This is a genomic window from Clostridium sp. HV4-5-A1G, from assembly GCF_900184915.1.
Taxonomy (GTDB): domain Bacteria; phylum Bacillota; class Clostridia; order Clostridiales; family Clostridiaceae; genus Clostridium_B; species Clostridium_B aromativorans.
The window spans coordinates 1-41,315 of the sequence record NZ_FXYI02000010.1 but is presented as its reverse complement, the minus strand read 5'-3'; the positions used below and the strand labels follow the sequence as shown (position 1 = coordinate 41,315).

At 36.9% G+C, this 41,315-nt stretch carries 31 protein-coding genes and 1 pseudogene; 4 read left to right on the top strand and 28 right to left on the bottom strand.

All coding sequences use genetic code 11. The features are described from left to right. From J5G60_RS02470 to J5G60_RS02405, 14 genes and pseudogenes are all read right to left on the bottom strand, one after another. Positions 1-192 (bottom strand): annotated as a pseudogene (locus J5G60_RS02470) (hypothetical protein); the annotation flags it as partial. Positions 193-235: 43 nt separating this feature from the next. Continuing rightward, the gene (locus J5G60_RS02465) at positions 236-823 is read right to left on the bottom strand and encodes a metal-dependent hydrolase (protein WP_190972271.1); all 588 of its coding nucleotides are present in this window, start codon (positions 821-823) and stop codon (positions 236-238) included. A 40-nt stretch (positions 824-863) separates the two neighbouring features. Beyond that, entirely contained in the window at positions 864-1,520 is a 657-nt protein-coding gene (locus tag J5G60_RS02460; protein WP_190972270.1) for an RcpC/CpaB family pilus assembly protein, read from the bottom strand. Positions 1,521-1,598: 78 nt separating this feature from the next. Further along, on the bottom strand, positions 1,599-2,186 hold the full coding sequence (locus tag J5G60_RS02455; RefSeq protein WP_150358900.1) for a hypothetical protein: 588 nt from the start codon (positions 2,184-2,186) through the stop codon (positions 1,599-1,601). Positions 2,187-2,204: 18 nt separating this feature from the next. Continuing rightward, positions 2,205-2,693, bottom strand: coding sequence for a hypothetical protein (locus tag J5G60_RS02450; protein ID WP_150358899.1), 489 nt, complete (start codon positions 2,691-2,693; stop codon positions 2,205-2,207). A 22-nt stretch (positions 2,694-2,715) separates the two neighbouring features. After that, entirely contained in the window at positions 2,716-2,925 is a 210-nt protein-coding gene (locus tag J5G60_RS02445) for a hypothetical protein (RefSeq protein WP_150358898.1), read from the bottom strand. Between the two features lie 272 nt (positions 2,926-3,197). Continuing rightward, positions 3,198-4,046, bottom strand: a complete 849-nt coding sequence (locus J5G60_RS02440) for a hypothetical protein (RefSeq protein ID WP_150359045.1) — start codon at positions 4,044-4,046, stop codon at positions 3,198-3,200. Between the two features lie 11 nt (positions 4,047-4,057). Continuing rightward, complete coding sequence (locus tag J5G60_RS02435) at positions 4,058-5,005, bottom strand: type II secretion system F family protein (protein ID WP_150359046.1); 948 nt, start codon at positions 5,003-5,005, stop codon at positions 4,058-4,060. Further along, positions 4,998-6,326: an ATPase, T2SS/T4P/T4SS family gene (locus J5G60_RS02430; protein WP_207876507.1), complete on the bottom strand. Its 1,329-nt coding sequence runs from the start codon at positions 6,324-6,326 to the stop codon at positions 4,998-5,000. Before J5G60_RS02430 ends, J5G60_RS02435 begins: the two co-directional genes overlap by 8 nt. 6 nt (positions 6,327-6,332) lie before the next feature. Then, a complete protein-coding gene (locus J5G60_RS02425; RefSeq protein WP_207876505.1) occupies positions 6,333-7,784 on the bottom strand; it encodes a hypothetical protein in 1,452 nt (483 codons plus the stop codon). Between the two features lie 262 nt (positions 7,785-8,046). Further along, a complete protein-coding gene (locus J5G60_RS02420) occupies positions 8,047-9,666 on the bottom strand; it encodes an ATP-dependent nuclease (RefSeq protein ID WP_150356849.1) in 1,620 nt (539 codons plus the stop codon). Positions 9,667-9,688: 22 nt separating this feature from the next. Further along, the gene (locus tag J5G60_RS02415; protein ID WP_150356848.1) at positions 9,689-12,649 is read right to left on the bottom strand and encodes a type III restriction-modification system endonuclease; all 2,961 of its coding nucleotides are present in this window, start codon (positions 12,647-12,649) and stop codon (positions 9,689-9,691) included. 14 nt (positions 12,650-12,663) lie between these two features. After that, the gene (locus J5G60_RS02410) at positions 12,664-14,643 is read right to left on the bottom strand and encodes a site-specific DNA-methyltransferase (protein WP_150356847.1); all 1,980 of its coding nucleotides are present in this window, start codon (positions 14,641-14,643) and stop codon (positions 12,664-12,666) included. Then, the gene (locus J5G60_RS02405; protein WP_096635886.1) at positions 14,636-14,875 is read right to left on the bottom strand and encodes a helix-turn-helix domain-containing protein; all 240 of its coding nucleotides are present in this window, start codon (positions 14,873-14,875) and stop codon (positions 14,636-14,638) included. Before J5G60_RS02405 ends, J5G60_RS02410 begins: the two co-directional genes overlap by 8 nt. Positions 14,876-15,523: 648 nt before the next feature. On the opposite strand from J5G60_RS02405, the gene J5G60_RS02400 reads away from it, so the two are divergent. The 4 genes from J5G60_RS02400 (at position 15,524) to J5G60_RS02385 (ending at position 20,979) form a co-directional block, all read left to right on the top strand. Further along, on the top strand, positions 15,524-17,818 hold the full coding sequence (locus J5G60_RS02400; RefSeq protein ID WP_190972197.1) for a phage/plasmid primase, P4 family: 2,295 nt from the start codon (positions 15,524-15,526) through the stop codon (positions 17,816-17,818). 273 nt (positions 17,819-18,091) lie between these two features. After that, positions 18,092-18,991, top strand: coding sequence for a phage major capsid protein (locus J5G60_RS02395; RefSeq protein ID WP_150356845.1), 900 nt, complete (start codon positions 18,092-18,094; stop codon positions 18,989-18,991). A 74-nt stretch (positions 18,992-19,065) separates the two neighbouring features. Then, positions 19,066-19,269 carry a transposon-encoded TnpW family protein gene (locus J5G60_RS02390; protein ID WP_150356844.1) on the top strand — a complete coding sequence of 68 codons (204 nt, stop codon included), beginning with the start codon at positions 19,066-19,068 and terminating at the stop codon, positions 19,267-19,269. A gap of 57 nt (positions 19,270-19,326) precedes the next feature. Further along, on the top strand, positions 19,327-20,979 hold the full coding sequence (locus tag J5G60_RS02385) for a recombinase family protein (protein ID WP_150356843.1): 1,653 nt from the start codon (positions 19,327-19,329) through the stop codon (positions 20,977-20,979). A gap of 122 nt (positions 20,980-21,101) precedes the next feature. On the opposite strand, the gene J5G60_RS02380 is transcribed toward J5G60_RS02385, so the two are convergent. The 14 genes from J5G60_RS02380 to J5G60_RS02315 form a co-directional block, all read right to left on the bottom strand. Then, on the bottom strand, positions 21,102-24,428 hold the full coding sequence (locus tag J5G60_RS02380; RefSeq protein WP_150356842.1) for a cell wall-binding repeat-containing protein: 3,327 nt from the start codon (positions 24,426-24,428) through the stop codon (positions 21,102-21,104). Positions 24,429-24,764: 336 nt separating this feature from the next. Continuing rightward, entirely contained in the window at positions 24,765-28,985 is a 4,221-nt protein-coding gene (locus tag J5G60_RS02375) for an OmpL47-type beta-barrel domain-containing protein (protein WP_150356841.1), read from the bottom strand. 222 nt (positions 28,986-29,207) lie between these two features. Then, entirely contained in the window at positions 29,208-29,882 is a 675-nt protein-coding gene (locus J5G60_RS02370) for a hypothetical protein (RefSeq protein ID WP_150356840.1), read from the bottom strand. 15 nt (positions 29,883-29,897) lie between these two features. Further along, complete coding sequence (locus J5G60_RS19140; protein ID WP_150356839.1) at positions 29,898-32,342, bottom strand: NlpC/P60 family protein; 2,445 nt, start codon at positions 32,340-32,342, stop codon at positions 29,898-29,900. A 15-nt stretch (positions 32,343-32,357) separates the two neighbouring features. Further along, positions 32,358-34,685 (bottom strand): hypothetical protein, encoded by a 2,328-nt coding sequence (locus tag J5G60_RS02360; RefSeq protein ID WP_150356838.1) that lies wholly within the window; start codon positions 34,683-34,685, stop codon positions 32,358-32,360. A gap of 25 nt (positions 34,686-34,710) precedes the next feature. Further along, positions 34,711-36,576, bottom strand: coding sequence for a VirB4 family type IV secretion system protein (locus J5G60_RS02355; RefSeq protein WP_236035051.1), 1,866 nt, complete (start codon positions 36,574-36,576; stop codon positions 34,711-34,713). Further along, a complete protein-coding gene (locus tag J5G60_RS02350; RefSeq protein WP_150356837.1) occupies positions 36,524-37,360 on the bottom strand; it encodes a hypothetical protein in 837 nt (278 codons plus the stop codon). The genes J5G60_RS02355 and J5G60_RS02350 overlap by 53 nt, the downstream gene beginning before the upstream one ends. Before the next feature lie 35 nt (positions 37,361-37,395). Further along, complete coding sequence (locus J5G60_RS02345; RefSeq protein WP_179977682.1) at positions 37,396-37,731, bottom strand: PrgI family protein; 336 nt, start codon at positions 37,729-37,731, stop codon at positions 37,396-37,398. Between the two features lie 65 nt (positions 37,732-37,796). After that, the gene (locus J5G60_RS02340) at positions 37,797-38,177 is read right to left on the bottom strand and encodes a hypothetical protein (protein ID WP_150356835.1); all 381 of its coding nucleotides are present in this window, start codon (positions 38,175-38,177) and stop codon (positions 37,797-37,799) included. 38 nt (positions 38,178-38,215) lie between these two features. After that, positions 38,216-38,551 carry a hypothetical protein gene (locus J5G60_RS02335; RefSeq protein WP_150356834.1) on the bottom strand — a complete coding sequence of 112 codons (336 nt, stop codon included), beginning with the start codon at positions 38,549-38,551 and terminating at the stop codon, positions 38,216-38,218. Positions 38,552-38,556: 5 nt separating this feature from the next. After that, positions 38,557-39,216, bottom strand: a complete 660-nt coding sequence (locus J5G60_RS02330; protein WP_150356833.1) for a sigma-70 family RNA polymerase sigma factor — start codon at positions 39,214-39,216, stop codon at positions 38,557-38,559. A gap of 485 nt (positions 39,217-39,701) precedes the next feature. Further along, entirely contained in the window at positions 39,702-40,049 is a 348-nt protein-coding gene (locus tag J5G60_RS02325) for a hypothetical protein (RefSeq protein ID WP_150356832.1), read from the bottom strand. Positions 40,050-40,167: 118 nt separating this feature from the next. Continuing rightward, positions 40,168-40,611 carry a hypothetical protein gene (locus J5G60_RS02320; RefSeq protein ID WP_150356831.1) on the bottom strand — a complete coding sequence of 148 codons (444 nt, stop codon included), beginning with the start codon at positions 40,609-40,611 and terminating at the stop codon, positions 40,168-40,170. A gap of 15 nt (positions 40,612-40,626) precedes the next feature. Then, positions 40,627-41,115: a DUF5697 family protein gene (locus J5G60_RS02315; RefSeq protein ID WP_150356830.1), complete on the bottom strand. Its 489-nt coding sequence runs from the start codon at positions 41,113-41,115 to the stop codon at positions 40,627-40,629. Positions 41,116-41,315: the final 200 nt, after the last annotated feature.

Below are 41,315 nucleotides of genomic sequence, written 5' to 3'. Positions count from 1 at the left end.
ATTCATTTCTCTGGAAGGTATGAGAATTTTGAAATCTCCGTAAAAGACAATCCCACATGGAATTTCTATTATCTTTTGACCGTCTTCTGTAACCTTTTTCTTCTTTATAATTTCAATAGCAGATAATTCTCCCGTCAGGATTTTATTACTCTGACGGCTTGCATATACATCCTGTAAAAACTGATCCACCATGTAAATCACCCTTTCTCTTATAATTTTTATTTCCCGTAATTTATCACCACTGTAAAGACCATTTTGCTTTCTCCATAAGAGTAATAAGAACAACTATACTTATAACAAGCATACTTTTATCCATGATTCCACCTGCCTTGCATAACCTAAATGAGTAACTTCCCTTGAATGGAAAGACGAGTGCTTCCCCTTGATAATTTAAAAGATCAATTAGAATATGACTTGCATATCCAACAACAAAACCTGCAAATATCGGTCTGTACAAAATATATATTCCATAAGAAAATGCACCAAACCCAAGTAAACTATGTGAGAACATTCTATGTCCGGTAAGTCTTGAAATTAAAGACGCCATAGAAATTATAAAAAGGCCTGAAGAAATGAAATGATTTTGTAGATTATAAATACCAGGTTTAAGGTGTACACATAGGACAATAGATAAAATAACAGACATGGCTATAATTACTTTATTTAAATATTTTGAGATTGTACTATTATTAAGATCTATATCCGGGGTCAATGAGCCAATAGCGGCTCCGATAAAAAATACATAACTACATTTTACATTTAAGATTAAACTTAAAACGGCAGCAGAAGCAATTCCCACTGCCGCATGAGTTCTACCTGTCACGCACGGCACCACCCCTTTACAAACTTTATGACAAAATTTTTTAGTTATTGGGATTCAATCTTCCTATTTTAAAAATCCCTGAAGATTGAGCTTGTGCAACAGCTTTCATGTCTTCATTAGTCCCAGAAAAACTAAGCCCTGCAGCAAGAGCATCCTTATCACCCGGCTTTAAGAACTTTCCTTGACTATCTATTGCGCCTAAAACCTTTATTTTGGGAATTAAAACTTTTGACTTGGGATTTGGATTTTTATTGGTTGCATTTGGCGTATAAATTATAGTTACCATATCACCTTCCCTATAAGTTCCAGCGTAATTGTCAAGCAGCTGTGCATTGATTGAAAATTCAACTTCACCTTTTTTAAGTGTTATTGCTGTTGCTTGTGGATCTTCTTTATTTATGACTCTGTTTTTATTAACTATTTCACCTTTATATATATTTTCTTTTGCAATTTTTTTACCATCTAAAGCATTATCTTTAGGAGTTAGATTACTTCCTGCTGATATCATGGACACCTGTATGGCTTCGACCTTACAATTAGATTTGTCAAGCGGACTGCCTGCATTTATCTTCTTTGTTGCTATATAAACATTAGTAGTAGGTTTATATTGTACGGCTTTCTTTTCAATATAAAAGATAGAGATCCCTATAACTGCAGCAGCTATTATACTTATTGCCACTATTTTTTTGTCTTTCAACTGTAAAACACATCCTTTCCTTTTACAATTCAACAATGAAAAAACACATATGATTGTAAATATCACACAACCATCTTCTTATTCTTTAGGTATTACAAAATCATCATATGCTTCTATATCCAAGCTTTTTAAATTGCTGGTTCCTGAATTTTCAGCTCTAAGTACTGTATATGTGTTTAAGTTTATTTTTGAATAGATCGAGGTCTGCTCCACCGATTTACCATTTGGAGTTTTACCTGTAGGATTTGATACATGGTTAAACATACCATCTGTATAATCCCATTCTTCAAGTTTTCCATCTTGAACACTGTATATTCTTAAATCCTTTATAGAAACTTTTCCTATAACCGATGTATTTCCCGAAAGGCTATTTAGATTTGAACCAAGGCTATAATTTTTAATTAGATATTCTTTAAAAGTGTTAAAAGCCGGAACTAGATCTGTTTCTTTAAAAGTTATTTTACCAGTTTCTTTGAGCTGCCTTTGATTTATGTTCCTAACAACAGCAAGGTTTGAAGCTTCTAGCTGGTTTTTGAATCTGGAATATTTGTCATTTGCAATTACATTTTCATATAAGAATAAGGAAAATATTCCTACAAGCATAAGTAATATAAAGAATAAAGGGACTAATTGGACAGATCCTTTTTTTTTGGCTATTTTTATCATTATTTTTAGTCCCTCCTTTTAATGGGTTATTGTTCTTATTCTTTTACTTGTCGTATCCCAGTGAACAGTTATGGGTATAACATTGCCATTTTCTGTAGTTACCTGTGTCCATCCTACCAGATGATGCTTTCGGGGAGTATAGTTATAAGTTAAAGTGAGACTTATAGGCTCACCATAATTTGCAAAATTGGTATCATCAGTTGGATTAGGAGAATGGTTTTCAGCCGTATTTGAAGCCTTGATTTCCAACTTACTGGCATCAAACCCATTCATTTTGCTCAGGGAATCAACAATGTACTGCCTGGTATCATCGGTCAGCCCTCCATCTGTTTCCATACGTAAGGATGCTTGTCTGTCCACCTGGTGAAGCTGCAGGTTTATATAAAAAGGCTTGATATCGACTATTGCTGTAAATGTTACTACCAGCAGTACAAAGATAGCTATCAGGGAACCGAGCATAGTTTCTACAAATCCCTTTTTCCTTTTGGGGAATACTTTTCTTAACATTTATCTTCCCCCTTCCATAAATTTAGTTGAATGGATCAGTAACATGTTTCCATAATGGCCCGGTTACAAAATCATCTATAAGCGTTACCAAGTCAGCCCATGTAAGTCCCTTGACAGCCATAACTATTGCAATCATAATAACAGTAACAGCAACAATTCCAAGTACATGAGTTATATCACCCTTCTTCCTTTTTCTTAGTGGTGTTTTCACCAATTCCTTTAGCATAATCATTCGATTATTTCCTCCTTTTTCAATAAAAAATATTTTTATTAAAATATATCTGTGAACTACCCCAACTTAGCTTCGCTTGAAGTCAGAGCTTAATGGGAAAAGAGCATACTTATTAGCATATTTCTTTACTAACAGCGGTTTCTCTTATTTTTCATGCTATCCCGCAGTTCCTGCGGTTCCCGTCGTAGGATGATTATAAGTATAAATCAAACCAAAAGACTATTATTCATCACACCACATGTAGAGAGGTGGGTGATTTCTTGCCAGTTACATTAAAATATATCTTTAAAGCTTGAGAAAATCTGTACCCCGAAGCTATAAAGTATAATGCTGGCAAGTCCTATAAAAATAAATCCTCCTACCAAACCGACCCACATGCTTATTTCTTTGGTTTTAGCAGATATTCTGGCAATTGAAGCATCTTTCAAAAGTTCACTCTGGCTGTCAAGCAGTTCTTTGGAACGTCCTGTCGTGATGGCTTGTTTTAGAGCCAGTACAAAGCTGTCTATTTCAGTTATATCAAAGTTTTTTGCAAACTTGTCTAGTGCGTCTGGTATATTTTTTGTAAGTGATATTTCAATGGAAAGTTCTATGAGCTTATTTTTAAGTCTTTTGCATTTCGCCACATCAAACACTTCAACAAGTGCACTTCCCAGATCCATTCCTGCCGCCCCTGACTGTATGTTCAGAACATCATTTATGTTTGGCAAATCTCCAAGTATCTGAAACTTCTCTTTTTTGTACACAGAATTGATCATAAAATCGGGAAGAAAGGCCGCAAGCACTAGTGCAAATACCAGTGAACTATTCATGTCCTTCATCAAGAGAAGTATTGTAAACAGGATAAGAATTACAAACTTGTACAAATAATAAGTAAATCCGTTCACTTTTAAGGGATTACCCATTTTCTTAAGCTTTTCATCTTTCTTCTCAATAATGTTCTTCAACCTTTCATTTTTTTCAATGCCTGCCTTCAGCCCCTGGAAGGCGTAATACTTTTTCTTGTATTCACCTTTTGCCTCCAATACACTTTTATTGTTTTTAAAATACAGATAATCGGCTTCAAAATATATTATGAAAAACAAAGCCACCAAAAAAATCAATTTCAATATAAAAAGCAAATTAGCACCTCCTAGAAATCAAACCTGGCAAGTTTTTCTACTACAAGTATTCCTACCAGATATGCAAAAACATTGATTGAAACAATAATTTGTCCTATTGTAGAAGTCTGAAGCTGCTCGATTAAACCTGGGTTCATATAAATAAGCATTAAAAATATAAGAGCTGACATCCCCACCAGAGCGGCTACGCCAATTACACCACGACTTATCTCTTTTTTTCTCAAAGTCTGCTCTTTTGCGAAACTCATCATAAGTTTCTCTGATTTTTTAAGAACTTCAAGATATTGGTTCGAGTGCTTTGAACATATCTGCAGGTTCTTTATAAGAAGGCTGTATTGATTACTATCAACTCTATATTTTATATTTTCAAGTGCTGTATAAGGTGGAATTCCATGCTTGACCTCATATTTAAAACTTTCACATATACTTTGCAGAGGCTCCTTCATATACTTTCCTGTTGAAGCAATAGCATATGAAATATTATTTTTCACCATGCAGAAATTTTTAAGAAGGTTTATAAAATCTATAATCCTCTTTGTTATTTTATTTGAGTTTATTCCCACCAGTATATTGAGTAAAACAGAAGGCACTTTATATCCTATCAGCGCCATGAAAATTGAAGGTACCAGTATATTTATAAATTTCTGAGACAATATGAAAAATATTATTGATATGGCACAAGATATGACTATCACGAAAACCGGAGTTATAAATTTGTACTTGATGTTTAATCCTGACTGCTGTATTAATAGTGACAAGTCCTGTAAGTATCGGGGCCTTTTCTTCTTGGATACATATTGGATGTCTTTTCTAAGGTCACTGGAATTAAGTCTGTTTAATCCATTTTCTACTTTTTTTCTGAATTTAACATCTCTGACATGTGAAATAGTAATATAAATGAGGTTATACAGTAAAACCATCGTTACAATTTCAAGTATAACAATAAGCCAGTTATACAATGTGACCATCTCCCTTCAGTCTTCCTGAAACAACGGCTTTTTTTACTTTTTTTATTACTTTTTCACAACTGTCGCCAATCCTTATGAATTCGCCCCTGTAGCTGCCATCAGATTTATCTTTTACGGTATATTTGAAAACCGGGTTGAATAGAGGCTTCTTTTTAGCTTCGTTCCACCCTGCAACTTCAGTCAGTTCACAGCATTTGTAGTCTTCCATATATATGATGAGATCTATCTCCGTGAGCATTTCCATAAGATCTTCTCTGGGAAGGTCGGTCTTTGAATACTTCATGAGGTGTACGATTTTATTCATACACTCTTCAGACGATGGGGAATGGACACTGGTCCAGCCTATGTGGCCGCTGTATACGGCATTAAAAAATTCCATGGCTTCCTCATCTTTGATCTCGCCTATTACCATCCTGTCAAGGCTCATGAGAAGTGCATTTATAGTGAGATCCTTTAGGGTATATTCCACATCACTTTCACCCTGTTTCTTTTTAACTTTTTGCATGAAGGTAGCCTTATGTGAGGTAAAAAGTTCCTCGGATTCCTGCATTATAAGCTGTACATCCTGTTTCGGAACATAATCGAGACATGCATTTATAAGTGTGGTTTTACCGCTACCGCCACGGCCTGTCCAAACTATATTAAGTCCCGATTTAACAGCAGTTATTAAATATTTCTGTATCTCTGCATTTAGCATTCCCTCTTTTATAAGATCATTAAATGACTTTTTCTTTTTCGGAAGTCTCCTTATTTCAACCTGCGAGCCTGTATAAGTAATTGGATCTATAACTATGTCAATTCTAAGGATTGCATCTTTCTGTGATTTTGAATCGGATAAAATTTGTTTTGCATTTATATCTGAAAGGCTTCCCCCATTTTTTATGGCGAGGTTATAGCAGAAATTCAGAAGTGACTTGTCAGTTGGAAACTTTATATCTGTAAATTGCAGTTTCCCATATTTTTTTATGGCCACACAATTTTTGTTAAAAATATAAACATCTGAAATATCTTTATCGTTGATAAATGATTGAATTGGACCATATCCCCAGATATAATTGTTTATGGATGTCAGCAGCATATTAAGATTGTTTTGGGATACTACTGAAATTTTATTGCTTTTTATATATTTTAGGATTTCATCATTTATTAAGGTTACAGGTTTCTTATTTTTTTCTATGTCATTTATAAGAAGTGCACAGTTTTTAACAAGATAGTCTACTATATTATCTATAGTCTCATTTAAATTTTTCTTCGGCATATTTGAAACCTGGTGTAAATAGTTAAGATCATCCAAATCTACTATTAAAGGCAAAGTATATTACCTCCTTCCCCTTCTCGCTAATTTCTTCATATCCCCTAGGAGCCAGAAACCGATGCCTTTTGTGGGAGATACATTCGTTTTTTTATCATTTTCATACTCTTTATTTTCAGTTTTGTTCTTTACCACAATTGAATTTGAAAGACCTATAAAAGTAACTATTCTGCCATAGGAATTTTTATCAGTTCTTGAAGAATACAGTGAACCAATCAAAGGTTTTTTAGTATTTATGGACTTGTTGTAATTTTTACTTAATGGTATCCGAGATATAACTTTATAACTCTCGAAAATCTTATCCATGACTCCAATATTCAGGGCTCCATTAGCTTCCACAACTACTATTCCAAATTTATTCTTATAAATTCCAGTACCTTCAAGAGTTTTAAGGGCACTAACCGTATTTCTTGCCGAAAGATAATTTGCTTCCACCACGGTCACTATTTTGTCGCTGTTTAGCAGGGAATATATTGTTCCTGCCGCTGCCTTGAAAGGGTTGACCGATATTAGGATCACATCATATATTTCCCTGGCCGTATTAATAATGCTTTTGTAATGCTTGCCTTCCATCTGTTTTAAAACACTATCGTTATATATACCTGTCAGAACGTCTATTTTACTGTATTTGATCGGTATAACAAATTTTTTAAGTAATTCCGCATTGAAAGTAAAGTTTTCTATGGATGTATAGCAGGCTGAAAGTCCTGTATCAATTGAATTAGAATTAAAATTGTCCTTTACCATAATTTCTTTGTTTACTCCAAACATATGATCAAGGCAGGGTACAGTATTATTATCTATAACAAGTATCCTGTTTTCGGATTTTCTGCTGAAAGCTACAGCCGAATTAGCCAGAACAAAGCTGGCAAGAATATTATTGTCGGCAGAATAAAATGATATGACATTTTGCTTGTATAATCTTGTTTCTACCACTTTTTTCTCGATTACCTTTATTTTTTCAACCTCTTTTATTTTTTCTTTTGTCCTTATAGGTTTTTCTACTTTGGTATTTTTTTTGGTATCAACAAGAGGTTTATCAATATCATTTTCGGGATGTTTGGCTATTTTTTCTTGAAAATTCAAATAGATGGAACTCACATCTGTAAATGTCCTGGGGTTTTTTATACAGTCCAATATATTATCTACTGTTACTGGATCAAATAGAAAATCATATATGGCAAACTCAAAACATGCTGATATACCTTTTACATCCTCCTGATTGGTAAGATAAATGATTCTTTGGGCTTTATTCCCTCTTTTAAGCTCAAACAGCAGCTGTCTTTCAGGTATATCTCCAGGAAGTCTTTTAGATAGAATTATAATATCAGCACTGACATTATCACCTGTAAGATATTCTCTATACCCTACAATTTTTGTACCATGAGTATTTTCTCTATCAATTGCTTCTTTTATCTGAGCATCAAAATCATTTATTCCCGTCGCTATTAATATCAAAAGCTCTTATCTCCTTTCTGTAGAAATTTAGTATACACTCAGTATAAATGAATATGATGATAAGAAATTATGGTGATTTCTTGCTTATAATTGGGTTAAAATTTAATATTTTTCTCAGTAAAAATCGGGGATAAAAAAAGAAGGCCCCCAAATGGAGCGTTCACTTAGGGATTGAAGAAAAACTTAAATGAACAGCTTCAAGCGGGGCAAAAAAGACCACATAAGAGTTTTTTACTCCTGTGTGGTCTTTTTTTACATTCAGCTAATTTTGTCCCAAAAGTTCTATAATTAATAGTTTATCTGCAATATCCTTAATAAAATGAGGAATTTCCTCTATATGTTGTGCTATAGCTTTAGCTTTTCCTGGTTTTGAAGAAATATGATATTTTTCAGAAATGGTTTGTTCCATTGAAGTATAGTCATCTATTGCTGTACGCAAATAGGATTCAAAGTCTTTACCGAAGTATGCATAATCGGCTCTAACAATACAATTTTCAGTTTCTGTATCCCATTCTTCTTCGCAAAAGATGCCATTAAACACATCCCTAGTCTTTGATGCATTCCTGTCACAATCAAATATGGCATAACAATTGTAACCGTATGCTTTAAATAACCTCCAGTACAAAGGGATTGCCTCCTTACCACGACAATTAACAATTTCGGTTCCATGTTCAGCTAAAGAATACCCACTACGTTTTAAATATACTGGCAGAGCAAAATATTCAGTAGCTCCCTCCACTAATATGATTGTTTCTGCAAACATTCCTTTTAACTGGTCTGAAAATAGTTTTGTTGAGTAAAAATCAATTATGTTTTCTGGTGACACACAATTCTCTGGAACACCTGACCCTATACAAAAATCGCAAAGTTGTTGAGCGGATAGTTGTATTGCTTTAGTAACTCCACCTTCTTTATGTACTCGTACAAGTCCATCTAAGTATTCTGCATCTATGAATTCTGCGGAATGTGTTGAAATGATTACTTGAATGCCACATGAACACATATCTACAACATATTCCTTTAACCATCTTTGAGCTAAGGGATGGAGATGGGCTTCTGGTTCTTCAATAATCAACACAAAGTTTTCACCAGTGAATACTTCCATATATGCTTTAACAAAAGCCATTAATAAGACTTGCTGTTCACCAGTGCCGAATTCTTCAAATCCACGAATATTATCTCCCTCTTTTGCATAGATCCGAAGTGACTTTGCATAATTGTTTGGATCATAGGCTGAAAAATCCACAGCCAACGAGTGAACAAACCCTTTTACTGCCCCCTTTAGAGCTTCAGAAAATCGATTAAAAAAACCAGAGAATTCATCAGTCTGTTCAAAGGATGCTGTAATTTGATTAAAGGCTTGTGATAATTCATCTTTATGCTCTGTACTTAAGGCTTCATGTATCTTCTTTGAAAACTTACTTAACAGAGAGTAGCTACTACTATAATTAAAAGCACTCTGGATATTTCTTTCAGCATCAATCAAATAGGACTGACAGGCAGAACGCTGTTCGTTTGTGGGATATATTTTATTTCCACTGCCATCGTGCAAAAGATTATTATTAGCCTGTCCATTATAACCATAACTTACAGCTATAACGTCATATCCATTTCCTTTATTATCATAATATAAAGGCTTAGTAAATTTAGCGGTAATATGTGCGGTAGGATATTCATTTTGATTACGTTTAAAGTAATCACTTTCCAACATCTCAATATAAGTTGGATATCTTTCACCAAGTATTCTATTTATAGCTGATAATATATTAGATTTTCCTGCGTTATTCGGTCCGAATAGGACAAGTGGCTTATTTGGAGGAAGTTTAAGAGCCACTCTTTCTATCGACCGATAATGTTTAATTAAAAATGCTTCTAACCTCAACCTTTCATCCCCCTAAATTAAATCACTCTGCCAATACTTCTTTAATAATCTGAGCCATCTGTTTGTTGTTTAACTGATCACGGAAATAAACAGTGTACCCATCTTTCGAGAGCATATCAAAGAAAACACGAGCACAATCAATTTTTGCTTTTTCTGTACCACGTAAGTCGGATTTATTTTCTACGTCTTTTGTTTCGACTACAATGTTAAGCTCTTTCTCACCGGAAGCCTTTCTTACAACATACATGAAGTCTGGACTGTACATTCCACCGGTAATAGTTGGTATGGCAATGCTGCTACGTGGAATTTTTCCATATACAATGACTTCTTCGATGTCCGACATAATATTTTTTTGTTCCAACGGTGAGTCATAAGCGAAAGCATCATATAAATACTTCTCGCTTGGTGTTCCCGGAGCTATCTTTGTGCCGATACGTCCCTGTGCGATATCTTCACGTGGAGAACCGTCTGAATAGGTGAGTGCTGTTGCACCAACAGGTGTATTGCTTTTTGCATAATGGAATCGACCTTGCAAATTATTGCTTCTCCAGTCATGAAATTGTTGGATAAACATGCTGACAGAATTTTCATTAATATGTTCTGGATTAATAGTTCCATTCCTCTTAACATACTCACACAATGCTTCATGCAATATTTTAATTGGAATGTTTGTAGCATTTGTGATCCTCTTAAGAAATTCATTGTAGGGAATAGGTTTGGATACTATATATTGAGCGCCTGTATCTGAAACAATCATCATCTGTGAGCCATCGCTCTTAACGATATCTCTGGAGCTAGTCATGACAATGTCTGTAAAAACACCGGGTTTTTCCAGCAAAGATAAAACAACTTTAGCCATATCAGCATCCAGATCATCATCATAGAAAAGTAGGTATCGTTGATTGATTGCTTCCCATAATTCGCGTATTTCACTGTAAACAGCTTTGCGGATTTTTACAGGTCTTGGTTTTGCTACATTTCGGTCTTTTACCTTACCTGAAGACAATCCTGTAGCAAAGTCCGGGTATTCTGCAAAGAAAGCTTCCCTTGTATCGGGTTTTATATTTAATCGCCTGTCTATGTAATGTTTATCATATAGTGCATCAAAAAGTTCATCTGAAGTCATGCCAAGCTTCTTGGCCACTTGTTCCAATCTTTCTTCGCTAATAGAAGAAGCTTGTGGAATTTCTCCGTTTATTTGGTCTATTAATCGTTTAGCAAAGTCTGCCTCTGTGAAGTCAACAATATAATTAAGCTGGAATTCTTCATTGGAGATTCTATTACCATTCTCATCTACAGGTAGACGTAAACCTCGTCCAACCTCTTGCAGTTTACTATTTTCACTTCCGCTAGAACGAAGTTTAGCTATCGTAAATACATTAGGGTTATCCCAGCCCTCTTTAAGTGTCCATTTTGAAAATAGAAAACGTAAAGTGTTATAGCTACCGTCTTTATTCTTGAAAGAGAGAAGATGTTTTTTTCCATGAAGGATGGTTTCTACTTCTTTTGCTATATCTTCATCCGAATCGCTATTGTCCTGTGAAAAATAGCCTGCATGGCAAGCAGAAATATCTGCAAGACTTGCTTCCAGATATGCCCGATATTCTGTATCATGCTCACTGAGGGTAGATAGCACCGATTCTATCCGTTCCTTAAGCAATCTCTCAAAAGCTTGCAATAGATAAGGGGTTTTACCTTCCTCGTTTGGTCGATATGATGATATATCATCGATAAAAAATAATGCCAATGTCTTGATCTTGAAATTGCGACCACAGAAGTTTGTTTTTTCTGTTTCAAAATGACGCTCAAGGGCAAGACGCATCATCTGCTCTTGATAAGAGGTCATATAGATATCCACATCCAATTCCTCACCAGTTGACTTTTGAATACCATTAGAAAACTCAACTGTTGATTTACCAATAGCATGAACCGTAATTCCCTCAAAAGCTTCATTAATGATAGATAGTGAATCTCCAGTTTTAAGAGTAAATGTTTTAGTCGATTCATCACGCTTTTTATACTGAAAGGTAACAGAATCCTTGCTTGTGATGGAAGTGATTTTCACCTTTTCTTCACGCTTGGATACCGGTTCAAAATGCTCCTTCGTTACTCCCTTTATCAAATTTTGATTAAAAGATTCACAGGCATTTAAATCATAGAGCAGGTTTTGGTAGTCTTTTACGGTTATTTTGTTTTTTCCACGTCCACTTGTAGTTTCAGGGAAGGTAGCACCAAAGCGTATAATACACTGTGGTTTTATTTCATCAACGATAACCTTAAATGCCTTCTGGTCACGAGAAAATCTATGTGGCTCATCAATAATAACAACAGGGTTTGTTGCACGAATAGCATCAAGTGGTCTATAAAAACCTTCTACTCCATAATCATAGTCGTCACGGCTAAGCATACCATTTGATCGGACAACAAGTAGTTGCATATTAACTAATAATACATAAATCTTCTTCGTGTTCTGGCAAGAACCTTTTACAAAGTCGCTCACAACACTCGGGAAATAGGAGCGACCCTTTTTCTTGTTTTTTGGTGCTTCTAGTACTCCAACCTCAATCTCTGTACCATAGCCACAAACATCGGAAAAATGTCGCTTTACATATTCATCACGCAAAAACTGTGCAGTTCCTGCTTTAATCGCAAGTGAAGGTACAGCGATAATAAACTTATTAAGTCCGTAACGTTTATGAAGCTCATATATAGTATGAGTATAAACGTAAGTCTTTCCTGTACCGGTTTCCATTTTAATATCAATATTCAAGCAGTCATCAATAGGCATACTGCTTCGATATTCTGAAGGTATATTTTTTTGAATTTCTCTAATATTTGCAGCTAGTTTAGGATCAGAAAGAGAAATGCTTGGATTTTCATAAAATTGTACAGGAGAAGTTATCTGTACCCCATTCAAAGCAGCACTTATTGCATCTACAGCTTTTTGTTGGTGTGGTAATCCTCGTTGTAGGATAAGTTCCATAACATACCCTCCAATCAATAACGGATATCGAAGTTGATACGCAAGTTTTTCTCTGTATCCTTCAACCGTTTCAAATTAATTTTTAAAGCTTCCATTTCCGTCCATGTAAAACTATAACCAAATAACACCACGTTCTCAGGATTAAAGCTGCCGTCAGTTTCATATTTTACTACAATGGCTTCAATCGCCTTATTAGACAATTCCGGGTCAATTAGGTAAAGATGTTTTCCTATATAATAGCCATTGTATCCAGCAAAATTTAACTCCTCAGCATCTGCTGTAAGTCCATATCCATCTCTAACAAGCCACGTTGCAAGGACGGTATATTTTCCAAATTTACTAAGAATGTCTTTATCAGCAAATAATTTATTTTCAGTAGGGTCAAACTTTTCAAGCTTGTCTAGAGTGTTTTGCTCAGGTTCAACCAATGTATAGTGCTTAAAGCCAAGGTCTGATGTTGTGTCTGGAAATTCTTCCTTTATCTTTTTTGCTGCCCTGATAATGCGTTCTATACCAATTTGATCTATGGTGTTAAAGCCAACTTTTTCTGCCTCGCTTCCTTCTTTAACTTTTTCAGGTAACTGAATCAAAATAAATCTACGTTTACCATTATCCTCTGCATTCAGACGCATAATTGAGTCCGCGGTAGTCCCTGATCCAGAAAAGAAATCTAATATATAATAGCTTTCTTCGCTCTTTCTTTGACATAGCTCAAGCAAATACGATATTAATGCGCTTGGTTTTGCAAAGTCAAATGGTATATTTAGCTTCTTCATTTCTGCAGAACTAAGACGATTCTCAAATTGTGTTATTATATCACCCGGAACACTACCCTCTTTCTCACTTAGCCAGACTTTATTATACAAATTATATTTAGATCTATTACCATTTTCATCTATCAACGGAGATGTAGTTGTAACCTTAAAAACAATATTTCCTTTTTCTTTTTCACGTTTGTATGTATCATATGTCCATTTCCAACAGCCATCACCCTCTACTGGGGTAACTTGCTCACCTTCTGCAATTTTATTTGGGAATGTACTACCCTCTGGGATAACAAAGCTACCATCAGGGCAAGCAATCCAGTAACGTTGATTCGGACGAACATCTAGTCCAGATACGAATATACGCTCCTCTCCATATCTCTCACCTTTTCTTTCGCCTTCTGACTCGACATTTTTGTAATAATTATTTAATGTTTTTTGTGATACGGGTACTCTGAACTTTGGTGTAACTGTAATATTCCTTGCATAGGTCAATATATAATCAATATTCGGAGAAAAAAATTGCCCTTTCCCTCCACCTGACTTCATAACTCGTGAAATATTTCCTATAAAGTTTTCTTCACCAAAAATATCATCACAAATAATTCGTAAGTTTGACATTTCATCATTTCCTATTGAAATAAAGATGACTCCATCTTTGCTTAATAAATCTCGAGCAAGTTGTAACCTAGGATACATAAACATAAGCCAAGCTGAATGAGAAGCCGAACCACGCTTTGTTAAGTCTAAAATGCGTTGTGCCTGTTCTTCGCTAATACTTAATTTTTCCGAAAGTTCTTCCACAGTAAAATTGAACTGGTCATTATATACAAATCCATCTGTTCCAGTGTTATAAGGAGGATCAATATAGATACATTTAACTTGATTTGAATAAGACTTCAAGAGATGCTTTAATCCATCAAGGTTGTCGCCACTTATGTAGATATTTTCACTGTTCATATTTTCTGGTTTTGAGTTATGTTCCTCGTCTGGTACGACAACAGTTGTAGTATCAATAGAAGCCAGCAATCGGGCATAATTTTTTCCTAAAAACTTGAGTTCATAACCCTCTCCCGTTACAGCAATCTTATCACTTAAAAATTCCTTAAACCGCTCAATATCAAAGGACCCATCTGTCTTAAAACATGAGGGGAAATTTTCTTTTAATACAGCCATTTCTCGACTGTTCGGTGTTGCACTATCATTGGCATTCATAATATCCTTAATCATTGTTATCATTCACCTTGCCTTTCTCAATTTTATCAGGTACAAACTCTAAAATATCACAAATATCACATTCTAAAGCTGTGCATATTTTTTGAAGTATTTCTGTATTTACATTTTCGTTTCTGCCAAGCTTTGTGATAGTTGCCGAGCTAACACCGGAAAGGTGTTGCAAATCTTTCTTTTTCATATTCTTATCAATTAGCAGCTTCCATAGCTTGTTATAATGTATTGCCATTTTTTGCACCTCCTACAAATATTAATAATTATATCACAAAAACACGCTATAAACAGTATAAATTTTTAATCTCACATTATTTTTCGTCTATTTCAATCACAATTTTCTATTTACGCATGAAATTAAAGGTGCTTAAATCAAGACTTTTAGACAAAAAAGTCTGTAAGTCTATTTGTAAAACCAAAGGCAAAGTTATAACATTAATCCTTCTTAAACTAAATATCACTTCCGCTCAAATTTGAGCAAAAGCATAAGCATTACAGCCGTCTTTACCTTAGAAAAAAGACAGGCTGTTTTTTTATTTTAGGGGTTCGAATCAATAAAATTCTTCGCTTATGAATGAGGAAGAAAGATATTTTTCTAAAATCCTCAACTAATGTGTTCTACCAAGGCTATAAGGTGAGAGGAAAAATAATCCCCCAATGAAAGCATAGTTTTTCTCTCACTGTTCCTTGACAACTGAATACCCCGAAATGCAAGAGATACTTCAAGCAGAATATGCCATGACGATAATTCCGAGCGTAATCCTTGTAAGATAACGAGGTTGTGTCAAACAAGGCAAACCCTCTGGAACAGTAGCGTTTCGGGTCATTTATAAAAGGCAAGGAGGTGAAATAACTGAAAACACAATATGATAACTTGCCGCAGATGCTTAAAGATAAGCCACAGTTTTGCTGTTGGAAATATGAAGAGCGAAGTGGCAGAAAAACCAAAGTTCCCTATAACCCAGTAACGAGAAAAAGGGCAAAACCAAATAAACGTGATACATTTAAAGATTTTAGTTCGGCGGTAGCTGCTATAAGTGATTATGACGGTATCGGATTTTTGGTGGGTAATGACATATGTGTTATCGACTTAGATGATTGCTTTGATAGCAGCGGTAAGCTTAAGCCTATTTCCCAAAGTGTTGTAGACGCTTTTAGTGGTTGTTATATGGAACACAGTCCATCTGGAAAAGGGCTTCATATTTTCTTTAAGGCCACCGGCTATGGTTTTGACAAAACAAAATATTATATCAACAACAAAAAGCTGGGAGTTGAGGTCTATGTGGCTGGAGCAACAAACCGCTTTGTTACCGTAACCGGCAATGTATTTGCAGATGGTGATATACCGGAGAAATCGAATGAACTACAGATGATACTGGACAAGTATATGCTACGTCCTGCCCCTGTGAGACAACTTCTGGATACAGAAAGTCAATCCTATCTGTCTGACAAGTCTGTTATTGAGAAGGCTTTAAAATCGGTAAACGGAGGAAGGTTCAAAGCATTATGGCAGGGTGATACATCAGGCTATGCTTCTGCCAGTGAAGCTGATTTGGCACTTTGCGGTATGCTGGCATTTTGGTGTGGCAGGGATATTGGACAGATGGACAGACTTTTCCGGCAGAGCGGCCTAATGCGAGATAAATGGAATAGACCACAGTCTGGCAGTACTTATGGAATGATAACCATAGAAAAAGCAATCGCAAATGTTACCGAAATATACAAACCAGGTGGCAAGCGTTCATCAGCTACAGAGGGTTTTGGTGAATGTTCTCTTACTGGCTTTAAGCCTGAGAGTAACGATCGCTACCCTTGGACGGATATTGGGGCAAGCAGGCTGTTTGCTGATTATTATAAATCTTTTGCCCGCTATGTTCCCGAAAGGAAGATGTGGTTTTGCTATGAGAATGGCATTTGGATTCCTGATGTCGGTAATCTAAAAGTAATGGAAATGTGTAAATCATTGGCTAACCAACTGCTAACCTATGCTTTAACTATTCAGGATGAACATCAAAGAAAGGCATACATTGACTATTGCCGAAAGTGGCAGTCAAGAAGATACCGAGAAACGGTACTTAAGGATGCACAGAGCGTATATCCCATATCAATGGCTGAATTTGACCAAGACCCGCTTATGCTCAACTGTGCCAATGGAACCTTGTTTTTAATGTCTATGGATTTTCGTCCCCACAACAGCGAGGACAGACTTACAAAGATATCTGGTGTTAAGTATGATCCAGAAGCAAAAAGCGAGCGATGGAATAGATTCATTCATGAGATTATGAGCGGAGATGAGGAAAAGGCAAAATTCCTCCAAAAAGCCTTTGGCTACAGTATCAGCGGAGACACTCGGTATGAATGCCTGTTTGTTCTCTATGGTGCTACAACTCGAAATGGTAAAGGTACGCTATGTGAGAGCGTTCTTAAGGTATTAGGCAGTTATGGCTGTACCGCAAGGCCGGAGACTATCAGTCTGAAAAAGAACAATAACAGTTCAAGTCCAAGTGAAGATATTGCCCGGCTTGCAGGAGTACGCTTTGTGAATATCTCCGAACCTAGCAGAGGACTTGTCTTAAATGCTGCACAGGTAAAAAGCATGACGGGTGGTGACACCATCAACGCAAGGTTTCTACATGAGAATTCTTTTGACTTTTCACCAAAGTTTAAGCTGTATATCAACACCAATTATCTGCCCGTTATTACGGATATGACGCTGTTTTCCAGTGGCAGAGTGGTGATTATCCCTTTTGAACGACACTTCGATGAAAGCGAGCAGGATAAAAACTTAAAACGTGAATTCGCCAAAGCGAAGAATCAGAGTGCTATCCTCAACTGGCTAATTGAAGGCTACCAGCTGTTAAAGAAGGAGGGCTTGACTTTACCTGATTCCGTTAAGACAGCAACGGAGGCTTATAAACGTGACAGCGACAAAATAGCATTATTTTTCGAGGATGCCTTGGAGGAAAGTCCTAATAGTGAGGTGCGGACATCCGAAGTGTATGCCCGGTATCAGCGTTGGTGCAGTGCCAATGGATGTTATTCGGAGAATGCAAGAAACTTCAAACAAGCATTAACAGCTATCGCCCGTGTAGAACGGAAACGACCACGTTCTGGTGGTGGGATGACCACAATGCTTATCGGATATAAGCTGACAGAAGAAGAGTTTTTTCTTATTTAAACACAGTGTAGCAGCTTGTAGCAAGAAAAACAGGTTATATAAAAAATCGCTCTCGTATAGAGAGTTTAGTTTTTACCTGCTACATCTTGCTACAAAGCTTAAAACCACTAAACCACTGGATACAACTCCATGTGTTAATACCTACCCCCTAGGGGAGTTCAAATCTCCACACCTTTTCATCTGGACAACGGGCGTGGGGCAACGCATAAAAAAACGCGGTTTCAAACGGGGTATATACCCCACAATCCATTTTAATTTAGGAGGTAAAGGATTATGGCAACATCAACAACTTATAATAGAGCGTTTTGGAATGTTATGAAAGGAAAAGAAGAAAATAATCAAAATCTAAGCGAGGGCTTTGATAATGCAGGAGCCTATGTCGCACCAGACGAGTTCCGAGAAGGATTTAACACTGCTCTATCCAAGGAGAATATATTCCGCAGATTTGCTACTGTTATCAATCTATCTTCTGCAGAAGGTAAAATTCAAGCGGTATCCTCAACGGGTACAGCAGATTGGGTTGAAGACGGAGATCCAATCCCCGAAAGTGCCGATACATTTACACAGTTTCTGGTGAAATCATACAAGCTGGCATCTCTTATCAAGCTAAACCGCTCATTCGTCACCGATATGAACTTTAATCTTGAAAAATATCTGATGGGTGATTTTGCGAAGCGTTTTGGCAAGGCTGAGGAAAATGCATTGCTTAATGGAAATGGCACAGCTCAGCCAACAGGTATCCTTACAGCAGATGCAGATGTAACTACAGCAGACAATAGTACCATCTCTTTTGATGAGATCATCTCTCTGTATTTTTCATTAAAAGATGAATACCGAAATAACGCTGTGTTTATCATGCACGATAATACAGCCATGCTTCTTAGAACCCTTAAAGATACAAGCGGCAGTTATCTGTGGAATTCTTCAGATAACACCATCTTCGGAAAGCCTGTAGTTACCTCTCCATATATGCCTACAGTATCAGCAGGAGCAAAAAGCCTTGTATTTGGAGATTTATCATACTACTGGCTGATTGAACGTCAACCAATAACGATAAAAAAATTAAGTGAGTTATATGCATTGCAGGGGCAAATTGGCTTTTCTGCTTACGAGAGATTGGATGGGAAGCTAATTCAACCGGATGCTCTGAAAATATTACAAATAAAAGCTTAAATAATGGATTAGGCACTGAGTCATCAATTCAGCTCAGTGCCAGTCCTTCAAAACATCGGACAGGAGGTCACGATATGGAAAACCAAATTAACAGTCGCACAACCAAATCCGATATTGGAGGTACGGTCTATGTGGTGGAATCACGAATAAGTGTTTCAGCAAAGGAAAGTGCATATTCCAAGCTGAAACGACTGATCACAGTCAACGCAAAAAGCCTTTCAAAGTTATCTGATAGTTCATATAAACCCACGGAAATCAACTCGACTTCTTCAAGGTAGTACGGTAATATACATAGTGCTAAACCGCTTGAAGACTGTCGGAAATGGAGGAGAAAAATGAATAGACAGTCAACATTTAGCACTATACGTAAATCAACATTAGCATTTGAAGAAGCGAAAATTACTGCTTTGTACTGCAGGCTTTCACGTGATGATGAGCTTGCAGGAGACAGTAATAGTATAGTAAACCAGAAGACAATTCTAAAAAAGTATGCTGAGGACAACGGTTTTCGCAACATCGAATTTTATGTGGATGATGGGGTCAGCGGTACAACTTTTGATAGACCAGACTTTAACCGCATGATTGCTGATGTAGAGTCCGGTAGAATTGGAACGATTATTATCAAGGATATGTCCAGATTCGGCAGGGATTACCTCAAAGTAGGCTATTACACAGAGATTATGTTTCCTGAAGCAGATGTACGATTCATTGCTATTAACAACGGTATTGATAGTGCTAACCAAACAGACAGTGACTTTACACCGTTTCTTAACATTATTAATGAATGGTACGCTAAGGATACTAGCAAGAAAATCCGTACTGTGTTCAAATCCAAGGGACAATCTGGTAAGCCGCTCTGCACCAATCCGCCTTACGGTTATATTAAAGACCCTGAAGACAAGTTGCACTGGATTATAGATGAGAAAGCCGCCGAGGTGGTCAGAGATATTTTTCGACTATGCATGGCCGGTTTTGGACCCACGCAGATAGCAAAGCAACTTGAAAAGCGGTGCATTGATACACCTACGGTTCATCTTCGCAAAATGGGTATTAACACTCCAGCAAGACCACCTGAAAACCCATATGCTTGGTCGGCTCGTACCGTAGCAGATATTTTGGCTAAAATGGAATATCTAGGTCACACGGTAAATTTCAAGACTTCTAAAAAGTCATATAAGAGCAAAGTCAAGATATTGAACAATCCAGAAGATTGGCTGGTTTTCAAAAATACCCATGAAGCAATTATTGATGAGGGTACTTGGGAAACAGTGCAGAAAATCAGAGATGGCAAGCGAAGACCATCACGATTAGGTGAAATGGGAATGCTCTCTGGTATGATGTTTTGTGCCGACTGTGGAGCAAAGCTGTATCAGGTTAGAGGCAAGGGATGGACACACGATAAGGAATACTTCGTTTGTGCTACTTACCGCAAGAAAAAGGGTATGTGCAGTTCACATCAGATACGCAATGTTGTAGTGGAACAGCTTTTGCTAGAAGACTTAAGGCGTGTAACCTCCTTTGCCAAAGACCATGAACAGGAATTCATCCGTATAGTTATGAATAATTCAGAAAAGGAACTTGCCAAAGAACTCCGCCAAAGTCAAAAGGAGTATGAACAAGCACAGACTCGTATTGCTGACATAGACAAAATCATTCGAAAGCTATATGAGGATAATGTGATGGGTAAAATTCCCGAAGAGCGTTTTTACAAGATGTCGGCTGAATATGAAGCCGAGCAGAAGACACTGGAAGAAAGGATAACCAAATTAAAGCGTACTATTGATACAGCAAATGAACAGTCCCTCAATACCGACCGCTTTTTGGCACTGGTTAAAAAGTACACAGAAATTACAGAATTAGATGCAGAGATTATCCGAGAGTTCATTGACAAAATTATAGTATTCAAGGCTGAAAAGGTAGATGGCCGCAGAACCCAGCGAATTCAAATTTTCTATAACTGCATTGGTGCTATCGACTTACCAAAATAAACGAAAAAACGGCATAGCCGCAAATCAACGACTATGCCGAATTTTTCAGGGATTACAAATCCCTATCTGACCGCTCCTAATCGGGAAACCTTATCTGTTTCTTACAAACTATTTTATTTTGCTTATTCTTGATATGCATACTCAGTGCTGTTACATATAGGATATTGACTTTTATCCCACGTATGATTCTGGGATAGAAAATCATCTGTTACATTGAAATAATCATGTGTCGGATGATTACTCCCATCCTTATAAGAAGGATCATCAAATGTAGAATCCAGTTGATAATATTGTCCTCCTATTTTTACTATATTCCACGCATGACCTTCAGTCTGTACTCCATTTGTCGCAGTTCCTGATACCATCAAACTTTCAATTCCAGCTGCTTTTAGCAATCTGTACATTGCATCTGCATAGCCTTGGCAAACAGCAATCTTATTGATCAATACGCCATAGGCATCATAGTCATCATCTCCCACAGGCGGAATATTTCCGGATGGAACGTTGGGATCATATTCGCAATTATTAACTAGGTAATCATGGAGGGCAAGCTCTTTTTGATAATCGGTCATAGTTGAATTAGTTATAGAACTAACTATTTCATTTACTTTTGCCACTATTTGATTTCTCTTATTAAGAAGATTAGCCTGTGTATCATAGTAAGTGAAACTTAATAGAGCATTTGATGTGTTTCCCGAAAGTGAAGCACCTTTATACTTAAAATTAAGATCTGGATTTTCTTTAAATATTTCGTTCATTAGTGTATCTAAATCATATTCTGTAGATGAATAGTTCTCAAATTTAATATTTAGAGAAAGGCTAAAATTTTCGAGAGCCTGTTTTATTGCACCAGAAAATTCCTTAGGAGTTTTTATATCACCGTTTGCTATATCTATTTGTTCTTGTACAACTACCAACCTATCCAATAGAGATGTCTTATCCGTACTGTCTGATAGAGCACCCACCAATGCATTTGCACTATCCACATCTGCCTGCAATTTTGAATCTTCTGCTTTAGCAACAGCTGCCGTAGCATTGTCCAATGCTTCTTTATTCGCATTGGTCTGATCCATTTCATCTTTTACAGCTTGCAGCCTGTTTAATAAATCAGTCTTATCTTCGCTATCTGAAAGGGCATCAACTAAACCTTTAGCTGTATTGTAATCTACCTTGGTCTTAGAATTTTCCGCTTTAGCAACTGCGTCTGTTGCCTGTTGAAGTTTCTTAGAATCGCTGAGTGCATTTATCTGGTCTTGAATTTTTCTAACCTGCTCCAATAAACCATCTTTTATACTACCTTCTGGCAACTTAGCTACTTCCATTCCTGCTTTATCCAAATCTTCCTGTTTTAAAGTAGATTGAGCGGTTGCAATATATTCTTTCGATTTTATTATTATATCTACAGTATTCAATCTATTTTCAAGAGATGTTTTATCTGAACTACTAAGTAGTGCATCAACTAATACTTTAGCTTTATTATAGTCTTCTGTAGTAGAAGAACTCTCTGCATTAAATACTGCATCAACTGCATCTATAAGTATCTTCAAGTCAGACAAACGTGTTTCTAGTGCTGTTTTATCCAAACTATCCGGCAATGCGTCTACTAGTTTTTTTGCTGTATTGTAAGGGGCATAATTACCGTTATTCTGTTCTGCTTCCTGTACTGCTGATGTTGCATCTATTACATTTTGTACTACATTTAACCTGTTTTGCAAGCTTGTCTTATCTGTGCTATCTGGCAATGCCATTATCAGAGCTTTAGCTGAGTCAACATCTACTTGTGACTTAGAGCTCTCTGCCTTACTTATTGCATCATTAGCCTTTGTTAGAGCCTGCTGTTGATTATTAATTTGATTTATCTCATTTTGTACAATTTCTAGTCTATTTTCAAGACTAGTCTTAGTATCTTCATCAGACAAGGCATCTACCAACGTTTTGGCAAAATTTACATCATCTTGAAGCTTACTGCTTTCTGCCTTTGCCACTGCTGAAATTGCATCTTTTAGTTCCTGTCCCTTCCCCTGAGAAGTTAATTGATCTATTTCATTTTGAACAACTTTTAACCTGTCAATCAAAGAAGTTTTGTCTGAACCATCTTCCAAAGCATCAACTAATATTTTTGCACTGCTTACATCAGCCTGCAGTTTTGAGCTTTCGGCTTTAGTTACTGCGGCAGTGGCTTTATCCAATGCTTCTTTCCCTGCATTAGCTTGATTTATTTCATCCTGCACAGTTTGTAATCTGTTAAGTAAGGAGGTTTTATCTGAACTGTCTCCTAAAGCATCTACCAATACTTTTGCATTATTCACATCTGCCTGCAGTTTACTTTTTTCTGCCTTTATAACTGCATTAGTTGCATCTGTTAATTTACCTGATGATTTATCACTGCTACTGCTGCTTGACGAGTCATTGTCATCATTATCACTGGTTTTTGATGAATCATTACTATTTTCAAGCAAACTATTTATTTTATCTTCAACAGATTGTGGAACAACTCCAGTGCCGCCAACTACCTGCAGGTCAGTATCTTTTGTAACTTTTGTCTTGATATAGTCTACTGCTTTATTGGTTGCAGTGGATTCTTCGGTATCCGTAAGCACCAATGGCACTGAATACTTACCTGCTAATGCTGAAGCAACCAAGGCATCTGCATATCCTTCTCCTGTAGCATTTGCCACATAGATCTTGCCAGCCTTAAAGTCTCCCTCAAATGCCTTCAATACAGCAATATTTGTTGCGAACCTGTCTGATCCTCCATCTATTCTTTTATCTGCTTGTATATCATCATATATTGTTTGATTTATCGAATTGATGGTACCAACTACTGTCACATTTGAATCTTTTGCAAAACTAATTGTATTTTGCATTAAAAGCTCATCATTATTCGTAAGCAATAATATTTCATCTTTAACTGCTGCAACCGGTGCTACAGACAATGCATCTGAGAATCCGGTTCCTGCTACTGCTATTATATTATTTTTGCTTACTCCCAGTTCTACCAGCTTGTTTGCTACTGCTAAGTTTGTAGCATATCTGTCATTCCCACTAAGTCTCGCAACATTGTAATTTGACTTCAATGCATTTTCAATTGAGCTTGATATTGATGCAGTTCCACCGATAACATATACATTCTTCGGCTTTAACGTATCAAGTGCATTTTTCGTATCTTGACTAAGAGAAAATGATTCAGTCAAGAGTATTGGTGCATCCAGTTTTTTGGCCAATACTGAAGCATTTATTGCATCTGCATAACCTTCACCTGATACCAGTACCACATTTTCACTCCCGCTTGTCCAGTTTGACTTAGCGACCTGGGAAGCCGTTTCATATCTATCCTGCCCGCTTACTCTCATGGAACCAGATGCTTGAACTGTTGAAGTTGAAACCAATGAAGTAAGTGCAACCAGTGATATAAGTCCGACACTTGCAAACAGATTTTTAATATTCATTTCATCATTTCATCTCCATTTTTTTATATGTTTAAATTATTTACACAAAGTTTACAATATTTTGGATAAATTATCCTCAGCTATATAATATTTCTAGTAATATTATTCGTAGTATTTCCACTATACTTGATATTAGGTTGCCATAGATTTTTGATCATTTACTGCATTTTCACATTTCCTCCCACCTTTCATTTTTTTGTCGGCATGTGGCCAAAACTAATTGTTACCCTATAGGGTGTTAACTAAATTATCTCTCACTATTAATATGTGGTATTCTAAAACACAAAAATAAGGAACTCCTCTCTTCTAAGCAATTCCTTATTTTTATATTTATTTTTACTTTTTTACATATTTCTGAATCAAGTCAAGCTGCTTGGATAACTGTGCCTTGTTGTTTCCGTCAGGTAGCGCATTTACAAGTGTTCTTGCTGCATCTATGTCGGTCTGGAGTCTTGTCCTAGAAGCCTTGGTTACTGCCTTGTTTGCATCTGTCGTATCTTTGGCCACCTTTGCCTGCCTTTTCTGCTTTATTATATCAAGTTCACTCTGGTACTTTGACCTGTCCACTCCATCGGGCAGGTTGTCTATGGCATCCTGGGCATCCTGTATGTCTTTGTTATCAAGTGTCTGCCCGGCTTTGTCAATTGCATCAACTACTTTACTTACCGCATCCTGGACACCTTTTTGTTTCGTAAGTTTTGAATCTACTGTATCCAGCCTTTCATTAAACGCTAACTTGGTACCAGATACACTGTCAGGAAGGGCATTTACCCTGTCTCTGAGTGCCGTAACTTTGTTCTTATAGCTGTCTATATCCATATTTGAATTGTACTTTATGTGGCTGTCCACGTCTTTCTCAAGAGCGGTTATGTCCCTGTCTATGGCCTTTATCGTATTGTCAATGACTATCTCAGCTTCCACCACATCAAGCCTTGCATTCAGGCTGTCCTTCCTGTCTCCGTCAGGCAATTTTGAAACTACTGACCTTGCACTTGAAACTGCAGATTCCGTCTTGAGCTTTTCGGCCGCCTGTACCCTCTGCTCTGCATTCTCGTAGAGATTTATTATATTCTGGACAGCATCAAGCCTCCTGTTGAGGTCTGTCCTGTCCTGGCTGTAAGGGAGCTTGTTTACAAGTACCCTTGCACCGTTAACATCTTCCTGGAGCTGGGAGATCTCTGCCTTTTCAACTGCCGCCTTTGCCACCGCAAGTTCCTGGCCTTCCACTTCCTGCCTTATACTGTCAAGCCTGTCCTGGAGGCCTGATACATCCCAGCCGGCAGGTACTTTGTCTATGGCACTCTGTGCCGCATTTATATCACTTTCAGTTTTTGAACTTTCAGCCTGGGTTACCTTGCTGTCTGCGTCAGCTATAAGTGTATCGACAGCTGCTTTCACATTGTCGAGCCTTTCCGAAAGACCTGTCTTATCAGCTCCATCTTTAAGGGCAGATACCTTGCTTACTGCAGTATCATAATCAGATTTCGTCTTGGTGCGCTCGGCCTTTTCTACTGCTGCAGTGGCATCTGCCAAATCCTGTGCCTCCTGGTTGATCTGGTCTATCTCGTCCTGGATATCTTTTATGTCGTCTTCCAGCTTATCTTTATCCGGTCCATCAGGCAGGCTGTCCACCAGATCCTTTGCATGGTCGAGATCTTCCTGGCTCTTTGTATCTCCGGCATGGTCTACAGCATCGGTTGCATCATGGAGCTTTTGTGCATCTTCTTTTGCCTTGTCTATTTCGTCCTGCACCTTATCAAGCCTGTCTTCTAGGTCCTGCTTTTCCTGGCTGTCAGGGAGTACGTCTACCAGATCTCTTGCGGTGTCAACATCTCCCTGGCTTTTTGTACTCTCCGCATTTTCTACGGCCTGTGTAGCATTTTGAAGGCCGGCATCTGAATCCCCAACAGTGATATCTTTAGAGGTTTCGCTGCTTTCATTGCCTGCATTGTCTACAGTTTTTGCTTTTACAGTATGACTTCCTGCCTCCAAAGTAAATGGTATCGTATATTTCTGGTATGCACCGCCGTCTACACTGTAGTCAACTTCCTTTACTCCACTATCTGCATCAGTACCTGCAGTTATAGTTACAGTTCCGTTATTATTTGTAACAGCAGGTACTCCGGGAGCTGTCTTGTCTATCTTGCTTACAGTTATATCCCTGGTTGTTATATTCCCGGCTTTGTCATAAGCCTTGAAAGTATATGTGCCGTTCTTTATTACCTTGAAAGTTCCTATTGCAGCAGTTATCTCTGAATTATCAGGGAGGACTATTTTATTTAAGCCACTGCCGCCTTCTTCATCTGATGCACTAACGCTTAATGTTACATCTTCGTTAGTCCAGTCAGTTGGGTTTCCAGTAACATTTAAAGTTGGTGTCGTAGTATCTGTCGAAGCAGGAGGGGTTATACCGTCACCTTTTTCATCAGTACCACCCGGGAGTTTGTTTACAAGATCCGGATCTCCTGAATTATTGTAATCATCAACAACATCACCTGGGTTGGTGTATACAGGGGTGCTTCCATGTACTGAGTTCACAGCATCAGAGCTAAAATGCACCAAGGTGTTTTTTGCCCATGAGCCGGGATTGGTATACACGGTGCCGTCCTTTGTTACGAGTGCCCTTACTACATTGTCTGAACCGTTTGAAAGAAAGGCTGATACATCATTTATATTTATACCATGGTTTTCTAGACTGTCACCCTGTACTTTATCTCCCACACCATAGGTTGTGCCGTCATTTAAGATTAAGTACATATTCGTTGAATCAAGCTGTGACATGTATTTTACATCTGCGCCTGCTACATCAAGATCATTTGTTAAATTACCTGTAGCATCTGCAAGCTGGAAATTACCATTTTTAAGTAGAAGTGCATTGTTCTGGGCAAGTCTTGCAAAAGAAGCAAGGGTGTTTGTATTTTTGAATGTGCCATTCTGAAGTGTATAAAGGAATCCGTCTGACATCTCAAAAATCCTGTTTGACCATATCTTACTTAATGTCACACCATCGGAAGTTGCAATTACTCCTTTGTCGTCTCTTAAAGTACCGTCTTTCATGACAAAGATGTCCTTGTTGACATTGGTCGCCGGCATGATATAAGATACATCGTTCATGTTGAGCCCGAAATCCTGCTGATGGCCGCTTGAATCCAGGTAAACAAGAGAACCATCTGCTTTCTCTATAAGCATATACTGTGATGCACCCTTTGCATACTTGTATGCAAACATCTTTGTAACATCGCTTTTCTTTAAAGTGAATGTCTTCAAGCTTCCATCAGTATCTATATACTTTGATGAACTTCCAAAATATAATACCGGGTGTTTTACAGCTGAAGTACCCGTGCCAAATACCAGGGTATCAGCCCCGATAATGCCGCTGCCGTCGATAGGAAGTGTTGCAGGTTCTGATGTGGTTAAATCTTTGTAGTATTGGACCATTCCATATATATCAATTAGTATCATGGATCCATCTGAAAGGAAGTATTTATCCCTTATCTGGCTTTCATCTTGAATAACACCGCCATTGCTCAATGTAGCAGTCCCAAAAGTACTGTGTAGTATAAATCGCATAAGGTCATTATTGTCATAAAGTGATTTTGCATAGAATCCAGTAAACCAGGAACCGTATTTTGATTGGTCATCTGAGTTATATATCTTGTCTATTTGATATGATGGTTCTGTCCCATCACCACGATTGATAATCTGGTCCCACTCATTGTTTAGATTACTAGCACCTGCATATGGATTACTACTATCTTTATAATCAGAACCTCCGGTTAAAAGCCTAATCTTAAATGAAGAACTATCAATAGTAATATCTTTTCCAGAGACTAGGTTTTGACCATTCAATTTATCCCAAGAGACGAAACTGAGTATGTTCCTGTCAGCGATGAGCAGTTTTTTACCTGTTTCCGGGTCTGTTGCCAGGACCCACTGTATCTTGTATGCATCATCGCTGTCTGTATCCCGGATCTCTATAGATCCACTCGAATATTCAGGTATATCTCCACCGTAAACAGGATTGAGAGGTCTTTTTTGTTTGATACCATTAACATACAACGTTCCAAACTTAACAATGTCACCATCATTGTGACCTGCTATCAGGGGATCAGTATTCAGGACTTCAAGAACGGGGCGCCACCCAACACTAGTGCTACTCAGATCACCAAGGATGCCATAGAAATAGCAAACAGACGAGCAGCGAGCAGACGAGTGCCCACGAACAACATATTTAGAAGAATCTCCTTGATATTGTTCTTGTACCCAACTACTCATATTTATCCAGTGCCATAATTTATTGCTTCTAGAATTTGCATCATTAGTCGCATCAGTATCTACATCAGTATACGTTGTACCTGGCAGTCCATTACCATCAATCCATTTCACATTAGAAGTGTCAGCGAAAGCTTTTACAGTAGTAATTTGAATACCAGCAACATTGGCAACAGTAGCTATGTTTGGTGCAACTATAGAAAATCCCATTGCGACACTAATTGCACCTGCAGCAATTTTCCTACGAGTTTTTGGATTTAAAAAATTTAATTCCTTTAAATTCATTGCATTACCTCCATTTTTTAATTAAAAGTCAAATTAACTTCTTAATTTAATGATACGGTATATCCCCATTTACAAATTTGGCTATTTCTTATTTATTATTTGGGTAAAAATTTGAACAAAACGAAAAGCACAATTATCTTCTATAGCATCAATTTAAGATTAGAGGATTTATTATTATATATAAAAGTTAAAAGGCCTCATCATTTTCAGATGAGACCTTCATCATAACTTCCATGATATATCCATTTCAACATCACTTGCATATCTCAGCATAACATTTTGGCTTACAGCATTTCCGCTGCCTTTAAGTATCACATTAAAAGATATTCTACCGTCCTCTGTTTTAGTAAAATTCTGATCCACAATTACACTTACCCTACTGCCATCTAACTTCTGGAATTTACTTTTAAGACAAGCAAGCTCATTATAACTTGATATTCCATATGCATTTTTCAGGTTGTCTTTATTTGCATTGAAATATTCATTTAAATTCCTACTGTTTTCTATGTCGGCTATTTCTTTTATACCGGCATTCAACTTGTCTTCAGCATTTATATACTGATCCGTATTCAATAGCTTCTTGTTAAACAAGAAATAGAGGGATACAGTAGAGTTTGATTTTTCCGCCTCAGACACTTTTTGAATATCCGGAGCAGCTGAACCTTTAGACGGTATGTCAAGCTTATCCATATTTTTTATGCGTGCATTGTACTTATTTGCATATTCCATATTTTCATCAAATCTCTTCTTTTCAGACAAACTGTGACCTTGTTTCAGATATTCATTTGAGGTATTGAAATGCCTTGAGTTGATTTCATAAATCAATGCACAACTTATAAAAACTATAGCTATTGTAGCCGAAGCAAGCAATATCATCTTCTTTTTAGTTGAATCCACATTTTATTCCCCCATTCAATGCTTCAGTGCATCATTATAGCTGATTTTGCTCTTGGTTACCCTGAGCTTTATATTGACTCTTCCAAATTGGTTGGCTATTCCGCCTCCGGAACCGGTATTGTAATATGCTCCACTCCCAAAATAAACATCTATATGTGTGCCTGTTATGGCACCGCCCCTATCTACAACCACATAGGCACCATTGACATCAACTTTCTGCCCATTTGCCATTTTCCAGTACCTTTTGCTTTCTGGAACTTTGACAATTACAAGTGTCCCAAAAGGTATGCTTTTGTCTGCGGCTATAAGATGATTGCCTAAGTTTTTATTTGACACATCCATGCCGTTCCAAGCTGCATGAGTGCCACCATTTAAACCTATGTTGTCCCCTGTATAAGCTGTTGCAACACCACTTTGATAAACTATATTGGGATTGTTAAATACGTAATAGTCAAAGCTTTCTGCAGCTATTATACTCGACAGATCCCACGTACGGCTGTTCTGATTGTTCTTGTTGTATGGGTCGTGAACAGTTACCTTGTTATTACCGTCTATATCTACAAGCACGATGTAGTGATTTCCCTGAGTAAAGGTGGAACCAGGACTTCCATATGCTATTCCATCAGTACCATGTACATTTGCTATGACAGGATGTCCCTGTTTAAGTTCATTTGCGATGCTCATATAATCGGATCTTCCATAATGTTTCACTGTAAGTCCGAAAAATGATGCCGCTTTGGAAAAATTATCATTTACATCGGTGTCTTTCTGAACTCCGATGTTATTTAGATAATTTGCCGCTTCATCAGGTTCCAAAATGCCATCACCGTTCTTGTCGTATCCTCCCAACTTTCCTTCAAGACCACTAACTACCATGGCAAGACTCGCAGGCGCAGATCCCAATTTATCTATTGTGGATCCTGCATATGAATTACTTCCCCATCTGCTGTCCCATTGATAAAAAGTGGGAATCATTCCTGCAGAAATTCCGGTGTTTGAACCTCCAAGATCCGCCAGAAGCGAATCCAGTGTCAGATCACTAAGTTTGCCGTTTATCCAGTCACCATTTTGCTCCTTCCTGTCAAAGTTAAACCCGGATTCTATTATGAAGTATATTGCATCATCCACATCCTTTTCTTCAGGAAAATCGTGCTTTATTATAGACCTTAACCTGGAGAACAATTCACCCTGAAGCTTGTACCCATCATACACAGGTTTTGTTACAGTGTGAGTACCCTCGGAATCAGTATAAGATGAAGTAACCTGATTGTACTGCAAATCCACTTCTCCCCATATGCTGCTTATATGTGTCACAACTGCTATGGAACCTGTATGTTTTTTAGTTACAGTGACTTTCTTACCTGTATCAATTCCAAGAATAGTTTCTTCTTTTTCGTAAGTTACAACATCAGTAGTAGTTTCATTTGAAATTGTAAATTCCGGTTTCAGTTCATCCGCTATTTTATGATCATTTTTTTCTATCTTCTCTTTTATGATTTTCTGGTTGATAATATCGGTTACGGGATTGCCCTGAGAATCTGAATCACCATTATCTTCTGTATCATTTCCGAAACTGCCGCTAAAGAAATCCTCCGGTTTTATACCCAGTGACATTTCCATGTATTTCATATATCCAAATACATTCCCGGGACTTAAATAAAACTTTCTTATTATATTGTAAGCATCTGTATAGTCAATTTCATTTTCAGATATACTATCGGATGTAGTATCACTATTATCTGAACTGCTGCCAGAATCCCCTGAAACATCGGCTATTCTCCTTGCACCTGCATAGTCATTTCTTGCACTAAGCAGAGAAACCTTTACTACATCACCTGTCCTTGGAGCTTGAATGTATTTCCCTTCACCTATATACATACCTACATGTGCCGGTTGATTACCTTCAAAGAATACTAAATCCCCGGGTTTCAGAGCTGACCTGTCTACAGAAGTTCCAACTTTGAACTGTTCCTGGGATGTTCTTGGAAGATTTATATTGAAATGCCCGTAACAATACTGTACAAGTCCCGAACAGTCAAAACCCTTCGGGCTTGTACCTCCCCATAAATAGGGAACACCTAAAAACTTCAATGCGTAATTTACAACGTCGCTTGTGCTCTTGAAATCTTCAGGTATACTTACTGAGTCACCTCCACTACCTGAATAATTATCTCCATATTTCACATAATCAGGTACCCCAACATTTATTTTATCATCCAGATACTCTTGCAGGTCTTCCAGTATATCTTTGTTGTCATTAGTTGAAAGTGATGAACTTACAGTATTGTCCCCCATGTCTCCTATGTCGGCTGCAAGTGCTCCAAAAATTACAAAGGCAATGACAAGAAGTATTATTACTCCTATTACAAGAGGGTTCTTTAAAACAAACTGTCTGGCAAATGACTTAAATTTATTCTTAGCAAATCTTTTAAAGAAATTCTCCCTATTGTTGTTATTCACAGTACCATCACCACCTTACCACCTGAATCCGTCAATATTCGTGTATGGACTTGTTCTGGCGATAACTGCGCTTTGCTGTTTAAGAGAAAGACCATTTATTGGATTGGCATTTGTTATTACTTGAGAAGCTCTTCCTATATCACCATGTTCCAAAGCTGATTTGAATTTCTGTGCATTCCTATTGTGAGTAATCTCAAATTTATGGCCATCTACATTTTTATTTATGCTTTTAGTTTCACCGCCAAAGAGCTGTGTAAGTGCATCCTGTTTACTAAGTTTGTTTTCTCCACCTGCAAGGGACTGCATCTGTTCTATTGTGGCGTTTATGGCCTTGCCGGCTATTACCCTGTTTGCCATTCCAGTATTTTTATGATTCATTGCCCTTGAAACCCCGCCAAGTACTTTGGCACCCATAGGCTTTTCTGCTGCAAATTTTTTCAAGTTGTCATTCAGCATTGATGAATACAGCATATGCCTCGAACCTGCCGCTTTTAAATTGTTCATATTCACATTTCCTTCTGAATCGGTTATTGGCTTTAGCGAGTCTAATCCATTAAAATTTTCAGGGTTTATTATAGGATCTGTCTCTGAATTTTTTACATTATCTGACGCATAACCGCCAGCACCTGTTCCGTTTTCACTATCCATATAATTTAAAAGGCTTTCTTCATATTCATTTGGCTTTTTATTATGATTTTGATTACCTCTATTTTGTGCCGCCTGGGGATTACTTGACATTTCACCTTGATCAGTACTGCTGGACTGTCTGAAATTTTCAGTTGCACTGGCAGCTGCCGCTGTCTTTCCTGCGGCATCTTTTGCACCTTGAGAACTTCCCTGCGGCTTTTTACCACCAGCTCCAAATACAGCCGAGCCAAGAGCGGAATTCCTTAACCCACCTATATTTAGTCCATTTGAAAGTTTTGAAGGATTTCCTACTTTAAATGTCCTTGCCATGGCACCAGCAGCACCTATAGCAAGCTTCGATACAGGGCCAAAAGATCTGCCTGCTATGGACATTTCATCAACACCTGCAAGCTTGGTAAACAATCCCTGAAGTGAATTTCTGAAAACTTCTGCCAGTTTGACAAGAGCAAATACCCAGACAAGGGCATAAAACCAATTTTTCCATGAAGATCCGGAGAGACTTATAATCATTATGCTAAAGGTAAATGCATAAAAGAACTGCATAGTCGCATTGGTTATCATCTCACCAAACCATATCTGTATGGCCTGTGTCCTGTTGTCTATACCCCAGAAAAGTGCAGCAAGCGGTGTAAATGCATACATGGCAGTAAGTATTATTTTTCTTACCATGAACAGCATGTTTATCTGGAAAAACTTCCATGCAAACAGACACTTTACAATGGCACTTGTAAGAAAAGATCCGGTTTTGATGCTGTCTACCATGGAAATATCAGTCACATAGTTGTCTTTTCCAAGCGATGCATTGAATATGGATACAACGGCATTTGTCATATCACTTGACAGAAGGAATAACCCTTTAAGAAGAAGTGGCCCTAAAGCTATAAGTGCCAATGAGAACAGCCATCTGCAGACATCCTCCTGTAGCTGCGATCTCTGGGCAGGTCTGTTCGCAGACATTATGAGAGAAATTCCAGTCTTGGCCACCATCAAAAGTACAAGTGGTGCACATATAGAAGAGACAAGCAAATACATATAGTTTAGATTTGACCATTCTGCATTAGTAAATGGTGGAACTGTTATTTTCCCAGTTACACCAAAGGCATTGGCACTGGAATTGAATATGAGTTTATCCAAAGGTAAAAATCCGAAATACTTGTCAAACAAATTAAATATACATTTTTCAACGGAAAGAAAAATATTTCCAAAGGCTTTAACTACGAAATTGCCGTCATCATCAGTTATGGTTGTGGTCGGCACATTTATCAAACTGGAGCTCCCATCTGTAATGGCAGATCCCAGATGGTTGGCCACCCCTATTAGAAAACCACTGAGTAAAATACAGGATCCCAAAATACTGCACCCGAGAATTATCTTCCCGAAAGCCGTCATGGTCTCTTCTCTTTTGGTTTGGCTGTTTTTTACAAGTATCATTCTTATTGCTGCAAGTCCCATGGAGAAAGCTACAATAGTACCTCCAAACAAGTAGATATAATATGAAATAGTGTGCTGGGCTTTTTTAGTATCTGCACCATTCATGTCAAAACTTGCAGTTTTTGTAGTAGTAACAGCAAATTCTTTTCCGTAGCTTTCGTAAGATGGTGCTGCTTTTATAGGTTTAGTTACTGAAAAGGAAAATGCCAAGAAAAACACCAGTAATACAAAAAAATCTAACAGATATCTATGCTTTTTAGACATAAAACCAACTCCTTTCTAGCCTTTATCACGGTTCTGCAAATTCCCATTCAAATTCCTTGGGCACGACTTCCATAAGCACAAGATCCTGCTCTGTACGCAGGATAGCTTGTCCGCTCGAGAAGCTTGAAATATACTCACGACAATTTGCCGACAGATTGAAATACTTTGCAGTCTCTCTGGCTACACTAGGTTCAAGTTTAAGTATTATTTTGGTGGCGCAGAGTGATACTATAGCCCTTCCCTGCTGGGTAGCTATGAAGTCTTCAATAAATTGCGTACCAAGTGTAAGCGCTATGTTGAAAGCCCTACCAAGCCTTGCTATATTGTCTATAAAATCAAGTGCCTTTTCAAACTTGGTAAACAGCGATCCCTCGTCTACATATACATCCTTCAATATATTTTTCAGTCTCCAGTTTGAAAATTTGGCCCATATCCAGGACATGGTGTTTATAGTTGCAAAAAACTTAGAAAAATCATCGGCCAGGTTTTTGAAACTTATAACAACAAGCCTGCTTTTCAAATCCACAGTACTTTGGCAGTCAAAAATGGCCATTGGACCATCTCCAGTTATCATCTTCATAATTTCAGTAAGTTCAGTGAGACTTGCAAGCTGGGCGCTCCTGTTGTATTCCACAAGACCGTCCCTCAAATTTGAAAGTGTAGGAAGTCTCTTTTTTACCTTACCTGTATAAAACTTACCCTCTACTGCTTTTTCAGCTTCTATATAAAGGCTGTCTGCATTTTCCGTTATCTTGCAGTCGGAGTACAATTTACTTACCACACCATCAACAGCTGTAATCTCCTGTCCTCTAAGCGGTTTCCCCCTGAACCTTTCAGCAAAAATAGAAATCATATTCACTATTTCAGTTCTTTTTCCGTAGAGATTGATTTTTCTCTTTCCGTGTTCGTCTTCCTCTATCTCAAGATCAAAAGGGTTTATACCGCTTTTGACTCCAGGTTTGAGTTCTATAAATTGTCCTCCAAGAATTTCAGCCTGCTTGCGATATTCACCTTTGGGATCCATTATTACCGACCATCTGCCAGCTGCAGTTCCTCTGGCAGATTTTACATGCATTAAAACGGATTTTCCGGCACCTGTTGTTCCACAGATAAAAGTATGTGGATTGGTAAGCTCCGGAGCACCTATAAAATTGTTGTAAAATATATAGGACTTCGTGTTCAGGTTTCTCCCAAGCAGTATCCCTCCCCTGTGTGAAAGCTGTGTATTTCCCAATGGAATAAGACTTGCTATAGCCCCTGTTGTCATATTTCTAAGATAGGAAGAGTATGATAGACTGAGCGTCGGAAGTCCTGAAACAAAACTTTTGCTTTGATCATAAGTAAGACACCTGATCTTTACAGCTTTTCTACTGCATAAATCATTCAAAGAATTGGATCTATCATCAAGATCCCTGGTATCTCTGCCCCATATAAAAATAATTGGCTGTGCAAAGAACATCCTTTCTTTGTTGGTCTGGATGAGTTCTCGCAGTGCATCAAGATCATCCGCCGCATGTGCCACTCCATAATCCACAGCATATCCATGCTTTACCTGAAGGTTCAGATTAGACTTAAGCTCAGAATATTTGGAGGTGAGCCGATTTATTATCTCAGCATCAGGAATTGGCTCTACATAAGTTGAAATATCTATGTTTCCCAACGTAAACAGATCATTTAAAAAACCTATATACATCTGCCTCGGGTAATTTGTTATAGCATAAACACGAACATATTTATTCGGTCCCAGGTATATATAATCATTGTTTTCACTGAAAACATCGGGGTAAATTAAATCCATGATATTTGATGTTTTATCAAATATATCACCTGTTTTTTTATTACTTTTGCCTGGTTTCTTTTTGAATTTCTTCCCTTTCAATATCATATTCATCTTCTTTTTTGTCCTCCTTTCCTGAATAGATCTCCTGGCCTATACCCTCTGTATAAAGCTCCATTGCACCATTTTTGATAAGTTTTTCTATCAGTATGTTGTCACCACGCTGCAATATATCAGCAAAAAGCTGGGCAATTTGGTATGAATTCAGTATGGATACCCTCATTTTTGCCCCAATAAGCTTGGACATTACCAGGTTGCATTTATACCTGAGGTCATTTTTTGCCCTTTCCTCATCTTTTATATCAGTGCCAATAATGCAGAAGCTTCTAAGTACATATACTCCCCTGCTGTTTTCAATTTCCTTATATGAGTTATACAGTTTGTCAGAATACTGCCTTAGCCCCTCCGGGATATTTTCATCAGCAGATTCTACTGTTTTTAAAACAAGTTCTGCCGGCTCTTTTGTTTCTATTCTTGTTGGTGTTGTAAAAAATTGAATTGAATCATTTAGAGAAAGTGCAAACTGGAGAAGTTTCAATTCCATAACTTCTATTTCATCATCAGTAAGAAGCGGAATATCAGGTGAGGATACGCTGAGTATGATTCTCCTTTTACCACTTAGGAGCTGAATTTTATTGTTTTTTATGTCATTCATACCTATCAGTTTCTTTATTTCAGGCAGAGACTTTGTTTTGACATCTTTATTTTTATTGGAAGTTTTAATGTCCTTATCTAAATACTTACCACTCTTTTTATTCTCATCATCTATTCTTGTATAGATATAGGCCCCAATTGGAAATGAAAGCCCTATAAGTACAAGAACAACTGCTATAAGCAAATAAATCCCTTCTTTCCAGACAAGCCATAACACAACTATGGTTGGTTTTTTATAACATGATTTCTCAACTTGTACATGACGCATTTAAATAAATATTTATCAATATTTATACCGTCTTTCTTAATGAAAGCCATAATAATACAAAATATTGAAAACGGTAATGAAACTACAATTCTAACTGCGAAAGACAAAAAATTAAATGAAATAGCACCACCTACGGTTGTCCTTGACATATAGCCTGTGTTCAATATGAAAAGTAGCAATATGATAAAAACTGCAAGCACAATCCATGCAAACTGTCTAAGTGAAAGGTACCCGCCAATAATCTTGTCTTCACTGTCTATGTTGTAAGGTACAGTAAAATATGTCACATATATCACCCCTCTTTTTTATATAAACAGCAGCAGAAGATCCACTGCTGCATTTGTTTTTGTTCCTATCCTTTGAGCCCAAAAGTACCCCAAAAGAAACCTACGAAAATTGCAATAGCACCAATTAATACAGCCCCACCAACTATCCATCCAATTGATGCAAGGGCTTCAGTACGGGTTTCCTGTCTTTTATGTGCGAGTATCATTGTAAGTCCGACAATTCCCATGGCTATAGCTATGGCTCCACCACCTACAGCCATAAGTACTGTCTTTGTAGAACCAAACAATCTGCTTTCCACAGCTTTTGATGACTGAGTACTAATAGCCTGATCTATGCTGTCTGCAAGTACCGGGCAGCTTACCACAATGATTGCAGATAATGTAAAAAAGACATCCATAACAACTTTCCTGCCATTTGTTAAAATGTTTCTCAATTTTTTCAGCATGAATACACCACCTCCTTTCTTCTGCATCTCATTTCTCTTTACTTACCTGCACCCGCGGTTTTTGCCGCTGTGATTATAAGACCCAGAATGAGCGGGGCAAGATAAAACAAAAACAAAACTGCAATGGTAGTAGCAATACCACACCATCCAGCTTTTTTAATATTTTTTGACATTAATATTCCTCCAAGGAGTAAAACCAGCGCAGATATCAAAAGTACAAGTTTTGCGATTGGAAATACAATTGGATCCAGGGAATTGTAGATAAACTGTATTACAGCATTTATACTGTGTGAAAAATCAGAAGAAGACACGGCCTGAACGGCTCCTGAGTCTATATTTTCTGCTGCAAGGACAGTAAAAAACATTAGATTCAAGTAAATCACCTCCCATCTGTAGCACAGATTTTTTCATCATCCTGGTTGAACAGCTCAAATCGTAATTTTCTAATGGAATTTTTTTTGATTTTATAGACCTGAGATTTCTCTAAATTTAAAAGAGCGGAGATTTCCTTGAGCTGCATCTGATCAAAATAAAATCTTTTCAATATAAATATTTCCAATTTGGATAATTTACAATATCTGAAAAGCTGGGTTAAGAATATATGATTTTCTACATTTTTGAACTCATTGAATTCACTTTTGGCATGTAAATTCGTTATTTCATCCAGTGATAACAAACTTTCAGATTTGAATTTTTTAAACTTTTCTGGATCTTTGGATTGTCTTTTCGATCTCATATAACTTCTAATTTTATAATCCGGAAGATGTACATAAAACGTATTATTGCTCATATATTTCCATATTTCCCCTTTGATATATGGATAAGCGTAAGCTAGAAATTCGGAATTGCTTTCAAGATTATAGTTTCCAAGCGCTTTCAAAAAGCCTATTTTGCCCTCAGATACCAGGTCCTCGAAATTTGTATTTGAAATGCTTAATTTATGTGCTATCCAATAAATGTAATTTATATTTTTATTTAAAAGAGTTGAAACAGCTTTTTTATCCCCTTGCTGGGCTTTTTTTATGAGTGTATTATCCATGGAGACTCTTCTATATTTGTTTTTCCTAATGTTGCTACTTTCTTTTTTACTGCCTTATAGCTGGCATCCTTCAATTTAATTATGATTTTCATCAATCCTGTTTTTCCCTCCTCGTAGACTACCTTACATTAGAATTGCCGGGATAAGTTTACTTGGATTTTAAAGTTAAATCGACCTTAATTAAATGGTACAACATATTTTTAATTATAAATTTGGCCATTTCTTATCCGTTTTTGGAGTAATAATTGGTATATAAATTTAAAATTTTTGATATTAACACAAAAAAATAAAGGATGTTCATATCCCACTTGTTGAAATAAGAGACTTCCCTACTTTAGCCGAATTATCCTATTTATAATACTGTCCTTTATACTCTATAATTATATAGCCATTTTTCTGCTTCCTTTATTCTGTCATAAGTATCAATGCTGATCTAAAGAAATTTCATTTTCATCACTCATTTTTTCTGTAACCTCCTATAATTTTTAAAATTCAGTTTCATTAATTATTTTACATTCAATTTCGTTTTCTTCAAAAACTCTAACAAGATTTTCAACATCATCTTTCGCACGGGAATTTCCTAGAGTCCATTTATATCTATCATATATAAGCGGAAAAGATACAAAATTTTCTTTAATTGGGACTACTACAACTTCGTACTTACTAGGGAATATTAATGTTGATGATTTTTCATCCATTATTTCATAGTTATCCCTTTTTCCGTATAAGCCATAAAAACCTACTTTAATCATGGAAATTCCTTTACTTTTAAACATGCCTACAAATTTTTGTATGTCAGGTTTATTGTAGTTAAAAAGTTCTTTCCATTTCATTATAATTTGCTCCCTCCTTACAACACCTCATTATGGATTTTGTTATATTTTTCAAATAGCAAAATCCCAACTCTGCTATAAATATACCAACCATATAGATTAAATACTATCCTTAATTTCACAGATTATTGCTTTCATTATTGGATTTTTTCTTGGCATCTTCTATGGATTCATCATCCAAGGCCTGGTAGATGTATTCATACAAATCATTTTCTCTCTGCCAAATCGTACTTTCATTGTAATTTAAGATTATACTTATCTTGCTGTTTAAAAATCCCTTCTTGAATCTCATATCTAAAATTTCACAGTCATTCTTGTTGGTTTTTCTAATGGATTCCATTATCAAATCTATCTGGCAGTTGTTGAACTTTAAAGTTTTTATTTTTCTCTTTATTGAATCTATTTTTTTCAATATTTTTTCTTTCTCAATATCGGTAATAAGTTTATTTTCGCTTAGCCCATAATTTAACACTTCTAGTTGCCTTTCAAATAAAGCTATTAAAGCAAGATCCCTGTAATAACTCTTTAAAATTTGAGTTACAATTCTAGTATGTTTCTTCATATGATTTACCGCCCCTTATATCAACTTTTTTGTTTTATCTATGAAAAACTTGTATTTTTTCCCCGGTATACTTATTTTTCTTATTTGTTTTTCATCATCAACAATAATTATTATCCTCATGGAGTTGCTCTTCTCCATGGCAGGAACAATCACAGACTCTTGTCCGTCTTTAACCAGTGCTATGTCAAAAAATTTGTTTCCCTCTATAAAAGACAAAATATAAGGGAATTTTGATACAGTACACCAGCTTGCACCAAACATTTTATGTATATAGCTATAGGCATCTAATGCCTTAAGTAAATCTTTGTTTATTTTATCAACTGTTGGGTAAAGTAAAAGGTCTCCCTCTTTTTTAAGATAAGGAACTTGTTTTACCATAAGAGGTTCTATCAATTCATCTATATCATTAATTCCAGTTATGTCTTTTATTTGGGAAATAGTAAGATGCCCAAACTGCTTCAATAAATCCATTATTTGTTTTTGATCTTTTGATAAATAAAACACGTAATCAACTCCAATGCATTTATTTTAGAAGGGAAGGCTTTGCCTATGGCAAAACCCTTATAAAGACATAAATACACAAACATGAAAAACTATGATATGACAATTAAATTAAGATAAGATTTTATCCTATATTTTTTTACCCTCATTTACATGATAACTAAAAATCAAAAAAATAACCTTGTTTTAAAATTGTTTTTTAT

Excerpts from the sequence above, each read along its gene's own strand:
- J5G60_RS02360 (WP_150356838.1), bottom strand. The coding sequence starts at position 34,685 with ATGTCTAAAAAGCATAGATATCTGTTAGATTTTTTTGTATTACTGGTG.
- J5G60_RS02405 (WP_096635886.1), bottom strand. The coding sequence starts at position 14,875 with ATGGCAATACATTATAACAAGCTATGGAAGCTGCTAATTGATAAGAAT.
- J5G60_RS02325 (WP_150356832.1), bottom strand. The coding sequence starts at position 40,049 with ATGAAATGGAAAGAACTTTTTAACTACAATAAACCTGACATACAAAAA.
- J5G60_RS02340 (WP_150356835.1), bottom strand. The coding sequence starts at position 38,177 with ATGCTGAAAAAATTGAGAAACATTTTAACAAATGGCAGGAAAGTTGTT.
- J5G60_RS02415 (WP_150356848.1), bottom strand. The coding sequence starts at position 12,649 with ATGGAACTTATCCTACAACGAGGATTACCACACCAACAAAAAGCTGTA.
- J5G60_RS02390 (WP_150356844.1), top strand. The coding sequence starts at position 19,066 with ATGGAAAACCAAATTAACAGTCGCACAACCAAATCCGATATTGGAGGT.
- J5G60_RS02330 (WP_150356833.1), bottom strand. The coding sequence starts at position 39,216 with ATGGATAATACACTCATAAAAAAAGCCCAGCAAGGGGATAAAAAAGCT.
- J5G60_RS02400 (WP_190972197.1), top strand. The coding sequence starts at position 15,524 with ATGCTTAAAGATAAGCCACAGTTTTGCTGTTGGAAATATGAAGAGCGA.
- J5G60_RS02320 (WP_150356831.1), bottom strand. The coding sequence starts at position 40,611 with ATGAAGAAACATACTAGAATTGTAACTCAAATTTTAAAGAGTTATTAC.
- J5G60_RS02455 (WP_150358900.1), bottom strand. The coding sequence starts at position 2,186 with ATGATAAAAATAGCCAAAAAAAAAGGATCTGTCCAATTAGTCCCTTTA.
- J5G60_RS02375 (WP_150356841.1), bottom strand. The coding sequence starts at position 28,985 with ATGAATTTAAAGGAATTAAATTTTTTAAATCCAAAAACTCGTAGGAAA.
- J5G60_RS02395 (WP_150356845.1), top strand. The coding sequence starts at position 18,092 with ATGGCAACATCAACAACTTATAATAGAGCGTTTTGGAATGTTATGAAA.
- J5G60_RS02450 (WP_150358899.1), bottom strand. The coding sequence starts at position 2,693 with ATGTTAAGAAAAGTATTCCCCAAAAGGAAAAAGGGATTTGTAGAAACT.
- J5G60_RS02410 (WP_150356847.1), bottom strand. The coding sequence starts at position 14,643 with ATGATTAAGGATATTATGAATGCCAATGATAGTGCAACACCGAACAGT.
- J5G60_RS02385 (WP_150356843.1), top strand. The coding sequence starts at position 19,327 with ATGAATAGACAGTCAACATTTAGCACTATACGTAAATCAACATTAGCA.
- J5G60_RS02355 (WP_236035051.1), bottom strand. The coding sequence starts at position 36,576 with ATGAATATGATATTGAAAGGGAAGAAATTCAAAAAGAAACCAGGCAAA.
- J5G60_RS02380 (WP_150356842.1), bottom strand. The coding sequence starts at position 24,428 with ATGAATATTAAAAATCTGTTTGCAAGTGTCGGACTTATATCACTGGTT.
- J5G60_RS02445 (WP_150358898.1), bottom strand. The coding sequence starts at position 2,925 with ATGATTATGCTAAAGGAATTGGTGAAAACACCACTAAGAAAAAGGAAG.